Source organism: Streptomyces sp. NPDC052052 (genome assembly GCF_040680455.1).
In the GTDB taxonomy this organism is placed as follows: Bacteria; Actinomycetota; Actinomycetes; order Streptomycetales; family Streptomycetaceae; genus Streptomyces.
In genome coordinates this window covers 1-57,671 of sequence record NZ_JBFAWU010000035.1, presented here as the reverse complement: position 1 = coordinate 57,671, position 57,671 = coordinate 1, and the positions used below count along the sequence as shown (strand labels likewise).

The following is a 57,671-nucleotide window of genomic DNA, read 5'->3' as shown; positions in this document are numbered from 1 at the left end:
CGGCGGAGGTGCCGGCGGTGATGCCGATTGGGCATCCGCTGGACGGTATGCGGACCTACGTCCTGGACGCGGCGCTGCGCCCGGTGGGTGTGGGGGTTGCGGGGGAGCTGTACATCGCGGGTGCCGGTGTGTCACGCGGGTATGTGAACCGCCCGGGACTGACGGCCGAGCGTTTCGTGGCCTGCCCCTTCGGGGAGCTGGGTGAGCGGATGTACCGCACGGGTGATGTGGTGCGGTGGAACGCGGACGGTGCGCTGGAGTTCGTGGGGCGTGCGGACCACCAGGTGAAGATCCGTGGTTTCCGCGTGGAGCCGGGCGAGATCGAAGCCGCACTGTCCACCCTCGCGTCGGTCGGCCAGGTCGCCGTGCTGGCCCGTGAGGACACCGGCTCGAAGCGTCTGGTGGCGTATGTCGTGCCGGCCTCCGGCCCCGCGTCCGCCCTGGATGTCTCGGTCCTGCGTGAGGCCCTGGCCTCCACGCTCCCCGCCTACATGGTGCCCGCGGCCTTCGTACCGCTGGACGCACTGCCGGTCACCGGCACCGGAAAGCTCGACCGAGCCGCCCTCCCCGCACCCGAGTTCCGCAGCGCGGAGGACAGCAGGGCCGCACGCGCCCCGCGCGAACATCTCCTCTGCGAACTGTTCGCAGAGGTCCTGGGCATCGAGCAACTCGGCATCGACGACAGCTTCTTCGAACTCGGCGGCGACTCGATCACCTCGATCCAACTCTCGGTACGCGCACGCTCCGCCGGACTCGACATCTCCCCACAGGACGTCTTCGAGGCGAAGACGGTCGCAGCGCTGGCCGAGATGGCCCGGACGGTCGAGGAGAACGCCGAGGACACGACCGTCACCGACGAGGACAAGCCGCTCATGGATCTCGCTCCCGAGGCTCGGGCCGAGATCGACGCAGCCTTCGCCGAGGCAGGCCCGGTCGAGGAGGTGTGGCCGTTGACCCCGCTCCAGGAAGGACTCCTCTTCCACGTCCTCTACGACGGCACGAGCACCGGGGAGCACCACCAGGCCGACGACCCCACCGACCCGTACCACACCCAGATGCCGCTGACCGTGGCCGGCGAGGTCGACGTGGAGGCGCTGCGGGCCGCGTTCCAGGACCTGGTGCGCCGCCACGCCAACCTCCGCGCAGGTTTCCTGGTGCGCCGTACCGGCGAGCCGGTGCAGGTCGTGCCGGCCGAGGTCACCGTCCCGTGGCGCGAAGTGGACCTCACCGGCCTCCCCGACGAGGCCACCCGCGAACGCCACCTGAAGGACCTGCTCGCCAAGGACCGGCGCGAACGCTTCGACCCGGTGGTGCCGCCGCTGCTGCGAGTGACGCTGGTGCGGCTCGCGGCCGACCGCCACGTCGTCATCCTGACGAGCCATCACATCCTGTGGGACGGCTGGTCCATGGCGCGGGCGATGCTCGACGTGTTCGGGCTGTACGAGGCGCGCGGTGACGCGAGCGGCCTGCCGCCCGTGGTGCCCTTCCGCTCCTACCTGGCCTGGCTGAACGTCCAGGACGAGGACGCCGCCCTGGACGCCTGGAGCGGTGAACTGACCGGCCTGGAGGAGCCGACCCTGGTCGCCCCCGGCCTGGACGGTTCGCTGCCCGCACCGCCGGCCCGTGCGGTGCACTTCCTCGACGAGGAGACCACGGCTCGGCTCGGCGCGGTGGCCCGCTCCCGGGGCCTGACGCTGAACACCGTGGTGCAGGGCGCGTGGGCGCTGCTGCTCGCGAGCCTCACCGGGGAGCAGGACATCGTCTTCGGCGCCACTGTCTCCGGACGCGCCCCACAGGTCGCGGGCGTCCAGGACATCGTCGGCCTGCTGATCAACACCGTTCCGGTGCGCGTCGGCCTGGACCCGGCCCAGCCCCTGGAGGACCTGCTCGCCGACCTCCAGCACCGGCAGGCCGCCCTCACCCCGTACCACCACGTCGGCCTGGCACAGATCCAGCGCCGCACCGGGCTCGGTGAACTCTTCGACACCTCCGTGGTGTTCCAGAACTCGCCGTGGGACGAGGACGCACTGCGTGTCGACGGGCTGCGGGTCGACACCCTCGACGACGAGACCCAGGGCTTCACACACTTCCCGCTCAGCATCGACGTCTTCCCCGGCGACCGCATGCGACTGGAGATCAGTTACCGCGCAGACGTCTTCGACGCCGACCGGGCGGAACTGTTCGCCGCACGGGTCGCCGCGTGCCTCGCGGTCGTAGCGACCGACCCCGGACGCCTCGTCGGCCGGGTCGACATCCTCACCGGCCAGGAGCGGTCCCACCTGCTCGGCGCGGGAAGCGGCGCGGACCGGCCGGTGCCCGAGCTGACCGTTCCGGAACTGTTCGAGAAGCAGGCCGCCGCACACCCCGACGACACCGCCCTCGTCTTCAGGGACGCACGGCTGTCCTTCGCCGAACTGAACCGGCGCGCCAACCAGGTGGCGCACCGCCTGATCGCCCTCGGTGCGGGCCCGGACGACCCGGTGGCCGTCCCGGCCCCCCGGTCTGTCGAGGCCATCGTCGCTGTGCTGGGCGCCCTGAAGGCCGGCTGCACCTACCTGCCCGTCGAACTGTCCTGGCCCGAGGACCGCATTGCCGCGCTCTTCGCCGACGTACGGCCCGCCGCCGTACTGACCGTCGCGGCGACGGCCTCCCGGGTCCCCGCCGCGTCCACCGCACCCGTCCTGCTCCTCGACGAGCAGGACGAGCAGGACGGACCCGGCGCCGGCCGGCCCGCGCACGATCCGACCGACACCGACCGGGTCCGGCCGCTCCTCCCCGCCCACCTCGCCTACGTCATCCACACGTCGGGGTCGACAGGCCGCCCGAAGGGCGTCGCGGTCACCCACCGCAACCTCGTCAACCTGCTCCACGCACAGGACAGCGCCTACATGCTGCCCGCCGTGGCCTCCCTCGGCGGCCGCCGCCTCAAGGTCGCACTCGTCGCCGTCCTCGGCTTCGACGCGGCCTGGGCGGATCTGCTGAGGATGGTCGCGGGGCACGAGCTGCACCTGATCGACGACGCGGCACGCCAGGACGCGCGCCTGCTCGTCGACTACTGCGCGCAGCACCGCATCGACTCCCTCAACCTGACCCCGCTGCACGCCACCCAGCTCCTGTCCGCGGGACTACTGAGCACCCCCGGATACCGGCCGGAGCTCATCTCGCTCGGCGGGGAGGCGGTCGACGAGTCCCTGTGGACCGACCTCGCCGCCGCCGGGGTGGCCTCCTACAACCTGTACGGTCCCAGCGAGTGCGCCGTGGACTCCACGTACAGCCGGGTCGTCGGCTCCATGCGGGCCCATATCGGCCGCCCCATGGACAACACCCGGGTGTACGTCCTGGACGCGGCGCTGCGTCCGGTGGGTGCGGGAGTTGCGGGGGAGCTGTACATCGCGGGTGCGGGTGTGTCGCGTGGGTATGTGAACCGGCCGTGTCTGACCGCGGAACGCTTTGTGGCCTGCCCGTTCGGGGAGCTGGGTGAGCGGATGTACCGCACCGGGGATGTGGTGCGGTGGAACGCGGACGGTGCGCTGGAGTTCGTGGGGCGTGCGGATCACCAGGTGAAGATCCGTGGTTTCCGGGTGGAGCCGGGTGAGATCGAGGCCGCGCTCTCCGCCCTCCCGACGGTCGGTCAGGTCGCCGTGGTGGCCCGGGACGACGCCGGAGCGCCGAAGCGTCTGGTGGCCTATGTCGTGCCGGCCGCCGGCCCGGCGTCCGCCCTGGACGTGGCCGGCCTGCGGGAGTCGCTGACGGGGTCGTTGCCGGCGCACATGGTGCCCGCGGCCTTCGTGCCGCTGGACGCACTGCCGGTGACCGGGGCCGGGAAGCTGGACCGGACCGCCCTCCCGGTGCCGGAGTTCCGGGGCGCGGAGGACAGCCGTGCCCCGCGTACGCCGCGCGAGCAGCTGCTGTGCGAGCTGTTCGCCGAGGTGCTGGGGGTCGCCCGGGTCGGGATCGACGACAGCTTCTTCGAGCTGGGCGGTGACTCCATCACCTCGATCCAGCTCTCGGTACGTGCCCGGGCCGCCGGACTCGGCCTCTCCCCGCAGCACGTGTTCACCGCCAGGACCGTCGCGGGCCTGGCCGACACCATCAGTGAGACGACGGCCACAACCGGCTTCGTCCCCTCCGACCGGCCCCTCGTACCGCTCGCCGCACGGGAGCGCGCCGAGCTGGAGGCAGGGCTCGCCGTACCCGGCCCGGTACAGGACGTGTGGCCGCTCACCCCGCTCCAGGAGGGCCTGCTCTTCCACGCCCTCTACGACGAGCAGAAGGCCGACCCCTACGTCATGCAGGCGCCGATGCTCCTGAACGGCGTCCTGGACACCGCGGCCCTGCACGCCGCGTTCCAGGGCGTGGTGGGCCGCCACGCCGGTCTCCGGGCGGGCTTCCTGGTACGCCGTTCCGGCGAACCCGTGCAGCTCGTGCCGGCCGAGGTCACCGTCCCGTGGCACGAGCTGGACCTCACCGGCGTCCCGGCGGAGGCACAGCGGGAACGGATCGACAACTTCCTGCACACGGACCGGCTCCAGGGATTCGACCCGGCCGCACCGCCGCTGATGCGCGTGACCCTGCTCCGGCTCGCCGCCAACCGCCACGCCCTCGTCCTCACCAGCCATCACATCATCTGGGACGGCTGGTCGATGGCCCGGGCGCTCGCCGAGGTCTTCGAGCTGTACGCGGCGCGCGGTGACCAGAGCGGCCTCACGCCGGTGGCACCGTTCCGGGACTACCTGTCCTGGCTGACCGCACAGGACCAGGACGCAGCCCTGGACGCCTGGATCGAAGAACTGGCCGGCTTCGAGGAGCCGACCCTGGTCGCACCGGGCACGCCGACCTCGGTGACGGAGCTGCCGGCCCGCACCATCGCCCTCCTCGACGAGGAGACCACGGCGCGGCTCGGCGCGGTGGCCCGCTCCCGGGGCCTGACGCTGAACACCGTGGTGCAGGGCGCGTGGGCGCTGCTGCTCGCGAGCCTCACCGGACAGCAGGACGTCGTCTTCGGCGCCACCGTCTCGGGACGACCGCCGGAGGTGTCGGGCGTCGAGGACATGGTCGGGATGCTGATCAACACCGTCCCGGTACGGGTCCGGCTCGACCCGGCCCAGCCCCTGGAGGACCTGCTCGCCGACCTCCAGCGCCGGCAGGCCGCCCTCACCCCGTACCACCACGTCGGCCTGGCACAGATCCAGCGCCGCACCGGGCTCGGCGAACTCTTCGACACCTCGACCGCGTTCCAGAGCGTCCCGTGGGACGCCGACGCGTTGCGGGCACCGGGCCTGGAGACCGCCGCCCTCACCGACGAGGACACCCCCGTCATCCACTATCCGCTGAGCCTGACCGTCTACCCGGGCGCGAGCCTGCGACTGGAGGTGAACCACCGGCCCGACGTCGTCGACGAGGACCGGGCGGGCGACGTCCTGGCGGGGCTGCGCGAGCTGCTCACCACGATGGCGCAGGACCCCGGCCGGCTCGTGGGACGCCTGGACGCGCTCTCGGCGCAACGGCGGGACCAGGTGGTGCAGGAGTGGAACCGCACCGCCACCGCGATCGCACCCGTCACCATCCCGGAGGCGTTCGCCGCGCACGTCCGCCGAGCCCCCTCAGCCCCGGCGCTGGTCTGCGAAGGCGTCACCTGGACGTACGCGGAACTGGACGGCCGGGCCAACCAGTGGGCCAGGGCACTGGCCGAGGCCGGTGTGCGACCCGAGACCCGGGTCGTCATCGCCCTGCCCCGCGGCAGGGACTGGGTGACCGCCGTCCTCGCCGTGCTCAAGGCGGGCGGCGTCTTCGTCCCGGTGGACCTGGCGTACCCGCCGGAGCGGGTCCGCAACGTCCTCGCCGACAGCGGGCCCGTCTGCCTCCTCACCGCGTCGGACACCGTATGGGCGGCCGAGCCCTTCGACGGTCACCGGGTGCTCGTCGACGAGGAGTCGTTCCGCACCGACGTGGCACACCGGTCCGCCGCACCGCTCGACGCCACCGGCCCGTCCGCGGCGGCCCCCGGGAACGCCGCGTACGTCATCTACACCTCGGGCTCGACCGGTGTACCGAAGGGCGTCGAGGTCACCCACCAGGGCATCGCGAGCCTGGTCCGGACCCAGGTCGACAGCACCGGTCTCGACTCCGGCAGCGTGGTGCTCCAGTTCTCCTCGCCCGGCTTCGACGCCATCGTCTTCGAGCTGTGCATGTCCCTCCTGACCGGCGCCCGCCTGGTGCTCGCCCCCGGCGAGTCCCGGCTGCCCGGGGACCAGCTCGTCCGGCTGATCCAGGACGAGGGCGTCACCCACGCAGTGGTCGTCCCCTCGGTGCTCGCCGCGATCGACGTCGAGTCCGTACCGTCGCTCTCCTCCCTGGTGGTCGCCGGCGAGGCGCTCCCGAGCGAACTGATCGACCGGTGGGCGCCGGACCACCGCGTGTACAACGCGTACGGCCCCACGGAGTCGACGATCTGCGCCACCATCTCGCGGCCGCTGGGCGTCGGATCGGACCCGGTGATCGGCGGCCCGATCATCAACACCCGGGTGTACGTGCTCGATGCGATGCTCCGGCCGGTGGCGCCGGGCACGCCCGGCGAGCTGTACATCGCGGGCTCCGCACTGGCCCGGGGCTATGCGAACCGTCCCGGACTCACCGCGGAACGCTTCGTGGCCTGCCCCTTCGGGGAGCCCGGCGATCGGATGTACCGCACCGGCGACGTGGTGCGCTGGACGGCGGACGGTGCGCTCGAATTCGTCGGGCGGGCCGACAACCAGGTCAAGATCCGCGGGTTCCGCATCGAGCTCGGTGAGGTGGAGGCCGCGGTGTCCCGGCACCCGTCGGTCGACCGGGCGGCGGTACTGGCCAGGGAGGACCAGCCCGGCGGCAAGCGCCTCGTCGCCTACGTGGTGCCGGTGCGCGGGGCGACGGAGCGGCCCGACCCGGAGCAGCTGCGCGCGTGGGTCGCCGAGAGCCTGCCCGAGTACATGGTGCCGGCCGTCGTCGTCGTCCTCGACGACCTGCCGACGACCGTCACCGGCAAGCTGGACCATCGGGCCCTGCCCGCACCGGAGTTCGGCCCCGCCGAGGCCGGCAGGGTGCCCCGCACGCCCCGTGAGGAACTGATTCGCGACCTGTTCACCGAGGTGCTCGGCCTTTCCTCGGTCGGGATCGACGACGACTTCTTCACGCTGGGCGGGGACTCCATCGCCTCCATCCAGTTGGTGGCCCGGGCCCGCAAGGCCGGCCTGGGCCTGGCGCCCCGGGACGTGTTCTCCGCCCGCACGGTGGCCGGCATCGCCGAGGTGGCCACCGTCGTCGAACCCCCGGCACCGGCTCCGCAGGAGCAGGCGGCCGAGCCGCTGGTGACGCTGAGCGCCGAGGAACAGGAGGAGTTCGAGGCCCTTTGGGACGCCTGAGACGAAGACCGTGACGGGGGCCAGGATTTCGCCCGTCACACCGGCCCCGGCCGGCTCCGATCACCCGCGCCCCCCGCGGGACGAGTACCTGCACGACAGTCACGCCTGACGAGAGAGATCGAGGACATCATGACGAACCCGTTCGAGAACGAGAACCTGTCCTACCTGGCGCTGGTCAACGACGAGGGGCAGTACTCCCTGTGGCCGGCCTTCGCCGAGGTGCCGGCCGGGTGGACCGTTGCGACCGGCCCGGCCGACCGTGAGACCTGCCTCACCCATGTCACCGCCAACTGGACCGACATGCGGCCCAAGAGCCTGGTCGCCGCGATGAGCGCCGCCGCCTGACACACAGCCTGCCCCGCCCGCCCTCGGCCCGGCTTCCGACTCCTCGGAGTGCCGGGCCGTCGGCGTGCCCGTGGGCGGTGGGCGGTGGGGACCGGGGGCGTCATCCGGATCGCGCCCGTACGGGGTGTCAGGTGCCGCCGCTCTCCTCCGGACCGACCGTCCTGCCGCCGCGTACACCGCCGTTGCTCCCGGTGTACGAGGCATAGCGCGTGAAGTGCGCAGGGGTGTGGTCGATGGGCAGGTCCGGCCGCCATGCCGTGAGGATCTGGGCGCTGCACACGAACAAGCCGTCGGGCAACTGGTCGAGCGGGTACCACGCCCAGTCACCGACCTTCTCGTCCGGCTGGGTGGCCGGCTGCCCCTGCCAGGTGGTGACGACGGCTCCGACGGTGAGGCGGACGACACCGTCGACGTGGTCGATGAGTGTGCCCAGCAGGGTCACGTCCTGGATGCGGGCGCTCAGCCCGGTCTCCTCGGCGAGCTCCCGGATCGCGGTCTGTTCCAGGGATTCGCCGGGTTCGACGGTTCCGCCGGGGAGTTCGAGGGTGCCGTGGCGATGGCGGCCCAGCAGCACACCGCGGTCGCTGAGGACGATGACGCCCACGCCGATGGCGGCGTGCGGCGCGGGCGGGCGCTTACGGGGGCGGCTGGTGACGCGTGCGGGCGGGTCGGGGAGGCGGCGGGCCCGGATCGGCCGGGGCACGACGGGTGCGTCCTCGTCGACGGACATGTGAACTCCAGGGGATGCGGTGGGCGGGCTTCGGGAACCGGCCCGGAAGGTTCGCGGCGAGCCGAACCGGCAGGGATGTGTGCCGGCCCGCACCATCGAGCGCCTGATGCGTGAACTCGGTGTCCAGTGTGCGGCCCGTGTGCGCAGGCGTGCGCACGCGAGCGCCGCCGCCGGCGGGGTTCTGCCGGCGGCGGCGCGAGTTCGGGCCTGGAGGTGTGGGGGTCAGTGGAAGCTGAGCGACGCGGAGCCGGCGTCGGCGGAGATCGAGCTCGGGCAGAGGAAACTGCCGGAGCTCTTCGACGCGGTGAACGCCTGGTTCAGGTAGGTGCGGGTGGAGCCGTCACGGGTCCATCCGACGTTCGTGGCCCGGTAGCTGCAGGAGACAATGCTCTGCTTGACGGTGATGTCGATGAGGTCGGACGTCGCGGTGCCCGCCGCGTCGTCGAAGGTGAGCGTCGGGTTGTTGTTGAGGGTGGCGCTCGCGCCGCCGCTGCAGCTCAGACTGCTGTTGACGGTGGAGCGGTCGATGGTCAGGGCGGCGGGCGGGTCCGCGCTGGCGGTGGCGTCGGTCCAGGTGCAGGTGCTGCCCGAGGCGGTGATGACACCGTCGACCTGCTGCGATGCCTCGGGGCCCAACGCGCTCGCCGCGGTGGACGCGCCGGCGATGACCGCGACTACCAGAGCGGTGACACACGAGAGTTTCGGTGTGAGCCTCATGTCACTCCTTCTTGCCACGTCCGTGTGGGGGTGTGGACGGAGCCCCGCCCGCGTCCGCAGCGGGCGGGATGGCGCGGATCCGAGCACGTCATGGACGGTCCCACAGAAACAGGCAAAAATGTCAGGCACGCGTCAAAAAATGGCTGGATGGCGTGCCCCTGGCCCCGGCACGGGGAACCGGGAGGGCCTGACCGGACGGGGGAGCCCTCCGTCCGCGGGAACGGTCGATGCCCCCCACAGGCATCGACCCCGCGAAGTGCGACCACGAGGCACATGAGGCCGCGGCCGGTCTGTGACTGGTCCTCCCGGCGCGCTTCTCGGTGAACCTGTTCACTCGCAGGGCTGATCCGGGCCTGGTGCGCGCCAGGAACCGCAGGAGCGGCGTCGACCATCGGACGGCCGCCGGGAGAGCCCAGAAGCACCAGGGTCCTGCGCGGTCGGTACAGACGGGCGGTTCCGGCCGGAACGACGAAAGAGAGGCGCCGATGACGGACCACGGGCAGCAGCCGGGGCAGGAGGAGTTCCGTCGGCGCAGCCGGGGTGCGCGGGAACCGGGCCCGCGGCGATCCGGCCGATCGTCAGGAGGCCGGGGCTGATGGCAGTCGAGGATGTCTGGGTGGAACTGCGCAGCGAGGCTCTCGGTGTACGGATGGTGCGGGCCGACACCATCGTGCAGGTGTGGTGGGACGTGAAGCAGCCCTCCTTCCTGGACGTGAACCTCAGCAGCCGAGAGGTGGTCCGCCAGGACGTCCGGGCCGGGTTCCCTTCCCAGGGCATCGACGAGGGGGAAGCCGCGGAGCGCTGCGAAGAGCTGGTGCAGCGCATTGCCCGGGCCGCGCACGCGGGCGGCGGCCACCTGGTGTGGATGGGGCGCGACGAGGAGTCCAGGAGGGGCCGGTGGGCACGTCGGCCCCTGGTCGAGGCTCGGCACGCCTTCTGACGGACGTCGGACACCGGCCGGTCCCGGGCCTTCACAGGAAGGGACGGGCCGGGACACACAGCGACAGGGCGCTCCCGGTGCTGTGCCGGCCCGATCCAGCCCGGCGGGGGCCGGAGCTCAGAGCTGGACGGCCAGGTGGCGGGGGCCGCGCAGCATGGCGTTCTGCCGGTAGGGAGGCGGGTCCTGGACCAGACGCGCCGCGGCCAGGTGGGGCATCAGTGCACCGAGTGCGGCCTGGGCCTCGATCCGGGCCAGGGGGCCGCCGAAGCACAGGTGGATCCCGCTCCCGAAGCCGAGGTGCTGGTTGTCCGGGCGGGTGGGGTCGAACCGGTCGGGCTCGTGGAACCTCATCGGGTCGCGGCTGCCCGAGGCCAGGGCAAGGATGACGGATGCACCTTCGGGAAGCGTGGTGCCGGCGATGTCGACCTCGGCGTGCGGGAAGCGTTCGCGCATGTGGACCGGGGGTTCGTAGCGCAGCAGTTCCTCCACGGCCTGCGGCATCAGGCCGGGCTCGCGGCGCAGCTGGTCCAGGTGCTCGGGCAGACGCAGCAGGGTGAGCACCCCGTTGGTGATCAGATTGACGGTGGTCTCGTGCCCGGCGATGAGGAGCAGGATGGCGGTCTCCGCGAGTTCCTCCTGGGTGAGCCGCAGCGTCGGATCCGGCTCGTTGACGAACGCGGAGAGCAGGTCCTCGTCCGGACCGCCGCGGCGCTGCTCGGCGAGGCCGACCAGGTATCCGCCCATCTCGACCCGTGCCTGTTCGCCGGCCTTGTCCGCCTCGGCCGTGTCCTGGCCGGGCCGGACGTCGGCGGCTGCGACCAGAGTGTCGGACCAGGCCCGGAACAGGGGCTCGTCCTCGCGGGGAACGCCGAGCAGGCGGCAGATCACCGTGACGGGCAGTGGGTAGGCGAAGTCGTCGACGACATCGATCTGTTGGCCTGCCTCGAAGGACTCCAGCAGTTCCTCGATGATCCGGTCGATCTCGCCGCGCATGGCTTCCACCCGGCCAGGGCTGTGCGGTGGTCCGAAGGGGCGCATGGCCAGCGTACGCAGCCTGTGGTGCTCCGGATCGTCGAGCCGCAGGAACGGCGGCTTGCGGGTCACCTTGCCGCGGGTACGGGGGTCGGCACTCATCCGTGGGTCGTGGAGCAGTGCCGCGATCTCGTGGTAGGTGCCGATCAGGTAGCTCTCGTCCGCCTGCCGGACCACGGGACCGGCCGCGCGGAGTTCCGCATACAGCGGGTAGGGGTCGGGGCGGCTGGCGTAGTCGGTGATCCGTGCCAGCAGGGTCGCGGAGTCCATGGTGGCTCCTCGTCGTGGGGCGGGGCGTGGGTCAGCGCATGGGCTGCACGACGGTCAGTCGGCGGTCGGGCAGGTATCCGGTGAGCGCCACGGTGGGGCCGTGGGACAGCCCCTTCGGATCCGGTACGTCGGACGGGATCGGGACGTCGGCCGCGAGCGGACGGTCCAGCGCGCCGGGCGGAGGCGGGAACGGGGCCGCCGTCTCGATCAGGTGCCGGTAGTAGTCGAGCGACTTGGCCATGTCGACGGTGACCGCGGCGGTGACCCGCCCCTGGTAGCCGTAGACCATGGCCAGCCGGCGCGCCTCCAGCGAGCCCTGGGCGATGACCACATGGTCGGAGTAGGTCGGCACGCCCACGGATTTGATGTTGAGGCCGAACTGGGTCGACCAGAAGGTCGGGATGGCCAGGTGCGGGCGCTGCCTGGGCCCCGGGTTGATCATGTTGTGGGCTGCCACCTCGGCCTGCTCGACGGCGTTGCCCCAGTGCTCCAGGGAGAGCATCTGGTAGCCGAAGAGCGGGTGCGGGAAGCGGGAGACGTCGCCGGCCACGAAGACGTCGTCGGTGACGATGCCGTACATGTTGAAGGCGCGGCACCCGGCGTCGCAGGCGATCCCGCGGGGGCCCGCCGCCAGTCCGGATTCGGCCAGCCACTCGATGTTGCGGACCGCCCCCAGCGCCACGACACACACGTCCGCCTCGACACGCGTGCCGTCGGACAGGTCCGCGCCGGTGAAGCTGCCGTTCCCGCGCAGGGCGGTCACGGTGACGCCGCAGCGCAGGTCCACGCCGTGGTTGCGCTGCATGACGGCAGCGAGTTTCGACAGTGTGCCGCCCAGTGCGCCCACCAGGGGCGCGGGGCCGCGTTCGGCAACGGTGACGTCCAGCCCGCGCTCCCGGCAGGCCGAGGCGATCTCCGAACCGGTGAAACCGCCACCGATCACCAGCACCCGCTTCGGCCCGGCGTCCAGGCGCTCGGCCAGCCCTGCTGCATCCTCACGCGTGCGCAGGGTGAACACCCCGTCCAGGGCGCCCTCCGCCGGGTTGGGCCAGGGACGCGCCCGGGTCCCTGTGGCGATCAGCAGCCGGTCGTACGGCAGCGACTCCCCGTCAGCGAGCAGCACCCGCTTCTCCAGAGGGTCAAGACCGGTGGCGGGCGTTCCGAGGCGCCAATCGGCGTCCGGGTCCCGGCGCATGGGCAGTTCGGTGGTGTCCGCCGCCGCCCGGCCGAGCAGGACCTGCTTGGACAGCGGCGGCCGGTCGTAGGGCGGATGGGGCTCGTCCCCGACCACCGTGAGGGAGCCGGTGAAGCCCTCCTCGCGCAGCGTCTCCGCGGCCCTCAGGCCGGCCAGGGACGCACCGACGACCACGATCCGGCCCTCCCGAAGATCACCGGTGGCCATCGGGGCTCACCTCTTCACCGACGAGGATGGCCTGTACAGGACAGGCCGCCGCAGCCTGGCGCACGTGTTCGGCCTGGTCGTCGGGGACGGCCGTGGCGTAGAGCAGCCCTTCCTCGCCGTGCAGTTCGAACATCTTGGGTGCGAGGAAAACGCACTGTGCATAGCCCTGGCAGCGCGTGAGGTCCACAACGGTTCGCATCCCCACCACTCCCTCTGTCGGCACACCCCCCTTTTCTTCCAGCATGAGCCGAGCCCCGCAGGCTCGCACGACGGCTGCTCGCGCGGCGCTGCCGGGTCGGCTCCCCGCCCCCTGAGCGCTGCTTGCGCACCTGGCCCGTGCGGTGCCCCTGGCATCCCGGGCGGACCAGGACGACAGTGGAAGAGGGGAAGAGAGGCCTCGGAAAGGCAACAGGACGATGGACCGCTACCCACCCATCGCCGACCACGGCATCGTCGGCGACCTGCAGACCGCCGCCCTGGTTTCCTCGCAGGGGGTCGTCGACTGGTTCACGTCCCCTCGGTTCGACTCGCCCAGCATCTTCGCCGCCCTGCTCGATCATGATCGCGGCGGCCATTTCCTGTTCGCTCCGGAGGCCAGGGATGCCACGTGCAAGCAGCTCTACTATCCCGACACGGCGGTCCTGGTGACGCGTTTCCTGTCACCCGACGGGGTCGGGGAGATCTTCGACTGCATGCCGCCGGACCGAACCGGCAGGGCCACCGACCAGCATGTACTCATCCGCGGAGCGCGGGCAGTACGCGGCAGTGTGCGCTTCGTGCTGGAGTGCCGGCCCCGGTTCGACTACGGCCGGGCCGGCCATGAACTCGACCTCCGCGACAACACCGCCACCTTCCGGGCTCCGGATGGCACCGCGTATCTGCAGAGCACCTTCCCCCTGCAACCGGACGGCCGGGACGTGCGGGGTGCCGTCACCCTGAACGCGGGGGAGGTGGCCGCCGCGGTGTTCACCGTCGACACCGCGGACAGCCAGGCCCCGGTTCCCCCGACCTCGGACGATGTGATCAGGCAGTTCTGGGACGTGGTGGAATTCTGGCAGCGCTGGGTCCGCGCCTCCCGGTACCGCGGGCGCTGGCCGGGAGTGGTGAACCGATCGGCCATCACGCTCAAACTGCTCACCTACGCCCCGACGGGCGCCCCGGTCGCCGCAGCCACCATGGGCCTGCCCGAGCAGATCGGCGGGGAACGCAACTGGGACTACCGGTACACCTGGATCCGTGACGGCTCCCTGTCGGTGCGGGCCCTGCTCGACCTCGGATACGTCGAGGAGGCGGAACACTTCACCCGTTGGCTGGGAGACCGCTTCCGCGCCCGTGAGGACTCCGGAGGCGAACCGCTCCAGATCATGTACCGCGTCGACGGAGATCCTCGGCTCCCGGAGGAGGAGCTCACCCACTTGGAGGGCTATCGCGGCTCGTACCCGGTGAGGTCCGGAAACGGCGCCGCCGGACAACTCCAGCTGGACATCTACGGCGAGGCACTCTACGCCCTGGCCGAGGGCGGCGAGATCACCATGCGGGCCGGCTACCACGGCTGGAAGAACGTCGCCCGGACCTTGGACTGGCTTGCCGACTCCTGGGACCGGCCCGACGAGGGCGTGTGGGAAACCCGCGGCGGGCGCAAGGACTTCACCTTCAGCCGAGTGATGTCCTGGGTGGCCTTCGACCGGGGGCTGCGCCTCGCGGCCACGTACAGCCGGCCCGCCGACACGATGCGCTGGACCGCCTCTCGCGACGCCATCCTCGAACAGGTCATGGAACGCGGCTGGAACGAGAAGTCCCAGGCTCTCGTGCAGCACTACGGAGGCGAAGTCCTCGATGCCGCACTGCTGTTGATCCCCCGGGTCGGCTTTCTGTCATCGAAGACGGAGAGCTGGCTGTCCACGCTCGATGCCATGGAACGCACCCTCGTGTCGGACAGCCTGGTCTACCGCTACGACCCTGCTGCCTCCCCCGACGGGCTGCGCGGCTCCGAAGGCACGTTCAGCCTGTGCACCTTCTTCTATGTGGACGCCCTCGCCCGGGCCGGGCGCCTGCGCCCGGCCCGTTACGCCTTCGAGAAGATGCAGACCTACGCCAACCATGTCGGTCTGTTCGCCGAGGAGATAGGCCCCAGCGGTGAACAACTGGGCAATTTCCCGCAGGCGTTCACCCATCTTTCGTTGATCATGGCCGCCACCACTCTGGACGACGCCCTCGACCGGCAGCGCAGGGACACCTCCGATGTCCCCCGGGAAGAACGGTGAGCCGACGGCCACGGGCAGGCGGTAGGGGAGGGCTGCGCCATTGGCCTGACAGTTGTGCTGCGGACGGACCAGGTACGCGCGTCGTCTCCCCACCCGATGCCGATGCCGGTGCTTCCGTTCCAGGACATCAGTACAGCGAAGGAGAAGCCGGTGGGCAGCAGGGTCGGCGAGGAGGGCGGGAGCAGTTCGCATCCGCTGCTCAAGGGGCAGAAGGCGCTGGTCACCGGAGCGAGCTCCGGCATCGGCAGGGCCACCGCCATCGGCCTGGGCCGCATGGGTGCCGATGTCGTGGTCAACTACGTCTCCGGTGGCGAAGCAGCGCAGGACGTGGTGCGGGAGATCGAGGATCTCGGCGTACGGTGCTACGCGCACGAGGCGGACGTCTCCCAGGAGGACCAAGTGGTCCAGATGGTCTCCAGGATGGTCGACGAGCTCGGCACGATCGACATCCTCGTGGCCAACGCTGGCCTGCAACGTGATGCCGCAGCGACCGACATGACCATGTCCCAGTGGCAGAAGGTTCTCGACGTCAACCTTACCGGCCAGTTCCTGTGCGCCCGCGAGGCGGCAAAGGAGTTCGTGCGCCGAGGTGTCGTACCGGAGGTGTCCAAGTCCGCAGGGAAGATCATCTGCATGAGCTCGGTGCATCAGATGATTCCCTGGGCCGGGCACGTCAACTACGCGGCATCCAAGGGCGGTGTCATGCTGATGATGGAAACCCTGGCGCAGGAACTCGCACCCCACAAGATCAGGGTCAACGCCGTAGCCCCCGGGGCGATCCGCACCCCGATCAACCGCAGTGCCTGGGATTCACCTGAGGCAGAGGCCGACCTGCTGCGCCTCATCCCCTACAACCGCGTCGGCGACCCGGAGGACATCGCCACAGCCGTGGCGGCGTTGGCATCCGACCTCTTCGACTACGTGGTGGGCGCGACGCTCTACGTCGATGGCGGCATGACGCTTTTTCCCGGCTTCGCCACGGGTGGGTGAGCACGGTTGCGGTGAGGAGCGTTGCGCGCGGCCGACGTCATCGGCCACAGCCCTTCATCTCACCCCTTGACCTCGGTACGCTGCGGAAATCTGGCCGACGAGGACGGCGAACGGCATGTCGAGGGCGGCGTAGAGCGCGGCGGAGTCCGGGGCGGCGTTGTCGGCCAGGGACTCGACCATGAGGGTGGCGTAGTCGCTGTCGACGATGCCCGCCTGCTGCATGCGCAGCAGTCCGGCCTCGCGCTTGGCCCGGCTGAGGGTGCCGGAGGCGTCCATGGCGACATAGGCGTCGTGGCCGGCATGGAGCCGGTCCGCCCGGGTGCGGATGCGGGTGTCACAGCCAGCCGTTGCGGCGGGCCGCACGGACGGCCTCCATGCGGTTGCGGGTCCCGGTCTTGCCAATGGCCGCCGACAGGTAGTTGCGTACGGTCGCGGGGGACAGCGCGACACGCGCGGCGATGTCCACAACCGTCGCTCCGTCGGCCGCGGCGGAGAGCACTTCCCGTTCCCGCGGGGTGAGCGGGTCGGTGCCGACGCTGAGCGCGGCAGCGGCCAGATCGGGGTCGATGACCCGCTCGCCCGCCAGCACTCGGCGCACGGCTATCGCCAGCTCCTCCACCGGCCCGTCCTTGACCAGGAAACCGGACGCGCCGGCCTCCATGGCCCGGCGCAGATAGCCGGGACGGCCGAAGGTGGTGAGGATGAGCGTCCTGCATCCGGGCAAGACGCGGCCGAGTTCGGCAGCCGCGTCCAGGCCGCTGCGGCCTGGGAGTTCGATGTCCAGCACGGCCAGGTCGGGCCGCACTTCGAGCGCAGTCGGGACGATCTCCGTCCCGTCGGAGACCTGTGCGACGACCTCGATGTCCTCTTCGAGGCCGAGCAGCATGGCCAGCGCGCCGCGCATCATGCCCTGGTCCTCCGCTAGCAGCAGCCTGATCACCGGGCGGCCTCCTCGTAGCCGGACTGCGGTGGGGCAGCCGGAACTGCCGTACCACCTCCATCGGGCCCGTTAGGCGCGCCGGCTGTGCGCTCGCCGGGTTCGCCGGCATCCACCGGCAGGCACGCCGTCAGGCAGAACCCCCGGCGCCCCGGACCGGCCTGCAGCGATCCGCCGGCCGCCGCGAGCCTCTCGGCAAGTCCGCGCAAGCCGTTGCCCCCACGCCCGTATCCGTCCGGTCGCCCATCCGTCCGGGCCCCCGCCTCGATACCACACCCGTCGTCCGACATGTCGAGCCTCACCTGATCCATCCCCCCGGACACTGCGATCTCACAGCTGCCGGCCCCACTGTGCCGGATCACGTTCGTCACGCCCTCCCGTACCACCCAACTGAGCAGCGGGTCAGCTGCGGGCGGCACCGCCGTGCCGGACCGGCGTACCGACAGCTCGACCCCGGACGCCGCGAGTACGGAGCGGGCACGATCCAGTTCGGTGGCGAGATCACTGCTGCGGTAGGCCGTCACTGCCGCCCGTACTTCGGTCAGCGCTTGACGGCCCACCGACTCGATGTCGCCGGCGTGGTCGAGCGCGGCGGCGAGGTCGCGGGGCGCGAGCCGGCGCACCGCCTCCGCCTTCACGACGATCACCGACAGAGTGTGGCCGAGCAGGTCGTGCAGGTCGCGGGAGAAGCGCAGCCGCTCCTGCTCGACGGCCGTGCGCGCCAGCTCCTCCTGAGCCTCGTGCAATCGTTCGACCATGATGAAGAGAGAGGCGATTGCGGCGGTGATGAGGCCCGCGAGGAGGGGGCTGTAGGCGTACGAGAGCGCCGCGCCCACGGAGGCGCCGTGTGCCGCGCCGAGTACGCCGCCGCCCGCGCCGAGCAGGAGGACGACGCAGAGCAGTGCACGTCGACGGAGCATCGTCCCGGCCGCGAGAGCGACAAGGGTGAAGAGCATGGGGGAGTTGCCGCCCCAGACGCCGGCCATGACGAAGGCGAGTGCGGCGAGGAAGGCCAGCATGCGGTACGGCCAAGGGCTGCGCCATCCGGCTGGGGCGTCTCCGCCGGGACCGAGCGAGGCCCGCAGCGTCAGCACGTACAGCGTCGCGAAAGCCGTCAGACCGGCGGTCGCCAGCCAGCCAGGTCCGCTGCGGCCGACGGCGATGTCGTAGGCCGGGCCGAGCAGCATGAGCAGCCAGGGCGTCATGGACTTCCAGGTGGGCGGGGCGAACCTGGTGGTCGCGCCGCCAGTCGCGGCATTGCCTCCGTTCGGTCCGTCCGGTCCCCAGAGCATCGTCCACGCTGGTGCCATGTGGCCTCCTCCGCCGCAGTGCAGGGACTCCGCCGAGCCCTTGGCCGCCGGCAAGTCAGTCGTATTCGCTTGCCCTGCGGTACGCCCGCACCGCCCATGCGGCGAAGAGCGCCAGCCAGCCCGCCAGTGTCAGGAACGGCGTGAGTCCCGGCGTGGAACCGTCCGCCACCGTCCAGGACGGCGCACCGTATACGTGCCCTGGAGTCCAGTGCGCGAGGGCGGCGAGCCAGCCGGGGAAGTCGGTGACCGGGATCCACAGGCCGCCGGCGACGGCGAGCAGGATCGTGCACGCCATGTTGGCGTTGTTCGCCGCACTGCTGGAGAACCAGTAGCCGTTGCCGAGGCCGAGCAGCACGAAGGGAGCGGTCCCCAGCCACAGGAGGACCGCGATCCCGATCCACTGGCCGGCGTCCAGCTTCACGTCGTCGACCAGCGCTCCAGCGAGCAGCACCGCCGCGATGGCGGGCAGGACCACCAGCATCCCGGTCAGCATCCGCCCGGCCACCGCCTTGGCGGGCGAGAGCGGGACGATGCGCAGCTGCCGCAGCCACCCCAGTGCCTTGTCCTCGGCCACCGTCGATCCGTTGCCAAGGGAGGCGCCGATGCCGCCGTACGCGGCCATTCCGACCATCAGCGTCAATCGGGTCCTGGCGGAGTCGTGCGGACCATCGCCGACGTTACTGAAGAGCAGGTAGAGCAGCACCGGCAGGCCGATGGTGAACACGACATAGCTACCGTCGCGCCACGTGCGGCGTATTTCCAGCCGCAGGTAGTCGACCATCAGTGCGCCATCCTCTCGCGGGTCCCCGGTTGCATCGCATCGCTGTCATGGCCGGTATCGCCGGCATGGGAGGTGAGGGCGACGAAAGCGTCATCGAGGGTCGCCGGGGTGACGATGAGTCCGTGGATCAAGTCCAGCTCGCACAAAGCTCGCACCGTAGCGTCGGAGTCGGTGCTGCGCAACAGGGCGCGCGTACCGCGAGCCTCGACGGAGGTCACGCCTGGAAGGAGGTCGAGACCGGCTCCGCCCCTGTCATCGAGATCGCAAGCCACAAGTGCGCCGCCGACACCGCGTTTGATCGCGTCGCTCGTCCCGTCGGCACGCTTGCGTCCGCGATCGATCACGACGATCCGGTCCGCTTGGCCGTCGGCCTCTTCCAGATAGTGGGTGGAGAACAGCACCGTGTTGCCGCGATCGGCGTATGCGCGCATGGCCGTCCAGAACGCCCGCCGTGACGCAACATCGAGAGCCGCCGTCGGCTCATCCAGCACGATGAGCTCCGGCGCGCCGGCCATCGCCAGGGCGAACCGCACCCGCTGCGCCTGACCGCTCGAAAGCCTGTCCACCCTACGGTCCGCCAGCTGCGTCAGTCCGGCGAGTTCAAGGGTTTCGGTGACCCGGAGGGGACAGGGATAGCGGCGGGCCGTGAACGACAGCAGCTCTCGCACCGTCACCCGGGTGAGCGGCCGGCCTTCCTGCAGCATGGCCCCGACTCGCCCGTCACGCACCGCCTGTTCGGGACTCCCGCCGAAAAGCTCCACTCTGCCCGCGCTGGGTTCCATGAGGCCCAGCAGCAAGCCGATGGTGGTCGACTTGCCTGCTCCGTTGCGCCCCAGTACCGCCACCACCTCACCGCGGGTCACAGTCAAGTCCAGCCCGGCCACCGCGCGCACGCCGTTGTCGAAGAACTTCACGGCCCCTGCGAGGTCGACGACAGGTGCGGGAGTACGGATGTCGGTATTTCCCATGCGGCGAGGGTATGGACGCGGACCGGGGCCACGGCAGAGCTGTATGTGGGTAATCGGCCAGGACAAATGTCACTGGCCATCGACGGCTATTGGCTCGGGCGGCAGCGAGCCCGGCGGACGATGCGTCTGCCAGGGGCTGGCGCCGATCCCGCCGGCCGCGCGGGCGATGTTGGCGAAGGTCCGCTCGCCGCTGCCGATCGCGGCCATCTTCCGGCCTCGCTGGTGGAAGGGGCCGCGCGTAGCTGTTCAGCGCCTTCGTCATCGACAGATCCGAGCTGATGCGGACCAGCAGCACCGGCCTGGTCTCCAGCACCCGGCCCCGGGCCCTCTGCAGCATCCCCTCGAAGGTGCCATCCGCATTCACAGAGACGGCACCTCATTGATGACCAGCACGCTCACCCGGTCGGCGGTCAGGCCGCCGCGCACCATCGTCTCCAGGCAGTACGTCACCCGGCCGATAGGTCCCGCTACGCTGCCTTCGCCTTCGCCTTCGCCTTCGCCTCGACGATGGCGGTCCCTGTGGCGGTGGGCACGACACGGGTCAGCCGCAGGCCCGCGCGCTCCAGCAGCTGAGCGTGCTCCGCGCGGCTGTGCTGTCGGCCGCCAAGCGCGCACCAGCCACGACGCCACAACTGACATCCCAGCCAGGATCACAAGTGCGGCTGGAGTACCAGTGACGGTGAGGCTCTGCCTCGGTTCCCGGAGTACAAGCACCGGACGCGACGTCACCCGCACAGGGCTTCGCCGGGCCCGGTTGCGGAGGCAGCGTGCGCATCGCACGCTGCGCCTATGAACCGCACCCGAGAATTCGGCGCGCCTCCCATTCTGGTGACCGGCGCGGCGGGCAGTGTCGGCGCTGTCGGACGATCCGTGGTTGAGGGCCTTCGGCGCCGGGACCTGCCCGTTCGGGCCATGGTGCGTCGCGACGACGAGCGGGCACAGGCGCTGCGCGAGACCGGCGCCGAGGTCGTCGTCGGAGACCTGACGCACGCGGGCGACATCGCCGATGCCCTGGACGGCTGTGCACGCATGTACTTCGGCATGAGCGTGTCGGCGCAGTATCTGCAGGCTGCCGTGACGGTGGCGGCCGTCGCGCGTGCGTACGGAGGCCTGCAAGCATTCGTGAACATGTCGCAGCTGACTGTCTCCGAGATGGACCTCACCAGCACCTCCGAGTCGCTGCAACAGCGGCAGCAGTGGCTGGTGGAGCAGGTCCTCGACTGGTCGGGCCTGCCCGTCGTCCAGCTCAGGCCCACCGTCTTCATGGAGAACCCCCTGTTCAGGGCCGGCTTCTCCTCGATCGCGCAGCACGGAACCATCAGACTGCCCTTCGGCGAGGCGAAAACCTCCCCGGTGGCGGCCGGCGACGTCGCCGCGGTGGTGGAGGAGATCCTGGCCGACCCGGCCCCGCACATCGGCAGGATCTACGAGCTGACCGGCCCGCGCTCGGAGGACGTCGCCGCCATGGCGGCGGAGGTCTCCACGGCCCTGGGCCGACCGGTCGGGTACACCGACGTTCCCCTCCAGGAATGGATCGACGACGACCTCAGGCCGCTGGGGCTGCCCGACCACGCCTTCCAGCACATCACCACCATGGCTCGCCTTCACGCGGAGAACCGGTACGACCGGAAGGCAGAGGGGGTCCAGCAGGTGATCGGGCGACCTCCTTCAGGAGTGGCCGAATACGTTCGTAGGAATCCCAGGCTCTTCACCCTCTGAAGCCGCGGCCCCGGGACCTGTCCCCGAGCGGTGGACACCTCTGAGCCCGCCCCCGGCGGGGCCGCGCAGGAGGGATCTCCTACTGCCCGCCGAGCGACATCCATATCTCCGGCTTCTCCAGCGGCGCGAAGCCCACCTTGGCATAGACCGCGTGTGCGTCCGCGGTGGCCAGCATCACGCGGCGCAGTCCATAGGGTGCAAGGTGCTCGCAGACGGCAGTGACCAGGGCGTGCCCCAGGCCCTTGCCCCGGCTGTCGCGAGCGATGAAGACGTCGCACAACCACGCGAACGTGGCCTGGTCGGTGATCACGCGGGCGTAACCGACCTGAACACCGGTGGCGCTCTCGTACACCCCGAAGTTCAGCGAGTGGGCCATGGCCGCTTCCTGCTTCTCCCGGGTCCGGCCCAGGGCCCAGTACGAGTCTTCGGAAAGCCACTGGTGGATGACCGCATGGTCGAGACGGGCGGCGTCAGCGGATATGTCGTAGCCGGCTGGAAGTTCAGTGCTCATGGCCGCATACAAACAGACGAGGACGTCCCGGAGCCATCGAATAGTCCCTGGGGGCATCGACAAGCCTCATGACGATCGCTTCGGATCGGCTCGTCCAGGGGGCGGGATCGTTGAGCGCCGTTGATCGTGCAGGTCGGCTTCCGGCTTCCGCTGCTTTGGAAGGGGACGGGGATCACGGGCTGTGGTCGCGCCCGTCCCGTGGGGCGAAGGCTGCGAGGGCGTCGGCGTCGGTCGCACGAGCGTGCAGGAAGTAGTCGGCCCACTCGACGATTTCGGGGTAGGAGGAGTCCTGGCAGAGCTGGGTGGTGGCGGCCTCGATGTCGAAGTCGGTGGTGCGGAGTTCGACACCGGGGCCCAGGACGGCCCAGTGTGCTCCGGTTCTTCCGTAGGGCATCCCGATACTGCCGGGGTTGATCACAAGTCGGCCGTGGGCCAGACGGACAAACGGCATGTGGGTGTGGCCGCAGACCACGGTGCGGACGTCGGCGTCGAGTCCGTCGAAGACTTCCTTCCAGCGATCGAGGCGGGAGTCGACCAGGACCACCTCCTCGTCGTCACGAGGGGTGGCATGACAGAACAGCACCTTTCCCAGGCCCTTTACGGGCAGGGAGACCGACTGGGGCAACGAGCCGAGAAGGTCCAGGTGGTCCTCGCGAAGTTGCGCGGCTGCCCAGGGGGCGATCGGGTCGGGGATGGAGTCGCGTTGCCCTCGGCGGTATTCCACGAGTTCACGGTCGGCGTTGCCGCTGATCCAGATGACGCGGTCGCCGAGACCGGTCAGCAGGTCGAGAACCTGCGCCGGTTGCGGACCGGCGGCGATGTCGCCGATGAGCACCACGCGGTCGGCGGTGCGCACTTCTGGTTCGGCGAGCACGGCCTCCAGGGCCGGCAGCACTCCGTGGATGTCGGACAGGACGGCTACTCGGTTCAGCATGGTCACCACTGTGGGGCGAAAGCGGCCGAGAGGTGCGGCCGTTCGCCGGGCGCGTAGCTGAAGGCGGCGGGCGTGTCCGTGGTCCTCCGGGCGATGATCCGGCCATGCCCGTTCGGGGCGGGGATCAACTGTCCAACGAGAGGGCTCTCTTGGCGTGTGCCACGGATTCCTCCGAGGCGGGTCCGCCGGCGTTCTCGGTGGCCAGGGCCTGGTTGAGGGTGACGAAGGGGCGCATGCGTCGTTCGTAACGGGCATAGGCGATGCGGTGGTCGCCGTTGGCCTGGGCAAGGCAGTCGGCCAGCACGTGGGCGCCGACCAGGGCCAGGCTGGTGCCCTGACCCGAGAGAGGGGAAGGGCAGTAGCCGGCGTCTCCGAGCAGGGTCACCCGGCCCCGCGACCAATGGTCCATGCGAATCTGGGCCATGGCGTCGCAGTAGAAGTCGGGCGCCTTCCGGGCAGCCTCAGCCAGGCGGGTGCCTTCCCACCGCATCGATGCGAGCTTGTCCACGACGAACTGCCGCAGGGCGCCTCCTTCGCGGACGTCGTGGGGGAGTGGGGCGGACTCGAAGCCGAAGGCGATCCTGAGTTCGGTGTTGCCGCGTACGGGCATGATGCCGAAGCCCGTGTCGCCGTCCCGCAGCCACATCTGCCAGTCCTCCAGGGCGAGGTAGTTGGCCGAGCTGAACACCGAGAGGTAGCTGCCCAGGTGGTGCGCGAAACGCTCCTCCGGGCCGAACACCAGGCGCCGTACGGTGGAGTGGAGGCCGTCGGCCCCGACCACGAGGTCGAAGGTGCGGGAAGGCCCCTGCGCGAAGTCCACGTGCACGCCGTTCTCGTCTTCTTCGAGTGCGGTGATGCTGTCGCCGAAGAGGTACTCGACGTCTGCTCGCGTGTGCTCGTGCACGATCCGTATCAGGTCCTCGCGCAGCACCTCGATGTCCTCGCTGTCGAGCCGGCCGCTGCTGAAGGTCGCCTCGGTGGAGCGGTCGACCTCGTGGCCGTCGGGGTCGAGGATCGACATGCCGCGCATCCGGGTACGTACGCGGCTCGCCTGCTCCAGCAGGCCCATCCGGTCCACGACGTCGAGTGCGACGCCGCGGATGTCCACGGCCTGGCCGCCGGGGCGTGGGCCCGGGGCGCGTTCGACGACGGTGGGCGCGAAGCCGTGACGGCGCAGCCAGTAGGCGAGGACGGGCCCGGCGATTCCGCCTCCGGAGATGAGTGCAGTCTGCATGAGAAACGCCTACCGTGGTGCGTACGGTGTACGCACCAGAACGTACGTGGTGCACAGAGCCCCTTCAACTGGTCAAATGCCGGTCCTGTACTAGGCCAGATGACTTTCGTTCGGCATTGCCGCTGTTAGTCTCTGTCCTAGTACAGGACGGGAGGCGGTAGGACGTGACGAAGGCCACAGGTGCGGCTGGTGATCCGCCCTATCTGCGCATCGTCGCCGCGATCCGGCGGCGCATCGCGGACGGTGAACTCGCCCCCGGGGACCGAGTTCCCTCGATCCGGCAGATTGCCGGGGAATGGGGCGTCGCACTCGCCACCGCCACCAAGGCTCTGACCACCCTGCGACTGGAAGGACTTGTCGAGGCCCGACCTCGGATCGGCACGGTCGTCGCCGGAAAGACCCCCGCCGCGCCGGCCCGCAGGCGTCCGTCACCCGCCCCGGACCCCGAGCAGGAACTGAGTCTTGACCGGATCGTCCGCACGGCCATAGACATCGCCGATGCCGAAGGACTGCCTGCGCTCTCCATGCGTGGCGTTGCCGCACGGCTCGGCGTCGCCGCCATGTCGACCTACCGGTACGTCCCCAGCAAGGACGACCTCGTCCTGCTCATGGCCGACACCGCATTCGGTGAGGTGTCCTACCCCGCCGACGCCCCCGAAGAGTGGCGTTCCCGCATCGAACTGGGTGCTCGGACCTTGTGGGCGGTCTACCGCAAGCACCCGTGGCTGGCCCAGATCGGCTCTCTCACCCGCCCTCTGCTCGTGCCCAACCTGATGGTCCACGGCGAGTGGATGCTGCGAGCCCTCGATGGCCACAGGCTCGATCTCACCACACTGTTCGACATCCACGTGCTGCTCTACAGCCATGTCCAGGGCCTGGCTGTGCACCTGGAGATGGAAGCGCACGCCGAAGCGGCCACGGGGCAGTCGGAGGACCAGTGGATGGACAGCCGCGCCCCCGCCCTCCGGGAACTGGTGGAATCCGACCGCTTCCCCACCTTCGCCAAGGTGGTCGGATCCTTCGAGGACGGCTATGACCTGAACCTCGACGCTCTCTTCGCATTCGGCCTCAAAGCACTCCTGGACGGCCTGACTTCCGTAGTCGAAGGTCAGGAAGCTGTCGAGTAGACATATGAACGAGTTCATCGAGAGGCGGGCCCCCCGGCCTGCCGATCACCCGCCCCCCGGAAAACGAAAAGGTCCGCCGAGACCATCGACGGACCTTCACGAAAGATCGAGGCTAGCGAAGGGAGCGGAAGCCGGCGCGGAGTTCTTCTGTGAAGAGGCGGGGCTGCTCCCAGGCTGCGAAGTGGCCTCCCTTCGGCGGCCTGTTGTAGTAGATGAGGTGGGGGTACGCCTTTTCCACCCAGCTCTTCGGAGCCTGGTAGATCTCGTCGGGGAAGACGCTCACGGCGACCGGGAGGGAGACGCCCTTGACGCCGAAGATGGATGCCTTGCTCTCCCAGTAGAGACGGGCCGAGGAAATCGGGGTGTTCGTCAGCCAGTAGAGCGTGGCGTTGTCGAGGATGTCGTCCCGCGACAGGCCTTCGGTGTGCCCGGCGAAGACCCTGGAGATCAGCTTCAGGCTGGCTGTGTCGTGGTCGATCAGGAAGGCTGCCATTCCGACGGGCGAATCCGCCAGAGCGGCCAGTGTCTGCGGGCGGGTGCCCATCATCTGGGCGTAGGCGAGATGATGCCTGAAGAAGGATTCCAGTTCTTCGACCGCGCGCTTTTCGTCCGCCGACAGATTGGACGGAACCGGGTTGCCGGCTTGGATGGCCTTGTCGAGGGCGGGCGGAACCGCCCCGGGCATGTTGGTGTGAATGCCGATCAGTCCCGCAGGCCTCTGCACGGCCATGAAGTCTGAGATGAGTGCGCCCCAGTCGCCGCCCTGTGCCACATAGCGCTTGTATCCGAGGCGCTTCATCAGTTCTGCCCAGGCGCGTGCAATGCGCTCGGGGTTCCAGCCGGTGGTGGTCGGTTTGCCGGAGAATCCGTAGCCCGGCATCGAGGGAATCACCAGATGGAAAGCGTCCGATGCCGTCCCGCCGTGTGCCGTGGGATTGGTGAGCGGCTCGATGATCTTCATCTGCTCGATGATCGAACCGGGCCATCCATGCGTGACGATCAACGGGAGAGCGTTCTTGTGCTTCGAGCGGACGTGGAGGAAGTGAATGTCCAGCCCGTCGATCCGGGTGATGAAGTTCGGTACGGCGTTCAGCTTCGCCTCGACCTTGCGCCAGTCGTAGTCCGACGCCCAGTAGCGTGCGAGTGCCTGAACCGTAGCGAGTTGAGTGCCCTGCGACTGATCCGCGACGGTCTCCTTGTCGGGCCAGCGTGTGGCCAGGACGCGCCGACGGAGATCGGCCAGATCCTTCTCCGGGTAATGGACGGAGAAGGGGCGGATGGTCCCGTCCGCTGACGGATCGGTGTCACTTCCCGAGGGGGCACCTCGGGCTTCGGTTGCCTGAGCCCAGGGCGTGAACATGCCGAAGGATCCGGCGACTGCTCCGGCTGTCACGGCGGCCGAGGTGGAGAGAAAATCCCGCCGAGAGTACGGGGAACATATTTCCGACATGGTGAATCCTCCTGGGTGTTCGGCTTGCATCGTGTGGAGGTGAGGCGGGTGGGGGTGACGATGGGATCCGAATGCCCGGCCGGGGCAGGTTGAGGGGAGGAGACGAGTTCGAGTGTTTGTATGGCCGAGTTGCGGCGTCAGTGTTGAACGGCATCTCGGAGGCGGATTCCGCTTGGCGGAAACCGTTTTTCTCCGTCTCGTGGACCCGTGTGTGCAGCCTCGTTGGAGGAGGTCCTGTGCCGTCGGGCGGACTCGTCACGCCTCGGAAATTACGACCTTGAGCAGGTGGAGTGCCGGCTATACGGAAGCGACGGACATGTGGAGGACCTCCTTGCCGTGCGAACGAGGGCGGCGGTTGTCGATACCGGGTTCACCTGCGTTTCGACGCCGGTGAGTGGGTCGCCCGATGAGTGCCTGCCACCCAGTCGCTCTCAATGCCTTCATCATGGAGCCGGCCTGTCACCCTGGCAATCCGACATGTGACTCAAAGTGATCGGCGGTGAGGTGTTGAATTTCTGGCCTGCCGATTCAGCCGGGTGATCAACCTCCTCGGGCCGGGACCTGGTGTCGGCGGTCGGCCCGGCGCCGGGGGCGGCGCGATCACGGTCGGCTCCCCACGGCAGTCTCCACCGCACCCAGCGCCTCCGTCAGGCTGCGACCCGCGTGGAGCCAGGTCCAGGCATGCTGCTCACGTGAGTAACGGCGGGGGACCGCCTCGACGAGCATGATCAGGTAGAGATAGCAGCGGTACAGGTTCAGGCGCAGACGCATGGAGTCGGTGAACCCGGTCTCCCCGCGTGGCCTCGCGTACCCGGCCAGGAAGGCATCGTCCCGCTCGATGTCGTCGAACAGGGCGAGAGAGACGAACTCGGCGACTGGGTCGCCCCAGAACATGCGCTCCCCGTCGATGACGCCGCCGATGGTCCGGACGCCGGGCGCGCCGTCGAGCAGCAGGTTGCCGGGCTACAGGTCGAAGTGGACGAGCGCGGGCCGGGTGACGTGGTCCAGCACGCCCGCCGCAGATGCGAGCACCCTGCGCACGGCGGTCACGGGGCGCGGGAGGCGTGCGTCGTAGCGCTCGGCGTCGACGAGGACGGCGTCCGTCATCGCGGTGAAGGCCTGCCGCCAGGTCGGCGCGAGAGGCCCGAACGGACGGGAGGGGTACCCGAATCCGTCCCCGGTCACGGCGTGCAGCCGTGCGACAGTCTCGCCCAACTCCGTGCGTAGTCGTGTGCGTTCGCCTGGCTCCAGGCAGGCGTCGACTTCGCTCCACGGGGTCCCGGGACACTCCGTCATGACGAGGCTCGACACGACCGGGCGGTCGTCGGCGAGTGCCGTATGTACCACCCGCGGTACCGGTGCCCCGGGGGCCTCGGCCGCGGCCCGGTAGTACACGCACTCGCCGCGCAGCAGGTCGTGTTCGTACGAAAGGGCCGAGATGCCTTCGTCGGCGGGCGGGAGTTTCACCACCCAGCGCCGGCCGTCGCGCAGAGCCACTCGCACCAGAGTGTTGTACGTGCCTCCCGCCAGCGGCGTGCATTCCACGACGTCCTCGACGGTGACTGAGACAGCGGCCAGCGCGCCGGCCACCGACGGGTCCAGGGGCAGATTCACGGATACTCCTTGTCGAAAACAGGGGTGGTGCCGATTCGTGCCGGGCCGTGCGGTGCATCCGCTCCATGGTGGCGATCCTGGGCCGGGCCGCCGCGAGCTGTGCACCCCAGTGTTCCGCCCCCTTCGGAACGGGACCACGCGTGACCGGGCCGCGACGGGGCGCGTTCGCTGCTGCCGATGAGGGAGAAGGGCTCGATCCTGGAAGTGGGACGCCCACCTGCAACGCATCTTCGCATTGCGGGAACGGTCTCGACCGAGGTTCGTCCTTCCGCCAAGGGAGCCGTCCGGTGATCACATCAGTTCGTCTGCCAGACAGGCATCTGTCACGCTCGGCCAAACCGGGGCCCCCGCGCGAGGCGCCCAAGCCGTCGGCGCCTTCGCCGGGACCTTCCTGGTCCCGTTGGCTGCTGCCCGTCGCCGCGTTGATCCTGCTGCTCGTGGTGCTGATGCGGGCTCCCTCCCCGCAGGGGGGCACGTCGCTGTCGTACAGCGACTTCGTCGGCAAGGTGGACGTCGGCCAGGTCAAGACGGTTGACATCGACGACAAGGGCGCGATCAAGGGAACCCTCAAGGACGGCAAGACATTCACCACGCGGATACCCACCGCATTGGGCAACAGCAGCCTGGAGCAGCAGCTGCAGTCCAAGCATGTGGAGATCACCGCGTCCCGGAGCAGCGGCGGCAGCCCCCTCGGGACACTGCTGGCGCTGTTCCTGCCGCTGCTGTTGATCGTCGGTCTGTTCATGTGGACCGGCCGCCAGGCGGCAAGGACACTGGGCGGGGGGCTCAGCGCCATCGGGCGGGCCCGCACCAAGATCATCGAGACCGAGCGGCCGACCACCCGCTTCGAGGACGTCGCGGGCTACGAGGGCGTCAAGCAGGAGATCAGTGAGATCGTCGACTTCCTGCGCAACCCCGAGCGCTACGCGGTCGCGGGAGCCAAGGGACCGCGTGGGGTGATCATGGTGGGCCCGCCAGGCACCGGCAAGACCCTCATCGCCCGCGCGGTGGCCGGTGAGGCGGAGGTTCCGTTCCTGTCCGTGACCGGCTCGGCCTTCGTGGAGATGTTCGTCGGTGTCGGGGCCTCCCGGGTGCGCGACCTCTTCGCAGACGCGCGCAAACGGGCCCCCTCGATCATCTTCATCGACGAGATCGACGCGGTCGGCAGCCGTCGTGGCGCGGCTACCCGGATGGGCGGCAACGACGAACGCGAGCAGACCCTCAACCAGCTCCTCGCCGAGATGGACGGCTTCGACCAGAGCAGCGGCATCGTCGTGCTGGCGGCGACCAACCGGCCCGAGGCCCTGGACCCGGCGCTGCTGCGCCCCGGCCGCTTCGACCGGCACGTCACCGTGCCCCTGCCCAACCAGGCCGAACGGGCGGCCATCCTGGCCGTCCACGCCCGCGGCAAGACCCTGGCACCGGACGTCGACTGGGACACCGTTGCCCGGGCCACGCCCGGCTTCTCCGGCGCCGACCTTGCCAATCTGGTCAACGAGGCCGCCATCAACGCCGTCCGGGCAGGGGGCGCCGTCATCGACGCCCAAGGGCTCGGCGAGGCCCGCGACCGGCTGCTGCTGGGGCGGCGGGAGTCCACCAACGCCCTGCTGCCCGAGGAGCGGCACGCCGTGGCCGTCCACGAATCCGGACACGCGCTCATGGCGGCCCTGTGCGAGCACGCCGACCCGGTCGCCAAGGTCACCATTCTGCCCGCCGGGCCCTCGCTGGGTGCCACCGAGCAGCTCCCTGAGGCCGAACGGCACCTGTACAGCGAGGGCTATCTGACCGATCTGCTGACCGTCCGGCTCGGCGGCCGCGCGGCCGAACTGGTCGTCTTCGGCGAGGGCTCGACCGGTGCCGCCGACGACCTGGCCGGCGCCACCCAGCTCGCCGCACGGATGGTTCGCGAGTTCGGCTTGTCCCCGGCCCTCGGCCCCATCGGATACGGCTCCGGGGCCTCCCGCTACCTCGGTGGCGAAAGTGCCGAGGACTCTCTGCACCGGCCCTATTCCGAGCAGACCCAACGCATCGTCGACGAGGAGACCGCCCGCCTGCTGCGGGAGGCCGAGGAACGTGCGGTGGCTCTGCTGAGCGACCACCGGGAGGCGCTGCACACCCTTGCCGCACTGCTCACCACCCGCGAGACCGTCGATGGCTCCGTGGTCCTCGACGTACTCCGACGCCAACAGCGGCCGGAGGACGGTGACCACACCGCGGAGGAGGGCAAGCCGACGCCCTCGCCGTGACGCCGTGGCGGGCCCGGCAGAAAAGAAGGAGGCGGTCATGGAGGAGCATCAGCCGGTGGCGGACCACGATGAGCCGGCGGTCATGGAGCGGACGGTCGCCGTCGTGATGTGCACCGCTGTGGTCACGATCGATGTCGAAGAAACCGTGCTCGTGGCCTGGGAGTTGCTGGAGCGATCCGGCTCCCGTCATCTCCCGGTCGTGCATCCGGACGGTCGCTGTGCCGGCCTGCTGGACAGGGCCGACGTGGCGGTCGCCTGTGCGGCACCGGCCGCCTCGCTGTCCGGCGTGCGCGTGGGCGACCTCCTGCCGGTCCGCAGGCCGGCGCGTGTCCAGGTCGAGCAGACCGTACGCCACGCAGCCGAACTCATGAGCTGTACCGAAGCCGACGCCCTGCCGGTGCTGGAGGAAGACGGACGTCTCGCCGGGGTGCTCACCGCATCCGACATCGTCGCGGCCCTCGCCGGCCGTCCGGTGCAGAAGCAACCCGCCGACACGCGGCCGCGGGCCACGTCCACGGTGTTGCCCGGGCTCCCGCCTCGGCCGGACTACCGCGGAACGGCGGTGCCCTGAGCGGCCACCACCCGTCTGCGGAGCGCCTACCGAGGAGACCTGGCAGGGCTGTCCTGGTGTCACCCGACATCGGCGTCAGGTCCGTCCGGGCCTGCGCGCACGCCATGACCGTGTGACTTCCTTCGACGACGCTCGTTCCTGGTCCTACGACTCTTCGACGACGGCTCCGGCTTCGGTTCCGGACGCTCCGAGAGGGATGTCGTGCAAGCTCCGCAAGGGCGAGAAGAACAGCCACAGGCCCGCGCAGCAACCACCGATGACGGCGATCCACAAGGTCGTCCGGACGCCGAGGGCGGTGGCGAGCCCGCCACCGGCCAGGCCGCCCAGCGGAAGGGTGCCCCAGGTGATCCAGCGTGCGGCGGCGCTGACCCGGCCGAGCATCTCCGGTGGGCAGGCGGCCTGGCGGTAACTGGTCAGCGAAATGCCCGCGACAGTGGAGGAGAAGGTCCACGAGATCCAGCCGAGGCCGAACAGCAGCACCCACCAGCCGGATCCGGCCATGGGGATCAGCAGCCCGGGCAGCGACAGCACGGTCATCGAGATCCAGCTGATCCGCGCGGATCCGAACGTGGCGGCGAGGTGGCGCGCCGCCACGCCGCCCGCCACCCCGCCGACGGCTCCCAGCGCGAGGAGCAGACCGACCAGTCCGGGGCGCAGGTGCAGCGTGCGGATCAGGAAAACCGGGCCGAGGGTCTCCACGATGATGACGAAGAAGTTGGCGCTGCCGGTGAACGCCACCGAGTTCCGCAGGATGGGATCGCGGACGACGTGGTCGAGCCCTTCACGGATCTGCGACCGCAGCGTGGGCCGCGGGCCGGTTTCGGTCCGGGGCCGAAGGGGCTCGGGGGAGCGGATCGCCGTCAGCGTGCTCGCCGACAAGGCGAAGGAGACCGCATCCGCCGCCATCGCCCCCGCGGCGCCGACCAGCGTCACCAGCCCCGCGCCCGTACTGGGCCCGGCGACCTGCGCGACCGACCGGGAGGTGGCGAGCTTACCGTTGCCGTCCAGGAGTTGGTGGTGTTCGAGAACCACAGGCAGGTAGGCCTGGTAGGCGACCGCGAAGAACACCGAGAGCACGCTGGAGGCCAGCGCGACGGCGTAGAGCTGGGCGATCGTCAGGGCTCCGGCGGCGTGGGTGAGCGGAACAGAGCCGATCACCAGGAACAGTGCAACATCGCACCAGATCATCAGCCGCCGTTTGGCGACCCGGTCCACCACGGCCCCGGCCGGCAGAGCCACCAGGAGGTACGCACTCGTCTCCGCCGCAGCCAACAGCCCGACCTGTAGCGCGGAGGCATCCAGCAGCACGACCGCGACCAACGGGAGGGCGAGAACGGTAATCTGCGACCCCATCTCGTTGACCGTCTGGCCGCTCCATAACAGCAGGAATGCGCGGTTGTGCCAGATCGAGGCACGTTGTCCCTTGTCATCGGCCATCCGTCGGATGGTTTCATCGGCTCCTACTCATGTCCATGCCCTCCCCGGCCACAGACAACTTCGCTGTCCCGTCAGTCGTGACGCGTTTTCTCACTGAGTGGGCATCAGGTGTGCCGCGGGCGACCGTCGCGAGTGCCCGGCCCTCGAACGGACACTCGCGTCATGGAGCGGGTGAGGGACCGCGATCCGCGTCGGACACCACACGCATGCCCAGCCCGCGCACCCGGTAGATGCACGTGTCGTCGCCCCACAGCGACGCGTCCGCCCTCGCGTAGGGCCCCCGCGCGTCCGTGCCGCTCTCCACGATGTCCAGGTCCACCCGGATCAGCCGGTTGGCCGGGGTGATCTGGCCGCGGTACGTCCAGGCCATCTCGCGGCCGGGCAGCACCGGCTCGAACCGGGGGTGTGGAATGCCGTCCGCCGCGCCGCTCTCGAGCAGGTGGTACTGGAGCAGCTGACACATGGCCTCGACTCCCAACGATCCCGGCTGCACCGGGTCCTGGAAGAAATGGGCCCGGAAGAACCACTCGTCCGCGACCACGTCCTTCTCCGACCGCAGCCGCCCGAGCCCCCTGCTGCCCCCGTCCGGCCAGGAACCGGTGATCCGGTCGAGCATCAGCAGCATGGGGCCCGGCAGTCGTGGCTGCCCGGCGCAGTAACGAGCGGGCCGGGCGGTCAGATCGACCACCCGGTCGCAGGGCTCGTCGAGACGGGCCCGGGCCTCGGCCGACGTCGTGAGGCCCTGCTGGTGTTCGAAGGCCGAGGGCGGGAAGTAGCCGAAGACCGTGGAGAGTTCGAACAGCGGCACGCCATCGGCCGTGCACCTCACCCGGAACGACTCGATGATCACGTCGGCGCTCTGCGAGACACGCGTCAGTTCGGCATGGGTGCGGATCGTACCCGTCACCGGAGTGACCTCACCGGTGACGGTTCCCGTCCCGTCGAGGTTGCGGAACAGCAGATCCGTGTCGGTGGTCAGCGCGCTGCCCACGTAGGAGGCCAGCCACCCGCAGGGTTGCAGAGCGATCTCCATCAGGACCGCGAACGGCATCGTACGGCCGCCGCTCTGCTCGAAGTACCAGGCCCGCTCGGGCACGTCGTACTCCGCGACGACACTGCTGCCCTCCCGCATACCGCCCTGCGGACCGTCCACCGAGACGATCCGGCTCATGAAGTGGTACGGGGGACCGGGAAGCCGGGCGACCCTGCGGGTGCTGTCGAAGGGCACGTACGCGGTACCGAACGCCTCACTCGGTCTGCCCCAGGCACACGCCAGCAACGAGGCGTAGTCGAAGGGGAGTCCATCGGCCGCCGTCGCCACCGCCTTCCTCTCCCGGTGCCCGGCCAGCCCGCCGAGCATCGGGAGCGGCACCGGCCTGCCGGTGCCCTGTACGACGGGCGGGCCCGAGTGCCGCCAGTGCGACAGCGGCCAGGCGGGTACGAGCCGCAGCGCGACGTCCCGGCCCAGGAACGCTCGCGCCCCGTCCACCGAGCCCAGCACATCGGCGTACAGCGTCGGCACCGGCCCGGCCGAGACACCGCGCACGAACACCTCGTAGACGACCCGCCGGCCGGCCGGAGTCGCCTGGCCGCGGCACATCGCCGTGCAGGGGTGACCGCTGACGGGCTCGAACCGCCAGCCGTCCCGGTCCACGGTGTAGCCCATGGCGGTCAGATAGAACGCCATCGCCTGGAGACCGCACTGGAGCATCAGGGTGCCCGGCATACACGGGTCGTTCTTGAAGTGCCCGGCGAAGAACCAGTCGTCCGGCGACAGCGGGGTCTCGGCCCGCAGGTAGCCGCGGCCCCACGGCCCTCCGGCCGGGTCGAACGCGGTCACCTCGTGGAGCAACCGCAGTGTGCCGTCGTCGAGCCGGGGTGAGCGGACATGGGCCGCCGTCGCCTCCCAGCCGGGGCCGAAGCAGTCCGCCGGCCGCCCCTGGGCCAGGGCCCGCACCTGGTCCTCGTCGAAGCGGGTGCGTCCGCAGCGCACTGCGGGCGGATCGAGCGGGAGGTCGTCGCCGGGCGGCCGCTCGGCGGGATCCCACCGCACACCGCCGCTGCCGGCGAGCTCCTCGGGGGTGAAGAAACCGGCCTGGCCCTCACGGATGCTGAGCCGGAGTTCGCCGTCCACGTAACAGTCGTAGTGGAAGAAGGACAGCCGGATGCCTTCGTGCTCCGCGTGGCCGTCGATGTGGATCTCGTAGCGCAGGGTGTCGCCCGCCACCGGCGGGCTGCCGTGGAACGTCACCTCGCAGCCCAGCAGCCGGTAGGCGCGCTTCCCCCGGTTGAGGAGGTCCACGCCCAGCCAGCTGAGCAGGAGCAGATCCGCCTGGCCCGCCTCGATCAGGAGGCCGGCCGGCATACGTCCGGTGGAGTCCAGGTACCAGCTGTCGGGCCGGACATCGGTCTCCGTCCACATCCTGCCGTCGGTGCGCACCGGGCCGGGCGCGGCGAGCGCCGCCGGCACGGCGTCGATACCGGTGACCCGGTCCGCGAACAGCAGCGGCGGCCCGGGCAGTCGCGTCTGCACCGCGTACCCGTCCTGTTCGGCGAACCGTGGGCCGAACAGTGTGGAGATCTCCCGGGAGGCGAGATGTTCCAACTGGGCGCGGTCGAACTTCGGCCCCGGCCTCAGGGGTGGTGCGGGCGCTGCTTCCGGTGGGGGAGCGGGCAGGAGCGCCGAGCGCGGCGTGGGTGGTACGTGGACCGGGGGCGGCCCGGTGCTCGGACGCGGTACAGGGGGCCTCGGGGTCTGTACCGGATCGGGGACGGTGCTCCGCAGCGCGGTGACGGCGAGAGCGGACAGCCGCAGGAATCGCTGATGGGCCTCGGTGTGCCCGGCGGTGATCTCCTGGTGCAGCGCGGCGACCCGTCGGCTCTGCCGCAGGACTGCGGCGCGGGCTCCCAACCGCGGTTCACGCCCGTCGGTGCCGGTCGCCCGGACGTCGGGCCGGGCACGCGGCCCCGCAGTACCGGGGCGGGGTACGGCAGGGTTGTCCGGTGCTTCGGACCGGTCGGGCTCCCGGTCCGGTACCGGCGCCAGTTCGGGGGCCCTGGGCAGGGTCACCAGGGCCGGCTCCAGTGGCGGCAGACAGGGAGGCGCGGGCAGGGGAACGGTGACGGTGGGCCCGGGACGCGAGAGCTCCGTGGCGGCTTCCGCGAGCTGGGAGAACAACGCGTCGGCGTGTACCGGCACGCCCGCGACGACGAGTTCGGCCACCGCCAGGCAGGGCTGCCGCAGCCGGGTGTCGCCCGGCGCGTCGAGTGCGACGGCCACATGGTCCCGGTCGCCGAGTACCCGCTTGATCCAGCCGGTGCACAGCTTGCGCGGCCCGTGCTCCACGAAGACCCGGACACCGTCGGCCCACGCCTGCTCGACCGTGGCCGCGAAGTCGATCGTGTGAAGTCCCTGCGCGGTGAGCGCCTCGGCGGCCCGCTCGGCCGTCGGCCGGTACGCCTGCCCGGTGGCCCCGCTGTAGAACCGTACACCGGGCACGTCGACGGTCGGACGATGGTGGACCGCACGCCATAGCTCTCGGATATCCGCCAACTCCGGTGCGTGGGCGGCCATGTCGTAGTCGAGCTCGATCGCGCGGTCGGCGCCGATCCGGGCCACGACGGCCGCACACGCCCGGGACTCGCCGCCGATGACACAGACTCCGGGCGCGTTCAACGCCATCAGATGGACGGCGACCTCGGCCGCGAGCTCCGCGCGGACTGCCTCCAGGGGCGCACTGACCAGATAGCTCGACCAGCGGCGGCCCTCGATACCCAGACGCTCCCAGTGGCGCCGCACCGCCCGGAGTTCACCGGTGAGTTCGGTCGTGAACAGACCGCTGTCCCGGGTGGCGTCGTACAGCCCTGCCGCGTCCGGCCAGGCACCCAGCGCCACCAGGGCGGCCGACTCGCCCGAGGAGTACCCGAGGGCGGCGTCCGGCCGGAGCCCGAGCACCTCCCGGGTGAACACGGTGTGGTGGACGGCGAGTTCGGAGGCGCCCCAGATCTGGTCCAGTACTCCGTGCCCCGCGCCGGACCGCAGTCGTGCACCGATCGCCCCGTGCCTGGCACGGACGGCCTCGCCCAGCGACGGCAACGCGAGCAACAGTTCGTGGCCCATGGCCGGGTACGCCGCCGAGCCGTTGGTGTACACGAACGCGGTCTGCCCCGTGACCGGCCGGTCACGGTACAGCACACCGGCCGGACGGGCCCCGCCCTCGGCCAGCCAGCGGCGGGCGGCCTCCTTGTGGCCCGGCAACGCGTCGTCGTCGGCCACGAGCGCCAGCCGGGCCGGTCCGGCGTCGGACTCCGTACCGGACTCCAGCGCGGCCAGCACCGCCCGGCGGTCGGCCCCGGAGAAGACGTGCAGGCGCGGAGCCGGGCCCCGCAGCCACGGCCGGGCGTCCCCCGCGCGCAGCCGGACACTCGCGGGGGGCCCTTCCAGCGTGGTCACCGCGGCCATCGCGGTGTGCGCGACGGCCGCGGTGTCCGCAGAACGGCCCGGACACGGCACGGCGCGGTGCTGGAGCGAGAGCGCCGCGACCGCGACGGAGACCAGCCCGTACGCGGCGTGGGCGCGCCCGAACGCCGACGCCGGGTCGAACACCGCGTCAGGGCCGTCCCCGATGACCACGTCGGGTGCGTCGGCGCTGTCCTCGTCGAGCAGGGCGACGACGGTGTCGCCGTCCCTGCGCGCGGAGTCCACGGACTTGAGGACCAGGACGACCGCGGCGTCTCCCGGTTCGTCCTCGCGGCCGAGTTCCCGCTGGGCGGCCTGGTGCACCGCCTCGCAGGACAGGTCGGTGGCACCGACCAGTGCCGCGTCGACCTCCCCCGACCGGACGGCCCGGGCCGCGAGTTCCAGCGCCACCAGCCCGGACGCCTCTTCCGCCGAGACCGCGAAACCCGGTCCCGCCAGGTCGAGTTGGGTACTGATCCGGTTCGCCACCAGGTTCGGCAGGGTGCCCACCACCCCCTCCGCGGTCATGGGCGGAAGGAATGCGTCCCGGGCGAGGTCCGCCGACTCGGGCGTGGCGGCAAGCCCGGCCTGCTCCAGCCAGTGCGGAACCCTCCAGCGGGCACCCGCCCGGGCCACCTCGGGGTCCACCCCCATGCCGATGATCACCATGGTCCGCTCCCGGGGCAGGGACACCGACCGGACGGCCTCCCGGGCGGCCTCCAGCACCAGGAGCTGATGGCGCACCGTTCGCTCCAGGGCCAGCGGCGGGAAGCACAGGTCCCTCAGTTCCACGGCGATCCCGGCCGCGGGGCCACGTCGCTCACCGCCCAGCACCGCCCGCCGGAAGTCCTCCGTACCGGTCCCGTCGCCGACCCGGGCGCCGAGGGCGACGATCGCCACCGGCGTACGGCCGCCCGGCGACGGGCGCACCCGATTCTGGGCCGGTACGGTGGCGGCCGGGCGGACCGGCCGCGACACGGCGGACACCGGGGCACCGTCCGGCAGGTCCACCACCAGATGGGCGTTGGTCCCGCCGAACCCGAACGCGCTCACCGCCGCCCGGCGCGGCCCGGACCACGGTTCCGGCGCGGTCAGCACCCGCAACGGCGTACCCGCCAGCGCCTCCAGCGGCCGTTCCGCGCCGAGCGTCGCCGGACGGACCCCCGCACGCAGCGCGCCGAGCACCTTCAGCAGCCCGGCCACACCTGCCGAGGCCAGCAGGTGCCCGACGTTCGACTTCACCGAACCGATGGGCACGTCGTCACCGGCCCCGAAGACCCGGGCCATGCCGCGCGCCTCCACCGCGTCCCCGACCGGCGTCCCCGTCGCATGGCACTCGACGAGCGACACGGTCCCGGGCGCGACGCCCGCCGCGTCGTACGCCAGACGCATGGCCCGGACCTGGCCCTCCTCCGACGGGCTGATCAGCCCGCTGCCGCGCCCGTCGTTGGACAACCCGACCCCCCGGATCACCCCGAGGACGGGCAGACGGGCGGCGTGGACCTCGGACAGCCGCATCAGGGCGACGAACCCGGCGCCCTCACCGGGCACCAGCCCGTCCGCGTCCCGGTGGAAGGGCCGGCTGCGCCCCGTGCGGCTCGCCGCGGACAGCCCGCAGAAGCCGACGTGCAGATAGAGAGGGTCCGCCCGGCTGACCGCACCGGCCACCATCAGGTCCGCCGTGCCGTCGTGCAGCCGGTCGCACGCCAGCTTGACGGCGTACAGCGACGACGCGCAGGCGGCGTCGAGGGACCAGGCGCCCGCGCCCAGCCCGAGGGCCCGGGCCGCGAGCCGGGCGGGCAGCCCGGACGAGAAGCGATTGCGGGCGTCGGGCCGCTGCCGGCGCCCTCCCGTCAGCAAGGCGTCACGGAGCGAGGGCCGCTGGGCGGACAGCCAGACGTGCTCGGCCAGAGCCGCCCCCGTGGGCGTGGGATAGGACAGGTTTCCCAGTACCAGCCCCGCGCGCGGCAGAGGGCCCTCGCGGCCCGCCTCCCTGAGCGCCTGCCGGACGCCGTGCATGACCCAGTGGAAGAGCGGGTCCAGCGACAGGATCCGCTCCGGGGCGATGCGGAACCCACTCGGGTCGAAGACGGACTCGAACCCCCGTACGTACCCGCCGGCATCGGTCCAGGTGCGGTCGAGGTGATCCTCCACCGAGCCCATGGCCCAGTGGCGCGGCAGCCGCCACCGGTCCTCGGGGATGGCCGACAGGCTGGTGCGGCCGGCGGCGATGTTGTCCCAGAACGTGTCCGGATCGAGCGCGTCGGGCAGCACACAGCCCCGGCCGACGACGGCGATCGGTTCGAATTCCATGCAGGTCTCACTTCACGGCAGGGCAGGGCAGGGATGGTCGGGAGGGGCGGGGCTCAGGAGGGGCGGCGGACGAGTTCGATGCCGAGCAGTTCCAGCCGGACGGCTCCATCGACGTCGATCAGCGCCGCATCGCAGCGTGCCCCCGTGCTGTGAACCTTCCGGCCCCGCAGCACACACCGCACCGTGTCGTCCACCGGGCCGCGCCGGTACACCCTGCACTCCGCGACGGCCATCGGCAGCGTCGCCGCATCGAGTGCCTCCTGCGCCCAGACCAGGGCGAGTTGGAGCGCGCCGTCCAGGGCGGCCGGGTCGAGCGGCCAGTGCGCACCGGACCATTCCAGGACGCGCACGCCCGCAACCATCGCCTCGGCTCCGTGCTCCGCAACACCGCGCAGTGAGCGGACGGAGTGGAAGCGGGGGCCGTGGAAGAGGATCTCCCCGTCGTACAACACGGTGCGGTCCAGCGGCTCGAGGCCGTCCGGGCTGCCCCAGGTGGCCGGATCCGGCTCTTCGGTCCCGGTGTCCAGTACGGCCCGGAAGTGCGCCACCCCGCTCTCCCCGCGCAGTTCCGCCGCCAGCCCCGTCGGCGAACCGGCCGCGCCCCGACTGCCGTGCACGGTGAGCCGGTGGCCTGTGCCGGCCAGTTCGGGCAGGGTGCACTTCTGGTACACCCGCAGGTCGCGCAGGACGAGTGGTCCGGCACCCGGCAGCCAGGCGGTGGCCGCTGCGGCGAACCAGTTCAGGACCATCGCCACGGGCAGCACGGGAACTCCGGTGACCGCGTGGTCGGCCAGATGCGGCAGGTTGTCCGCCCGGACCAGCAGCTCCGCCGGATGGGGATCGCCGGCCGGGGACAGGGCCGCCGGATCGTCCCCGGCGACCAGGACGACGCGGGCCTCACCGGCTGTGCCGTCCAGCTCGGTCGTGAAAGCCGCCGCCCCTTGGTCCAGCGGGATCAGCGGAACTCCGGACCGGCCGAAATGCCCGGCCAGAGCGGGCGTGACCATGCCTCCGCGCCACGGCCCCCAGGCGACACACCGCACCAGGCAGCCGGGGCGGCGGGCCTGCTCCGCCGAAGCGACCTGGGCCAGGATCTCGTTGGCCATGGCGTAGTCGCTCTGCCCCGCGTTGCCGAACACGGCGGCCACCGAGGAGAACAGGCAGATCACGTCCAGCGGATCGTCCGCCGTCGCGGCCAGCAGCGCGCGCAGACCGTCCACCTTGGTGGACATCACCTGCTCGACCTGTGCGTCGGTCTTGTCGACGATCCGCTTGTCGGCCAGGACTCCGGCACCGTGCACGAGGCCGGTGACCGGCCCCCACGCGTCGCGCACGTCGCGCAGTGCGGCGGCGACGGCGTCGCCGTCGCGGACGTCCACCTGGACGTACCGGACGGGGGATCCCGCCGCCTCCAGCGCCGCGAGGGTGGCCCGCACCTCGCGTGCGGCCAGGATCTCCCGGGCCCGCGCCGCGATCCGGGCCGGCGAGGAGTTCTCCGCACCCTCGGACGCACGCTCGGCGAGCAGACGGGTGAGCGCCGTTTCGTCGGCGGCCGACGCGAACTCTGCGGGCTCGGGATCCGGTGCCGTCCTGCCCAGCAGCACGATCCGCGGACGGTGGGTCCTGGCCAGGTCCAGCAGCGCGGCGGCGGTCACCCCGCGGGCCCCTCCGGTGGCCACGATCACCGATTCCGAGGTGATCCGCCGGGTGCTGCCAGGCTTCACCGGCGCGGGTACGTTCCGCAGGGTGGTGCGGGTGCCGTCCGCGCGGAGACCTGCCTCAAGGGTGGCGCCGCCTTCCAGCAGTTCCCGCACGATCGCCTCGGCGACCTCCTCGTCGGTGCGACCGCCCCGCTCGCAGTCGACGGCCTTGACCGACACACCCGGACACTCCTTCGCCACGGTCCTCGTCAGACCGGCGATGCCGCCCAGCCACGCGCGCTCGGGTGCGTGGCCGCCGAGTCCGAAGTCGCCGCCGGTGTCCTGCACGGTCACGAACAGTCCGCCCTGTTCGGCGGCCTGTGCCGCCACCGCGCGCGCCGCGCGGAACACCGATTGGTGTACTTCTCGCGCATGGTCAGGCGTGTAGCCCCCGGTCAGGCCGCCGAGGTGCACGACTGCGCGCGCGTCCTCGGGCACCTCGGCCACGGCAGTGGCGTCCACGCCGTGCTCCGTCAGCTTCCGCGCGACGAGGGCGTTGATCGCGGCGCCGTCCGCGCCCCCGCCCGCCACCACGAGCGGTCCGTCCAGAAGCCCCGCCGTCGCCAGGCCGGACGCCGGTGACTCCACCGCGCGCGGCACCAGCCTCGTCAGCGCCGTCCTTGGTCCGGACCCGGTGCGCATGGCGGGAATCCCTGGGCGGGCGGGAGGCCCGGTCATGGCCGGGGCGTCCGGCGCCGGGGAGTTCGGTGCCGGAACCCCCGGCTGACGGCCGGCCGCGGTGAGCGCCTCGACGATCTCGCGCAGCGTGCGGAGCTTGCTGAGCTGTCCGGTGTCTCCCGTCGCCAGGTCGCCCACCCTCTGGCGGACGGCCGACAGGATCTCGACGCGTTTGATCGAGTCGACTCCCAGATCCGCCTCCAACTCCATGTCCACGGTGAGCATCTCCCTCGGGTAGCCGGTGAGCCGGGCCACCACCGAGAGCAGTAGCTCCTCCAGTTCCGGCGCCGACAGAGGCGCGGCATCGGCGGCCGGTGCCGAGGGGGCCACCGGGGCGGCGGCCGGGGCGACTTCCTGGGTGGTGACCGGTGTGGGCGACGGTGCCGCGCCGGGCCCCGTGGTCACGACGGCGGGCACGGTCCCGGGCACGCCGACCGCTGCCGGGGGCGGTGTCCCGGGTGCCGGGACACGCCGGGGTGCCGAAGGGCGGGGGAGCGGCAGCGGTGCCGGGGGAGCCGGGGCTTCGGGCACGGTGCCGACACCCTGTGCCCCGAGCATCGCGGCCAGGGTGGTCTCCGTCATTCGCAGAAAAGCCATATGACTGTCCGTCAGCATGCGTTGGCAGGCCGCGTGGGCCTCCGCCGTCTGCCGCTGGACGCTCTCCACCGCCGCGTACCACTCCTGGCCGAGTCCGGCCTCTGGCTCGGCGTCGTACGCGGGTACGGGGTCGTAGGCGGGCGCCGCCCCGTGGGCCGACGGCTCCGGAATGCGGGCGGGAGCAGGTGCGTCCGCGGGCATGGGAACCGCCGCGGTGCCGAACGAGGGGACGGGATGCGGGTGGGGCTCCAGCCTGCGTTCCGGCGCGGGCACGGGTGGCTGCGGTTCGCCGGCATCGGTGCGGGGCGGGTAGGACGAACCGTAGTTGGCTCCGCTGATCTGCACGGTCATCCGGGGTTTGTGCTCCTTCACTGAGGTTTCGGGCGAGGCGTACGGCGCCCAGAGGGGATCGAAGTCCAGAGGGATACCGCGTACGGCGAGTTCGCCGAGCGCGGTGTGCAGGGTGCTGACCCCGCACCGGTCCGACCGGTCCAGGGGGACGGCCGTGTGCTCGCGGTCGCCCAGGATCTGTCCGACCAGACCGGTCAGCGCGGTGCCCGCGCCGACCTCGACGAAGGTCCGCACTCCCGCCGCGTACATCGCCTCGATCTGGTCCTGGAAGAGCACAGGCGAGGCCAGATGGTCCGCGATCCGGCGGCGTACTTCGTCGGGCGACGACGGGTACGGTTCCGCGTCCGCGTTGCCGTACACCTCGATCCGGGGCTTCGTGACCGGGACCGTGCGCAGGAACGCGGCGAGCGGCTCACCGGCCGGGGCGACCAGTGGGCTGTGGAACGCGGTCGACGTGGGCAGCCGGTGAGTGCCGACCCCCTCGGCCGCGAACGCCTTCTCGACCCGCGCGACAGCCTCCCTCGCACCCGAAAGCACCACCTGCTGGGGGGAGTTGAGGTTGGCCGGCCAGATGTCGCCGACATCGTCACCGGCCAGCACCGCCGCCACGTGCGCGCGGTCCGACGCCACGGCCAGCATCGCACCCGGTACACCGGCCGCGTCCCGCATCAGCTCACCGCGCCTGCGGGCCAGACCGACCAGTGCGTCCGCGTCCAGGGCACCCGCGCAGTGCAGCGCCACCAGCTCACCGAAACTGTGGCCCGCCACGCAGTCCGGTCGCAGCCCCAGATCCCGCAGCACGGCCAGCAGGGCGAGCGCATGCACCGCGAGCGCCGGCTGCGCCCACTCGGTGGCGGTCAGACGCGCGGCCTGGGCGGCGCGTTCCTCGTCGGTGAAGGCGGGCGGCGGGAAGACCGACCGGTGCAGGGGCTGCCCGTCGAACCGGGTGGCGCCCAGCCGGTCCCACACGGCCTGGGCGGCCGGTGACAGCATCGCGAGGCCGGCCCCCATCCCCGCGTACTGGGACCCCTGCCCCGGGAACAGGAACGCCAGACGGCCGGGCACGGGATTCCCGAAGGCGTACCGGACACCGTTCGGTGTGGAGAACGCGCTGCCGGGCCGTTGCCGGATCAGCACGAGCGCCTGCGTGAACTTCTCCCTCAACTCCTCGGTGTCCGCGGCGACGACGGCCAGCCGCACCGGATCGCTGGGCGAGAACGCGCGCTGGCTCTCCCGGGCGAGCGCGGCGAGCGGGCGGTCGCCGTATGTTTCCGGCAACACCAGGTCGGACGGCGACGCGCCGCTGAACAGGACGAGTTCGCTCGGTGCGGAGCGATGCCGCGGCGGCACCCGGGCCAGGGTGCACGAAGGCACGTACTCCTCCAGCGTGACGTGGAAGTTGCTGCCTCCGAAGCCGAAGCTCGACACCGAGGCCCGGCGCGGATGACCGGCGGACCGCACCCACGGCCGGGCCTCGGTGTTGACGTAGAACGGGCCGTCCGGGGCGGCCGCCGCCGGCGTCGGCCGGTCGACCTTGATGGTCGGCGGCAGCACCTTGTGGTGCAGGGCCATGACCGCCTTGAGCAGCCCGGCCGCGCCCGCCGCGCACTTGGTGTGGCCGATCTGCGACTTGACCGAGCCGATCGCACACCACTGCCCGTCCGTCCGTCCCGACTCCTCGAACACCTTGCGCAGCGCCGTCAGTTCGGCCGTGTCCCCGGCCTTCGTACCGGTCCCGTGGGCCTCCACCAGCTCCACGGTCCGCGGACCGTAACCCGCCTCCTCGTAGGCGCGTCGCAGGGCGCGTGCCTGGCCGTCGGGAAGCGGCGCGTAGATCGCCGTACCCCTGCCGTCGGACGAGGTGCCGATGCCCCGGATCACCGCATGGATCCGGTCGCCGTCACGCTCCGCGTCGGACAGCCGCTTCAGGGCGTACATGACGACCGCTTCGCCGAGCATGGTGCCGTCCGCCGCATCCGAGAACGGGCGGCAGTCGCCGGTGCGGGAGAGTGCGGGCGTCTTGGAGAAGCACAGGAACATGCCGATGTCGTTCCCGGTGTCCACACCGCCGCTGATCACCAGGTCGGTCCGCCCGAGCGTCAGCTCACCGACCGCCGTGGACAGTGCCGCCAGCGAGCTGGCACAGGCGGCGTCGGTGGTGTGGTTGGTGCCGTGCAGGTCGAACCGGTTGGCGATCCGGCCCGCGACGACATTGCCGAGCAGGCCGGGGAAGGTCGCCTCCTGCCACGGGCTGAAGTGCGCCGAGATGCGGTCGCACACGGCCTGCGCCTCTGCCTCGGGGAGACCGCTCTCCCGCAGCGCTTTCAGCCACACCGGGCGATGCGCGCGCCCGTACATGTGCGGGAGCAGTTCCAGGGAGGCCGCGCCGAGGACGACACCGACCCGGTCCCGGTCCATGCCCGACAGGCCGCCGGCGTCGGTCAGCACCTGGTCGGCGACCATCAGGGCCAGTAGTTGGGAGGTGTCCGTCGCCGCCAGGCTGGAGGGCGGCACACCGTACGCCAACGGGTCGAAGTCCACCTCCGGCAGGAAGGCGCCGCGGCGGGCGTATGTCTTGTCGGGTGCGGCCGGGTCGGGATCATAATGGTCCGTCACCAGCCAGCGGGTGGGCGGCACTTCGGTGATCAGGTCCCGGCCGCCGGTCAGGATCCGCCAGTAGCCTGCCGCGTCCGTTGCGCCGGGCACCAGGGCGCCGACACCGACCACGGCGATGGGCACCTGCCCTCGGGTTCCGGCGGACACACTGTCTCCTCGGGGCCGGACGACTGTCGCTGACGCCTCCGGGGCGCCTGCGCCGCTCATGCCAGCCCGCGCGGGGTGTAGGTGAATGCGTCGGACGGCAACGGAACTCCGTAAGTGCGCAGTTGATGGGCGCGGGTGAGGACCGCGGCGCCCTCGAGCAGGTTGAGTGCGATCTGCACCACGGACCGGTTCGCCGGTTCGGCCAGGAACGTGCCCGCCGCCCAGCGGTTGAACGCGCCCGTCGCCGGCCCGCACCAGATCTGGTAGTCGGTCCTTCGGGCGGCCTCGCCGGTGATCGCCCACCGACTGGAACTGCCCAGGTACCAGCGGAAGACCAGCGCCATGCGGTGCTTCGGATCGGCCTCCGCCCGCGTGATCTCCGAGGGGTCGCGGCGCTCCCAGAACGTGCGCGTGCGCAGCCACACCTCGTCGAACGAGGCGCGCAGCACATCCCGTTCGATCGCGGCGCGCACCGCGGGAGGGATCTCCTCCAGCGAACCGTGTGCCCGGTAGGCGGCCTGGAGCCTGCCGGCCCGCTGGGCGAACATCGTCCCCCGGGAAAGCACTTGCAGCGTGACACCCAGCTCGAACATGTCCGCCGCCGGTGCCATGGCCACGTCGGCGACATCCGCCTCGCAGAGCATCGCCTTGGCCTCGTCGGACAGGCCCGCCTCGGTGGCCGTCTGGTTCACCGATCCGGTGACCACGTAGGACGCACCGAGGGCGAAGGCGGCGGCCACGGCGGCCGGCGTGCCCAGGCCGCCGGCCGCGCCGATCCTGGCCGGTGCGCGGTAGCCGAACCGCCGGCACAACGTGTCGCGCAGCAGGGCGATCCTCGGCAACAGGGCCGACAACGGCCGGTTGTCGGTGTGACCTCCGCTGTCGGCCTCCACCGTGATGTCCTCGGCCACCGGCACCAGGGCCGCCAGGCCGGCTTCCTGCGAGGTCAGCCTCCCCCGGGCGACGAGCTGGTCCAGCAGTGCGGCCGGGGCGGGCGAGAGGAACCTCTCGGCCACCTCGGGCCGGGAGACCTTGGCTAGCATCCGCGTACGTCGGACGATGGTGCCGTCGGCGCCGCGGTGCAGTCCCCGGGCCGAGCACAGCACGACGGCCGGGGTGAGCTCCATGAACGCCGACGCCGAGACCCGGGGCACACCGCAGCGCAGCAGCAGCTCGGCGACGCGGAACTCCAGCGCGGGTTCGGCTGGTGAGTGGATGAGGTTCACGCCCCAGTTCGAACGGGACCGCAACTCGTCGGCCAGTCCGTGCACGGCCCGTTCCACATCGGCATAGGCCAGGCCGCCGGCGCCGAAGAACCCGAGCATCTCCGCCCGGGCCATCGCGGTCACCATGCGGGTGGTCGCGATGCCGTTCGCCATCTCGCCCGCCACATAAGGGAAACGGACGTCGTGCGCCTCGCAGAAGGTGCGACCGCCGAGCCACTCGGGGTACATCGGCGGCAGCGTCCCGAGCACCGGGCCGTCGGGCAAGGGGCCGGTGGCGAGCCCGAGTTCGCGGCCGCCAGGCCCGCTGACGATGTGTACGGGTTCCCGGATCCGCCGGGCCCGGACGGCGATCTCCTCGGGGGAGAAGACCGGCGGGGAAGCGGCGGGGGGCAGGGGAGGGGAGAGGACGGACACGGAGGGGCTCCAGCGAGAGGGGAAATGGGTGGGTCAGGCGTACCGGGCGGCGATGGGCGACGGCCCGACGGGCACCCGGTCCCTCCGGACCAGGCCGGACCGCAGGTAGTCGAGGTCCACCCGGTCGGAGGCCGCCGACGAGCCGAACAGGGCGCGGACCCGGGTGTCGTCGAAGCGCCTACGGTGGGTCAGATAGGTCGTCAGACCTGGGTAGAAGTCCATCAGCGTCTCCAGCTCCGACGGGTCGTCCGGCTCCGCGGTGACCAGATCGATCGACAGGTCGACCAGTTGTTCCAGCAGGGACACGATCGTCGGCACGGGCACGTCGCTGTCGTGGACGACGTGGTACGTGTCGACTTCGCCCGAGGGTGTCCGGCCGGCCAGCCGCACCATGACCTCGGCCGCGTGCTCCACCTGCAGCAGGTTCAGCCGGCCGTGCGGATGACCCACCAACCGGACGCGGGGACGGCCGCCCGGGTCGGCGCCCCGGCGCCCGTCGGGTCCGTCGCCGTCGTGGCCCGGGCTTCCGGGGCAGGCGGTACGTCGCGCGTCGCGCAGGATCCGCTCGATGACCTGAAGCGGATGCGAGGGCAGTTCCGGGTGCGGCGGCAGGTCCGTGACGAGGATGCTCGGCCGCAGCACCACGACCGGGCGGCGGTGCTCCTGCGACCACGCATGGATCAGTACCTCCGCCTCGAACTTGGAGCGTTCGTAGGCGTTCTCGAAGCCGTACGTGTCATCCAGCTCGTCCTCGTACGCCACCCCCTCACGCCGGCTCCCGGCGACGAACGCGGTACTCACGTGGTGGACCACGGGTCTCTCGCGTCCGGCGGCGGCCAACTCCAGTACATGCCGGGTTCCTTCGACGTTGGTCCTGCGCAACTCGGGAAGGTCTCCCTCCAGATTGATGCTGCCTGCGCTGTGCCAGATCGCGCCGAGACCGTCGGCCAGCTCCTGGAACACGCGCCCGGACAGCCCGAGCCCGGGTTGTTCCAGCTCGGTCTCCACCACCCGCAGCCGACTGGGGAGTTCGGCGACGAATGCCCCGGGCGCGCCGGTCAGCGCGAAGAACCGGGTGATGCGGTGCAGCGCGTCACCCGACCCCGCGTGAACCAGGACCGTCACCGACCGGTGCGTGTCGAGCAGGCAACGCAGCAGGCGCAGTCCAAGGAATCCGGTGGCGCCGGTGAGGGCGACGTGCATGTCCATGGCTCCAGGGGCTTCGAAAGGGACAGAACCACAACCGTGTGCGAGGGCGGTGAACGCCGGTCCTTGCGGCGGTTGGGGAGGCGAGTGGGAGCCGGCCGTCCCACGGCGCGGCGTGACACCGGCGGTCGTGGCGTGTGCGGCCTGACTCGTCTGCCGACGCGGTGCAACGGACGTCCGCCGGTCCTCCGGCCCCCCTCCGGTGGCTGCTCAGGCCCTTGCTCGGGCTTGATCACCACTGGCGCACGGCACACAGTGGCAGACGGCGGACGGTGAGACCGCCCTCGATCCCACTGGCTCACCCGAATGAAGTACCCACGCCACGGCCCGTGTGGGTCCCGGACGGCTCGTCCGAACCCCCGCCGCGCGCCGGGGCGCGTGGCTGAACGGATGCAACGGAAGCAACGGAAGTAGTGGGGACCGAGCGGGCCGCCCAGAGGACCGACCGTCCCCCTTTCGGGTGATCTCACGGCCGGTGGTCGGGAGGCGGTCCCGGACGGCTCCGCCTGCCCGTCGGCGGGCGGTGCCGGGCGTCGGGCCCGGTGGGGCAGGAGGAGAGCACGTCCTTCGAGGGACTCGGGAGCGTACGACCGTTCACCGCTGCCGGATATAAACCGTACTTATTCAGGCCGAGGCGACGCGTCAGGCGTCGCTGCGGACGTGCACGGGCCGGCGCCCCTTCCGGCCGGTGGTCCGTCCCGGCCGGTCGGGGCGGCCGAGCACCTGGCCCTGCCCTGCCTGCCCGTCCCGCGGTACGAACTGGAGTTCTCCGATGCCCGTGTCCGATCCGTCAGAACGGTCCGTCCCCTTCCCCAGCCAGCGCGCCCACTCCGTCGACCGCGCGTTCCTCAGCATGGAGCGCCGCCACCCTGACGTCCGCTGGGACGCCGGCGGTGTCGCGTACCTGAGCGGTCCGCCCCCGAGCCTGGCGGACCTGCGCGCATACGTGGGCTCACGCCTGGGCCGGCTGCCCCTGCTCACGAGCCGGTTCGAGGGCGGCTCACGGCGCCCCCGGTGGCGGCCGGACGCGGACTTCACCGTCGACCGGCACGTCCACGAGGTGGTCGCAACGGGCCCCGAAGGGTGGGACGCCGCCCTGCACACCGCGCTCGACGCGCCCTTCGCGCCCGGCACCTACTGGGGTATCTGGCTGGTCCAGAGCCATGGGCTCGACGAATACGCCCTCTGCTACCGCTTCCACCACGCCTGCCAGGACGGTGCGGCCGCCGCGATGACCTTCCGGACCATCCTGGGCGAGGGGGAGCCCTCGGCGCGCCCGGTGCCGGGGAAGGGCCGCCCGGCCGGTCTGCCCCGACGGGTGGGCACGGCAGTCGGGCTGACCGCGATGTTCCTGACCGGCGCCCTCGCCGCTCGCGGCCACCGCCCATCCGTCCCCTTCGTCCCCACGGGAGAGCGGCGGCTGTGGCGGGGCCGGGTACCGGCGGACACCCTGCGCCGGATCGCTGCGGCACAGGGTGGATCGGCCCACGACGTCCATCTGACCGCGCTTGCCGGGGCGTTGTCGGCCTGGTCGGCCCGGTCCGGCGTACCACTTCCTCGGGTGACGGCGCTGCTGCCGGTTGACGCACGCCGCCCGGACGAGGAACAGACGTGGGGCAACCGCTGCTTCGCGCTGCCGCTGGAGCTGCCCGTACGGACCGCCCCGGAACACGGGAGCGGAACCCGGGGCGGCGACTCGCCCCTGCGGCGACTGGAGCACGTGATGGCGGCGACCCGGAGACTGCGGGGCGAAGCCTGGCGGCAGGCCATTCAGGACTTGGTCCGCTACATGCCGGACCGCCCGACCGAGTGGTACTTGCGAAGGATGCTCTCCCCGCGCGTCACCGACGTCATGGCCACGTCCATGCCGGTCGCCGACAAGGGAAGTCTGGGGGACAGCCGGGTCACGGGTGTCGCCCTGCTCCCCCTGCTCCTGCCCGGGCACCTCTTCGGAGTGGGCCTGTCGTTCTTCGGCGAGTGGGCTGAGTCGTCCTTCGTGGCTGACCGCGCCCTACCGCTCGGGGAGCTGCTTCCGGAAGTGTGGGAGCAGGCCGTGGGCGAACTGGAGGGCATCTCTGCGTCGGTGTGAACGCCGAGGCGCCAGAGGGCCGTACCGATCGCACGACCCCCGGACCGAGTCACCTGTGTCGGACCTCCGCTTCGAGTTCTTCCAGGGCCGTCAGCCACAGCCCCGGGAGGTCCGCGCCACGAGGCCCCAGACCCTTCTCGACACGGTGGGTCAGCGTCGGAAGGTCCGCGAGACGGGCCCGTACGTGCCGACGCAGAGCGTCCGGTGAGGGCGGCTCCCCACGGAAGCGCACCGCCCACCCCACCGCCAACCGGTGCGTGCCGGACATCCGTTGGAACACCTGGCTGAGTGGATCACAAGGCGTCGGCTGCCGGGGCGGGACCGGCCACGGCGGGTTGGGCCGGGACGGCTCCGCGTGCGCGACGCCTGCCTGCTCGGCGTTCCCGGCGGAGGGCTCTTCGATAGGTGCGGTGGTCAATTTCGATTCCGTGGCGATAGGTGGACACGTACGTCGTGCGATGGCGGCGCCACTCGCGGGTGATCGCTCGGGTCATGTCCGTCGGCGACGGCAGCGCGACCGCGCCCTCGATCAGCTCGGCGATCCACTCCGCCTGTGGTTCGAGCAGCGGGAACGCCGCACCGGCGGGCTGTGCGAGCCCCATGAAGTAGAGCCCGGGGACGTGGGGCGGGACCGTCCGCAGGTAGAGATCCGTGCGGCCGTCCGGGGCGGCGAACACGGCGGGTTCCAGAAAGGGGAAGGAGATCCGGTAGCCCGTGGCGTACACCACGGCGTCCACCGGTTCACGGCTGTCGTCACTGAAGACCGCTGTGTCCCGGCCGAAGGAACGGACGCCGGGCTTCGGTGTGACCGCGCCCCGGGCCAGCTGGACGAGGAGTTCGTCGGAGGTGGAGGGGTGGCCGGCGAGCGGTCCGCGGACCGGTTCGGGGAGCCCGTAACGAGCCGCGGCACCGCGGGTGAGCCGCAGCAGAAGCCGCAGGGCCGGATCCTTGAGGAACCGCGGGAGATCGGACAGCGGGCTCACCACCAGATGGTCCGCCGGACGGCCGAGCAGCATCTTGGGGAACAGAGGGGCCGCGTCGCGCGCGGAGAGGAAGGTCCGCGCCGCCGTACGCGAGATCTCCGCCGCGATCTCGCACGCGGAGTTGCCCATGCCGATCACCAGCACCCGCCGGCCGGCGTACGGGTCAGGGCTGCGGTAGTCGTGCGAGTGGATCGCGGTCCCCCCGAATTCCTCGGCGCCGGGTACTGCGGGGGCAGGGAGGCGCGGATCCCAGTGGTGCCCGTTGGCGACCACCACCTCGGTGTAGCGCCGCGTCTCCTCGGCCACGCCGCCCCGGCGTCGGCAGACCACCTCCCAGCCACCGTCGTCCAGGGGCCGCACCGAGGTGACCCTCGTGCCGAACACCATGTGGCGGTGCAGGCCGAAGGACGCGGCGTAGTCCTCCAGATAGGCCAGGACCATGCTGTGGTGCGGGAAGACCGGGTAGGTCTCCGGCATGGCCATGGAGGAGAAGGACATGCTCTCCTTCGAGACGTTCGCGTGCAGGGACGCGTACACCCCGGACATGCCGTTGTCGTTGCCGTACCGCCAGAGTCCGCCGATCCCCGACCCGGCCTCGAAGCAGTCGAACGGAACGTTCCGCGAGGCAAGGACCTTGCTCGCGGCCAGACCGGACGGGCCGGCACCGATCACACATGTTCTCCGCATGACTGACCGACCTTCCTCGCGCGTGCGTGACATCTGCGGCATCCATGGGGACGGGACCGCCGGAGAAGAGCGGCGACGCCACTGGGACGGGCGGAACCGGTACCTGGCCCGCGGACCGGGGCGGAACCCGGCGGTCCTGCCGACCCGTCGACCCCCCAAGTCCTGGTCACGCTAGCTGCCCCGGTCGCCCCGAGACCTGTTTCCTCCGGCAAAGCTGCCACACGTGTGACGCGGTGTGCGCCGGATTGACGCGTGGAACGGGACTTCCTGCCGTTTCCCTCGTGCTGACAGCTCGTTGGGCACCGGCGGGCCGGTTCTGCCGCCCATCGGAAGACGCGCACCGCTTCCGTGGCCATCCGGAAGACATGACACGACGGAGCAGCGCGATGGACGTCGCAGACGTGCACCACTCCTACCGGCAGCACGCCGTTCTACGGGGCGTCGACCTCAGGCTGCGGCCCGGGGTCCTCGCCGGGATCGTCGGGGAGAACGGCGCCGGAAAGACGACGCTGCTGAGGATCCTCGCCGGTGAACTCCGGCCGGACCGGGGCTCGGTGCACCACAGCGGCAGGTTCGGCTACTGCCCGCAGACCGTGGTCCTGGACGACTCCTTCACCGTCCGCCAGCACCTGGACTTCTTCCGGCACGCCTTCGGACTGGCGGACCTGCGGCGGGCCGAGGAAGTGATGGAGACCCTGGACTTCACCGAGTACCTCGACCAGCGCGCGGGTCTGCTCAGCGGCGGCTCACGGCAGAAGCTGAACCTGACCCTCGCGCTCATGCACGACCCGGACGTGCTGCTGCTCGACGAGCCGTACCAGGGCTTCGACTGGGAGACCTACCTGCGCTTCTGGGAGCTTGCGACAGAGCTGCGCGACGCCGGACGCTCGGTGCTGGTCGTCTCGCACCTGGCGTACGACGTCGACCGGCTGGACCAGCTGTGGCGCCTGGCGGACGGGTCCCTGCACCGCCAGGACCGGTGCTCGGAGGCGACGGGATGAGGCGGCACTGGTCCCTGTTCACCACGGCCTCCCGGTACGCGCTGATCGGTCACGCCCGCAACCGGTTCGCGATGCTGCTGGTGGTGGTGTACATCCCTCTGTGGATCGCCCTGGCCTATCTGACCATTCCCGACCGGCCGGCGCCGTTCCGGCTGCGGGCCACGGGCGAGGTCCTGACCCCGCCCGGCAATCACCTGACCCAGATCACCGGCGCGCTGAACGCGGTCACCCTGATCGCCGGGTTCATGATGTTCGCCGCCACCTTCACGGGCGGCGCCTTCGACCGACGCCTGGCCATGGCCGGGTATCCGCGTCACCACCTGGTCCTCGCCAAGCTCGCCGCGCTCACCCTGGTCTGCGCCGCCGTCGCGGCATACGCCACGGCCGCCGCCGGCTTCGCCTGGTCCCCGCGACAGCCCCTGATGCTCGCTGTGGCGCTGTTCTGCGCCGCCCTGACCTATGGCGCGCTCGGAGTGGTCTTCGGCTCGGTGCTCCGACGCGAGGTGGAGGGCATGTTCGCCATCCTGATGATCAGCATCATCGACGTCGCCCTGCAGAACCCCCTGTCGAGCTCCGGTTCGGACAGCGCCGTCGTGCGCTTCCTGCCGTCGTACGGAGCCGTGCAGGCCAGCATGTCCGCGGCCTTCGCCACCGCGCCGGTGGGCCAGGGCCTCGCGATCCAGTTGCTCTGGTTCCTGGGGGCGGCGCTGGCTGCGCTCATGGTCTTCCGCCGGCGTACCCGCGACGCACTCCCACCGGAACGGAAGCGACGCACACAGGACCACTCGGACCCGGTGTGAACACGGTCGCGCCCGCGCACACACCGGGCCCGGTGCGGTGACACAGCGCGTCCGTCCCGCCTGACCGGCGGGCCACCGGCCGTCCGGCCTGACAGCGGCCGTGACCTGCGGGAGCCGGAGATCGTTCTGAGACCGGGCGCTGATACGTCGCCCGACCACCACATTCTTCACGTAAGGAGCACCATCCCCATGACCCTTTCGCGCACCGTCCGGAGCACGGTCCTCACCGTGGCTCTCCTGTCCGCCTCCACTCTGGCCGTCCCCGTCTCCGCGCAGGCGGCCCCGTTGCCGCCCGCGTGCCAGGAAGCGCTGCTCACCACCCTCGACAAGTTCCCCGTCACGGACTTCACGGTCCCCGACAAGGTTCAGAGCGCCCTGCTGAGCGAGGTCGGAAACCTGAGCGAGGCCGACCAGCAGGCCTTCACCGAGAAGGCGTGCGCGGCCTGGAACACCTGGGCCACCAAGAACGGCCAGGCGGTGGCCACGGCGCTGGACACGCGCTACCGGAACGCCGCCGGACCCGCATGCAACAAGTTCACCACCGCCGCCATCGGGACGATCAAGAAGTACTCCCCGAACATCCCTGACGCGACAAGGGAGTTGGAGAAGGTGGCCAAGAAGGTCTGGCAGAACGCCATGCAGAAGCTCGCCGACGAGGCCACCAACGCCGACTGCCGCAAGGCCTACAACGGGGTGAAGGCCGGCTGGTAGTCAGCCCCGTCGGATGACGTCCCGGTCCGCCGTCTGACGCTTCATTCTGTCGCCGGGGCGTTTCCGCCCCTTGTCCGGCTCGGCGGTCTCGGCCGGCCACAGTGACTCCGTAGCTGCGCGCAAGGGCCTCGCGGCCGTGGTCACAGCCGGGCTCGCTGCGCCGGAAACGGCGGGCACAAGAAAGCCGTCGAGGGGCGGGGCGCCTGCGATTGGCGCGGCAGGACGACTAATCGTCCGAGTGCCGTACGTGCCGCTGGTGGAATTCGGCAGCCGGGGGAAGAGTACCTGCCGTGTCCGCGCCGTCATACTCAATGTATGCCGAAGAATGTAGCTTGCTGCCTGGCCCCGACCGGGGGTCCAGGTGTGAGGAGCTGGAAATGCTCAAGGGATTCAAGAATTTCCTGATGCGCGGCGATGTCATCGTCGTAGCTGTAGGCCTCATTGTTGCATTGGCCTTCAGTACCCTGATCAAGGCGTTCACCGACTTTGTGATCAATCCCATCATTGCGCGTGCTCAGGGCGGCCGTTCAGTCGGACTGGGTTGGCAACTCGGGCAAGCGGGCAACAAAGCAACCTATCTTGATATCGGTTCCTTCATCTCGGCAGTCATCTACTTCATCATCTTCATGGCCGTCGTCTACTTCCTCATCGTCGTACCGTACAAGCATTATTCGGCGCGGCACGGTTCAGCGGTCTTCGAAGAGCCGGGGCCTGTCAAGGCGTGCCCGGCCTGCCTGTCCGAGGATCTGCCGGTCGCCGCATCGAAATGCCGGTACTGCGGCACCGATCAGCCGCCGACGACGACTGGAACGCCACGCCCTTGACGGGGCGGGGAGACCGTGATCTTTTCGGGAGGTCGCGTGACCGGCTCGGGAAATGACTGACTTTCCGTCAACCTTTATGTGGTGCATGGAGCGTCCCCCGACGTGGGAACGGGACAGCAAGCTCGACCAGGCAGGTACGTGATGAGTGACGAAGCGACACCGGTTCCGCGGATCGTGGTGGGGGTCGACGGTTCCGAATCGTCGAGGGAAGCCCTGCGGTGGGCGGTCGACCAGGCGAAGTTGATGGGTGCGGTGGTCGACGCGATCATTGCCTGGGAATTCCCGACCGCCTGGTATGGCTTGGCCCCGCCCACGGACAAGGATCCGGCTGACTACCGGAAGCAGGCACTCGACATCCTGCACCAGACGGTCGACGAGGCCCTCGGGCCGGGCCCGGGCCGGCCGGTCGAGCTGGGCCTCGTCGCGGCTCATGGCCACCCGGCTGCCGTCCTGCTCGATGCCGCCGCGGGAGCACGACTGCTGGTCGTAGGAAATCGGGGGCACGGTGGATTCAACGAGGCACTGCTGGGGTCGGTCGGCCAGCACTGCGTGCAGCATGCCCCGTGCCCCGTCGTCGTGGTGCGCGGCCCCGGTCAGGGAACCTGAACACGCGTCGGCAGCGTGTGGCCGAATGTCCGGCCCCCGTCGAGCTCCGTGGCGTCCTCGGTGCGGCAGGCTCAGCGCGCTGAGCGGGATGGCCTGTCGGTCACGAGGGGCGGGAGTTCGTGTGCGAAGGGCGGCACGGCGCCCGCACGTGCGCAGGTGGCGGCGGCGGCGCGGGCGGCGAAGCCGAGTACCTGCTGCCAGGCGTCCTCGGACAGCCCGGCCAGGGCGTCGGCGGACAGCAGGTCCAGTTCGGACAGTGCGTGCAGGAGCGCCGCGTTGACGGTGTCGCCGGCCCCGATGGTGTCGACGACCTGGACGGACTCGCCGGGTACCGAGTACGCGCCGCTGTCCGTGTAAGCCGTCAGGCCGGCCCCGCCCCGGGTCACCACGACCGCGGTGGGGCCGGCGGACAGCCAGCCCGGGATGTCGTTACCGAGCCATTGCGCGTCCTCCTCACTGAGCTTGAGGAGCGAGACGGACGACAGCAAGCGGCTGAAGCGGGCCCGGTAGGCGTCCGGGTCCGGAATGAGGCCGGGCCGGATGTTGGGGTCCAGGGCGATGAAGCGCCCGTGCCTCGCCTCGCGGCGCATCAGTTCCTCGTACCGGCTCGCCCCCGGTTCGAGCACCAGGGAGCAGGTGCCGAACGACACTGCCCGGGTGTCGGCAGGCAGTGCGCCCGGCAGGGAGAAGAGGCGGTCGGCGGTGCCCTGGCAGTAGAAGCTGTACGTGGCGGAGCCGTCCGCGTCGATGGTGGCGACGGCCAAGGTAGTGGGCTCCGGCCCCCGCTGCACCAGGTCCACGGCCACGCCCTCCTCGCGCAGACGGTCGGTCAGCGACGTGCCGAAGGCGTCGGTCGAGATCCGCGAGCAGAAGGCGACAGGAGAGCCGAGGCGGGCAAGCGCGAGGCCCGTGTTGAACGGCCCGCCGCCGTGGACGGGCGACAACGGCGCCAAGGGGTTTCCGAGCGCTTCCGGCACCAGGTCGATCAGTGCCTCACCGGCGACGACGATCACTGAAGGGGTTCCTTTCACAGGGTGGCACAACGACGGAGCCGTCCGGGGCGCGGCGGCTGCGGAGGAGATCGGGGCTCATTCTCGGTGGCCCTGTTCGGGGGAGCGAGCCATGAACCGGCTGTTCTCCCCGGACGGGGCCCGGTGGGCGTCCGGGGCCGGGCGTGAGCCGCGCCGCCGAGGCTGACCAGGGCGCCGGTGCCGGATCCGGACCTGGGCTCCTCCAGGCGGAGGAGCCGGCGTGGTCGCTGCCCTGCGTGCTCCCGGTATCGCGTCCGTTGCCGTGCTGCTCGTGGTGCCGTCCCCGCTCTGTCCGGTTTCCGTCAG

The 57,671-nt window shown here is 71.0% G+C and carries 37 protein-coding genes and 2 pseudogenes (1 of these 39 running past the window's edge); 15 read left to right on the top strand and 24 right to left on the bottom strand.

The annotated features are described in order from the left end of the window. Together AB0L71_RS30675 and AB0L71_RS30670 are read left to right on the top strand one after the other, a co-directional pair. A protein-coding gene (locus AB0L71_RS30675) for an amino acid adenylation domain-containing protein (protein ID WP_365249285.1) crosses the window boundary here: on the top strand, positions 1 to 7,397 show its 3' portion. The gene continues 526 nt to the left of window position 1, outside the view; only the last 7,397 of its 7,923 coding nucleotides appear in the window; its start codon lies off the left edge, out of view; it ends in the stop codon at positions 7,395 to 7,397. A gap of 129 nt (positions 7,398 to 7,526) precedes the next feature. Beyond that, positions 7,527 to 7,742: an MbtH family protein gene (locus tag AB0L71_RS30670; RefSeq protein WP_365249276.1), complete on the top strand. Its 216-nt coding sequence runs from the start codon at positions 7,527 to 7,529 to the stop codon at positions 7,740 to 7,742. Positions 7,743 to 7,869: 127 nt separating this feature from the next. On the opposite strand, the gene AB0L71_RS30665 is transcribed toward AB0L71_RS30670, so the two are convergent. Continuing rightward, on the bottom strand, positions 7,870 to 8,472 hold the full coding sequence (locus AB0L71_RS30665; protein WP_365249273.1) for an NUDIX hydrolase: 603 nt from the start codon (positions 8,470 to 8,472) through the stop codon (positions 7,870 to 7,872). A gap of 222 nt (positions 8,473 to 8,694) precedes the next feature. Then, a complete protein-coding gene (locus AB0L71_RS30660) occupies positions 8,695 to 9,189 on the bottom strand; it encodes a hypothetical protein (protein ID WP_365249270.1) in 495 nt (164 codons plus the stop codon). A gap of 595 nt (positions 9,190 to 9,784) precedes the next feature. On the opposite strand from AB0L71_RS30660, the gene AB0L71_RS30655 reads away from it, so the two are divergent. Then, positions 9,785 to 10,129, top strand: a complete 345-nt coding sequence (locus AB0L71_RS30655) for a hypothetical protein (protein WP_365249267.1) — start codon at positions 9,785 to 9,787, stop codon at positions 10,127 to 10,129. A gap of 117 nt (positions 10,130 to 10,246) precedes the next feature. On the opposite strand, the gene AB0L71_RS30650 is transcribed toward AB0L71_RS30655, so the two are convergent. Genes AB0L71_RS30650 through AB0L71_RS30640 form a run of 3 tightly spaced genes read right to left on the bottom strand, consistent with a single transcriptional unit; the run spans position 10,247 to position 13,032 of the window. Beyond that, positions 10,247 to 11,431 carry a cytochrome P450 gene (locus AB0L71_RS30650; protein ID WP_365249264.1) on the bottom strand — a complete coding sequence of 395 codons (1,185 nt, stop codon included), beginning with the start codon at positions 11,429 to 11,431 and terminating at the stop codon, positions 10,247 to 10,249. Positions 11,432 to 11,462: 31 nt separating this feature from the next. Further along, positions 11,463 to 12,833 (bottom strand): FAD-dependent oxidoreductase, encoded by a 1,371-nt coding sequence (locus AB0L71_RS30645; protein WP_365249261.1) that lies wholly within the window; start codon positions 12,831 to 12,833, stop codon positions 11,463 to 11,465. Continuing rightward, on the bottom strand, positions 12,820 to 13,032 hold the full coding sequence (locus AB0L71_RS30640; RefSeq protein WP_365249259.1) for a ferredoxin: 213 nt from the start codon (positions 13,030 to 13,032) through the stop codon (positions 12,820 to 12,822). Before AB0L71_RS30640 ends, AB0L71_RS30645 begins: the two co-directional genes overlap by 14 nt. A 217-nt stretch (positions 13,033 to 13,249) precedes the next feature. On the opposite strand from AB0L71_RS30640, the gene AB0L71_RS30635 reads away from it, so the two are divergent. Beyond that, positions 13,250 to 15,097, top strand: coding sequence for a glycoside hydrolase family 15 protein (locus AB0L71_RS30635; RefSeq protein ID WP_365249257.1), 1,848 nt, complete (start codon positions 13,250 to 13,252; stop codon positions 15,095 to 15,097). A 195-nt stretch (positions 15,098 to 15,292) separates the two neighbouring features. Beyond that, complete coding sequence (locus tag AB0L71_RS30630; RefSeq protein WP_365249282.1) at positions 15,293 to 16,087, top strand: SDR family oxidoreductase; 795 nt, start codon at positions 15,293 to 15,295, stop codon at positions 16,085 to 16,087. Between the two features lie 54 nt (positions 16,088 to 16,141). Here AB0L71_RS30630 and AB0L71_RS30625 read toward each other — a convergent pair whose 3' ends face one another. The 7 genes and pseudogenes from AB0L71_RS30625 to AB0L71_RS30595 form a co-directional block, all read right to left on the bottom strand. Then, the gene (locus AB0L71_RS30625) at positions 16,142 to 16,450 is read right to left on the bottom strand and encodes a hypothetical protein (RefSeq protein ID WP_365249255.1); all 309 of its coding nucleotides are present in this window, start codon (positions 16,448 to 16,450) and stop codon (positions 16,142 to 16,144) included. Then, on the bottom strand, positions 16,422 to 17,027 hold the full coding sequence (locus AB0L71_RS30620) for a response regulator transcription factor (RefSeq protein ID WP_365249252.1): 606 nt from the start codon (positions 17,025 to 17,027) through the stop codon (positions 16,422 to 16,424). The genes AB0L71_RS30625 and AB0L71_RS30620 overlap by 29 nt, the downstream gene beginning before the upstream one ends. Further along, positions 17,024 to 18,334 carry a histidine kinase gene (locus AB0L71_RS30615; RefSeq protein ID WP_365249249.1) on the bottom strand — a complete coding sequence of 437 codons (1,311 nt, stop codon included), beginning with the start codon at positions 18,332 to 18,334 and terminating at the stop codon, positions 17,024 to 17,026. Before AB0L71_RS30615 ends, AB0L71_RS30620 begins: the two co-directional genes overlap by 4 nt. A gap of 55 nt (positions 18,335 to 18,389) precedes the next feature. Continuing rightward, the gene (locus AB0L71_RS30610; protein ID WP_365249246.1) at positions 18,390 to 19,115 is read right to left on the bottom strand and encodes an ABC transporter permease; all 726 of its coding nucleotides are present in this window, start codon (positions 19,113 to 19,115) and stop codon (positions 18,390 to 18,392) included. Next, positions 19,115 to 20,083 (bottom strand): ABC transporter ATP-binding protein, encoded by a 969-nt coding sequence (locus tag AB0L71_RS30605; RefSeq protein WP_365249243.1) that lies wholly within the window; start codon positions 20,081 to 20,083, stop codon positions 19,115 to 19,117. The genes AB0L71_RS30610 and AB0L71_RS30605 overlap by 1 nt, the downstream gene beginning before the upstream one ends. Before the next feature lie 126 nt (positions 20,084 to 20,209). Continuing rightward, positions 20,210 to 20,488 (bottom strand): annotated as a pseudogene (locus AB0L71_RS30600) (hypothetical protein); the annotation flags it as partial. A 62-nt stretch (positions 20,489 to 20,550) separates the two neighbouring features. After that, a complete protein-coding gene (locus AB0L71_RS30595) occupies positions 20,551 to 20,715 on the bottom strand; it encodes a hypothetical protein (RefSeq protein ID WP_365249240.1) in 165 nt (54 codons plus the stop codon). A 157-nt stretch (positions 20,716 to 20,872) separates the two neighbouring features. Here AB0L71_RS30595 and AB0L71_RS30590 point away from each other — a divergent pair, with 157 nt between their 5' ends. Further along, the gene (locus AB0L71_RS30590) at positions 20,873 to 21,802 is read left to right on the top strand and encodes an NAD(P)H-binding protein (RefSeq protein WP_365249237.1); all 930 of its coding nucleotides are present in this window, start codon (positions 20,873 to 20,875) and stop codon (positions 21,800 to 21,802) included. A 79-nt stretch (positions 21,803 to 21,881) separates the two neighbouring features. Here AB0L71_RS30590 and AB0L71_RS30585 read toward each other — a convergent pair whose 3' ends face one another. From AB0L71_RS30585 to AB0L71_RS30575, 3 genes are all read right to left on the bottom strand, one after another. After that, complete coding sequence (locus AB0L71_RS30585; protein ID WP_365249234.1) at positions 21,882 to 22,313, bottom strand: GNAT family N-acetyltransferase; 432 nt, start codon at positions 22,311 to 22,313, stop codon at positions 21,882 to 21,884. A 172-nt stretch (positions 22,314 to 22,485) separates the two neighbouring features. Continuing rightward, on the bottom strand, positions 22,486 to 23,247 hold the full coding sequence (locus AB0L71_RS30580) for a metallophosphoesterase family protein (protein WP_365249231.1): 762 nt from the start codon (positions 23,245 to 23,247) through the stop codon (positions 22,486 to 22,488). A gap of 124 nt (positions 23,248 to 23,371) precedes the next feature. Continuing rightward, entirely contained in the window at positions 23,372 to 24,481 is a 1,110-nt protein-coding gene (locus AB0L71_RS30575) for an FAD-dependent monooxygenase (protein WP_365249228.1), read from the bottom strand. A 164-nt stretch (positions 24,482 to 24,645) separates the two neighbouring features. Here AB0L71_RS30575 and AB0L71_RS30570 point away from each other — a divergent pair, with 164 nt between their 5' ends. Then, positions 24,646 to 25,608 carry a TetR/AcrR family transcriptional regulator C-terminal domain-containing protein gene (locus AB0L71_RS30570; RefSeq protein ID WP_365249225.1) on the top strand — a complete coding sequence of 321 codons (963 nt, stop codon included), beginning with the start codon at positions 24,646 to 24,648 and terminating at the stop codon, positions 25,606 to 25,608. Positions 25,609 to 25,720: 112 nt separating this feature from the next. Here AB0L71_RS30570 and AB0L71_RS30565 read toward each other — a convergent pair whose 3' ends face one another. Continuing rightward, positions 25,721 to 27,088: an epoxide hydrolase gene (locus AB0L71_RS30565; protein WP_365249222.1), complete on the bottom strand. Its 1,368-nt coding sequence runs from the start codon at positions 27,086 to 27,088 to the stop codon at positions 25,721 to 25,723. A 570-nt stretch (positions 27,089 to 27,658) separates the two neighbouring features. Next, positions 27,659 to 28,648 (bottom strand): annotated as a pseudogene (locus AB0L71_RS30560) (aminoglycoside phosphotransferase family protein). A gap of 311 nt (positions 28,649 to 28,959) precedes the next feature. Between AB0L71_RS30560 and ftsH the strand changes: the two are divergent. After that, complete coding sequence (gene ftsH, locus AB0L71_RS30555) at positions 28,960 to 30,918, top strand: ATP-dependent zinc metalloprotease FtsH (RefSeq protein ID WP_365249219.1); 1,959 nt, start codon at positions 28,960 to 28,962, stop codon at positions 30,916 to 30,918. Between the two features lie 37 nt (positions 30,919 to 30,955). Then, complete coding sequence (locus tag AB0L71_RS30550) at positions 30,956 to 31,489, top strand: CBS domain-containing protein (protein WP_365249216.1); 534 nt, start codon at positions 30,956 to 30,958, stop codon at positions 31,487 to 31,489. Between the two features lie 144 nt (positions 31,490 to 31,633). On the opposite strand, the gene AB0L71_RS30545 is transcribed toward AB0L71_RS30550, so the two are convergent. The 5 genes from AB0L71_RS30545 to AB0L71_RS30525 form a co-directional block, all read right to left on the bottom strand. Further along, a complete protein-coding gene (locus AB0L71_RS30545; protein ID WP_365249213.1) occupies positions 31,634 to 32,926 on the bottom strand; it encodes an MFS transporter in 1,293 nt (430 codons plus the stop codon). Positions 32,927 to 33,086: 160 nt separating this feature from the next. Beyond that, positions 33,087 to 39,698: a beta-ketoacyl synthase N-terminal-like domain-containing protein gene (locus tag AB0L71_RS30540; protein ID WP_365249210.1), complete on the bottom strand. Its 6,612-nt coding sequence runs from the start codon at positions 39,696 to 39,698 to the stop codon at positions 33,087 to 33,089. Positions 39,699 to 39,751: 53 nt separating this feature from the next. After that, positions 39,752 to 45,847 carry an SDR family NAD(P)-dependent oxidoreductase gene (locus tag AB0L71_RS30535; RefSeq protein ID WP_365249207.1) on the bottom strand — a complete coding sequence of 2,032 codons (6,096 nt, stop codon included), beginning with the start codon at positions 45,845 to 45,847 and terminating at the stop codon, positions 39,752 to 39,754. Next, positions 45,844 to 47,427, bottom strand: a complete 1,584-nt coding sequence (locus AB0L71_RS30530) for a PfaD family polyunsaturated fatty acid/polyketide biosynthesis protein (RefSeq protein ID WP_365249204.1) — start codon at positions 47,425 to 47,427, stop codon at positions 45,844 to 45,846. Before AB0L71_RS30530 ends, AB0L71_RS30535 begins: the two co-directional genes overlap by 4 nt. Positions 47,428 to 47,460: 33 nt before the next feature. Beyond that, positions 47,461 to 48,630, bottom strand: coding sequence for an NAD-dependent epimerase/dehydratase family protein (locus AB0L71_RS30525; protein ID WP_365249279.1), 1,170 nt, complete (start codon positions 48,628 to 48,630; stop codon positions 47,461 to 47,463). A gap of 775 nt (positions 48,631 to 49,405) precedes the next feature. On the opposite strand from AB0L71_RS30525, the gene AB0L71_RS30520 reads away from it, so the two are divergent. Next, entirely contained in the window at positions 49,406 to 50,722 is a 1,317-nt protein-coding gene (locus tag AB0L71_RS30520; protein ID WP_365249201.1) for a wax ester/triacylglycerol synthase domain-containing protein, read from the top strand. Between the two features lie 293 nt (positions 50,723 to 51,015). Here AB0L71_RS30520 and AB0L71_RS30515 read toward each other — a convergent pair whose 3' ends face one another. Continuing rightward, positions 51,016 to 52,392: an NAD(P)-binding domain-containing protein gene (locus AB0L71_RS30515; RefSeq protein ID WP_365249198.1), complete on the bottom strand. Its 1,377-nt coding sequence runs from the start codon at positions 52,390 to 52,392 to the stop codon at positions 51,016 to 51,018. A 386-nt stretch (positions 52,393 to 52,778) separates the two neighbouring features. Here AB0L71_RS30515 and AB0L71_RS30510 point away from each other — a divergent pair, with 386 nt between their 5' ends. The 5 genes from AB0L71_RS30510 (at position 52,779) to AB0L71_RS30490 (ending at position 56,334) form a co-directional block, all read left to right on the top strand. Further along, positions 52,779 to 53,393, top strand: a complete 615-nt coding sequence (locus AB0L71_RS30510) for an ABC transporter ATP-binding protein (protein WP_365249195.1) — start codon at positions 52,779 to 52,781, stop codon at positions 53,391 to 53,393. Then, on the top strand, positions 53,390 to 54,193 hold the full coding sequence (locus tag AB0L71_RS30505) for an ABC transporter permease (RefSeq protein ID WP_365249192.1): 804 nt from the start codon (positions 53,390 to 53,392) through the stop codon (positions 54,191 to 54,193). Before AB0L71_RS30510 ends, AB0L71_RS30505 begins: the two co-directional genes overlap by 4 nt. Before the next feature lie 189 nt (positions 54,194 to 54,382). Next, the gene (locus AB0L71_RS30500) at positions 54,383 to 54,904 is read left to right on the top strand and encodes a hypothetical protein (RefSeq protein WP_365249189.1); all 522 of its coding nucleotides are present in this window, start codon (positions 54,383 to 54,385) and stop codon (positions 54,902 to 54,904) included. A gap of 377 nt (positions 54,905 to 55,281) precedes the next feature. After that, positions 55,282 to 55,728: an MscL family protein gene (locus AB0L71_RS30495; protein WP_365249186.1), complete on the top strand. Its 447-nt coding sequence runs from the start codon at positions 55,282 to 55,284 to the stop codon at positions 55,726 to 55,728. A 141-nt stretch (positions 55,729 to 55,869) separates the two neighbouring features. Next, a complete protein-coding gene (locus AB0L71_RS30490) occupies positions 55,870 to 56,334 on the top strand; it encodes a universal stress protein (RefSeq protein ID WP_365249183.1) in 465 nt (154 codons plus the stop codon). A gap of 71 nt (positions 56,335 to 56,405) precedes the next feature. On the opposite strand, the gene AB0L71_RS30485 is transcribed toward AB0L71_RS30490, so the two are convergent. Beyond that, positions 56,406 to 57,347: a carbohydrate kinase gene (locus AB0L71_RS30485; RefSeq protein ID WP_365249180.1), complete on the bottom strand. Its 942-nt coding sequence runs from the start codon at positions 57,345 to 57,347 to the stop codon at positions 56,406 to 56,408. Between the last annotated feature and the right edge of the window lie 324 nt (positions 57,348 to 57,671).

Excerpts from the sequence above, each read along its gene's own strand:
- AB0L71_RS30670 (WP_365249276.1), top strand. The coding sequence starts at position 7,527 with ATGACGAACCCGTTCGAGAACGAGAACCTGTCCTACCTGGCGCTGGTC.
- AB0L71_RS30665 (WP_365249273.1), bottom strand. The coding sequence starts at position 8,472 with ATGTCCGTCGACGAGGACGCACCCGTCGTGCCCCGGCCGATCCGGGCC.
- AB0L71_RS30660 (WP_365249270.1), bottom strand. The coding sequence starts at position 9,189 with ATGAGGCTCACACCGAAACTCTCGTGTGTCACCGCTCTGGTAGTCGCG.
- AB0L71_RS30655 (WP_365249267.1), top strand. The coding sequence starts at position 9,785 with ATGGCAGTCGAGGATGTCTGGGTGGAACTGCGCAGCGAGGCTCTCGGT.
- AB0L71_RS30650 (WP_365249264.1), bottom strand. The coding sequence starts at position 11,431 with ATGGACTCCGCGACCCTGCTGGCACGGATCACCGACTACGCCAGCCGC.
- AB0L71_RS30645 (WP_365249261.1), bottom strand. The coding sequence starts at position 12,833 with ATGGCCACCGGTGATCTTCGGGAGGGCCGGATCGTGGTCGTCGGTGCG.
- AB0L71_RS30640 (WP_365249259.1), bottom strand. The coding sequence starts at position 13,032 with ATGCGAACCGTTGTGGACCTCACGCGCTGCCAGGGCTATGCACAGTGC.
- AB0L71_RS30635 (WP_365249257.1), top strand. The coding sequence starts at position 13,250 with ATGGACCGCTACCCACCCATCGCCGACCACGGCATCGTCGGCGACCTG.
- AB0L71_RS30615 (WP_365249249.1), bottom strand. The coding sequence starts at position 18,334 with ATGGCACCAGCGTGGACGATGCTCTGGGGACCGGACGGACCGAACGGA.
- AB0L71_RS30610 (WP_365249246.1), bottom strand. The coding sequence starts at position 19,115 with ATGGTCGACTACCTGCGGCTGGAAATACGCCGCACGTGGCGCGACGGT.
- AB0L71_RS30605 (WP_365249243.1), bottom strand. The coding sequence starts at position 20,083 with ATGGGAAATACCGACATCCGTACTCCCGCACCTGTCGTCGACCTCGCA.
- AB0L71_RS30590 (WP_365249237.1), top strand. The coding sequence starts at position 20,873 with ATGAACCGCACCCGAGAATTCGGCGCGCCTCCCATTCTGGTGACCGGC.
- AB0L71_RS30585 (WP_365249234.1), bottom strand. The coding sequence starts at position 22,313 with ATGAGCACTGAACTTCCAGCCGGCTACGACATATCCGCTGACGCCGCC.
- AB0L71_RS30580 (WP_365249231.1), bottom strand. The coding sequence starts at position 23,247 with ATGCTGAACCGAGTAGCCGTCCTGTCCGACATCCACGGAGTGCTGCCG.
- AB0L71_RS30575 (WP_365249228.1), bottom strand. The coding sequence starts at position 24,481 with ATGCAGACTGCACTCATCTCCGGAGGCGGAATCGCCGGGCCCGTCCTC.
- AB0L71_RS30565 (WP_365249222.1), bottom strand. The coding sequence starts at position 27,088 with ATGCAAGCCGAACACCCAGGAGGATTCACCATGTCGGAAATATGTTCC.
- AB0L71_RS30550 (WP_365249216.1), top strand. The coding sequence starts at position 30,956 with ATGGAGGAGCATCAGCCGGTGGCGGACCACGATGAGCCGGCGGTCATG.
- AB0L71_RS30545 (WP_365249213.1), bottom strand. The coding sequence starts at position 32,926 with ATGGCCGATGACAAGGGACAACGTGCCTCGATCTGGCACAACCGCGCA.
- AB0L71_RS30540 (WP_365249210.1), bottom strand. The coding sequence starts at position 39,698 with ATGGAATTCGAACCGATCGCCGTCGTCGGCCGGGGCTGTGTGCTGCCC.
- AB0L71_RS30535 (WP_365249207.1), bottom strand. The coding sequence starts at position 45,847 with ATGAGCGGCGCAGGCGCCCCGGAGGCGTCAGCGACAGTCGTCCGGCCC.
- AB0L71_RS30525 (WP_365249279.1), bottom strand. The coding sequence starts at position 48,630 with ATGCACGTCGCCCTCACCGGCGCCACCGGATTCCTTGGACTGCGCCTG.
- AB0L71_RS30520 (WP_365249201.1), top strand. The coding sequence starts at position 49,406 with ATGCCCGTGTCCGATCCGTCAGAACGGTCCGTCCCCTTCCCCAGCCAG.
- AB0L71_RS30515 (WP_365249198.1), bottom strand. The coding sequence starts at position 52,392 with ATGCGGAGAACATGTGTGATCGGTGCCGGCCCGTCCGGTCTGGCCGCG.
- AB0L71_RS30510 (WP_365249195.1), top strand. The coding sequence starts at position 52,779 with ATGGACGTCGCAGACGTGCACCACTCCTACCGGCAGCACGCCGTTCTA.
- AB0L71_RS30505 (WP_365249192.1), top strand. The coding sequence starts at position 53,390 with ATGAGGCGGCACTGGTCCCTGTTCACCACGGCCTCCCGGTACGCGCTG.
- AB0L71_RS30500 (WP_365249189.1), top strand. The coding sequence starts at position 54,383 with ATGACCCTTTCGCGCACCGTCCGGAGCACGGTCCTCACCGTGGCTCTC.
- AB0L71_RS30495 (WP_365249186.1), top strand. The coding sequence starts at position 55,282 with ATGCTCAAGGGATTCAAGAATTTCCTGATGCGCGGCGATGTCATCGTC.
- AB0L71_RS30490 (WP_365249183.1), top strand. The coding sequence starts at position 55,870 with ATGAGTGACGAAGCGACACCGGTTCCGCGGATCGTGGTGGGGGTCGAC.